Genomic DNA, 56,070 nt, shown 5'->3' on the forward strand with positions numbered 1-56,070 from the left:
CGAACACGGAAGTTAAGCTCTTTAGCGCCAATGGTAGTTGGGACTTTGTCCCTGTGAGAGTAGGACGTTGCCAGGCACCTGAAAAAGGACTAGCTATTTTAGCTAGTCCTTTTTTGTTTACAATTTATTTGTTTTATGAAAAAGTATAGTAAGAACAATAAAATTCGCGATTTGCAGGTTTTGAAATAAATTTTAGTGGCAACGATAAAAGTAAAGAATAAACTTTAATAGTACATAGTTGAAAATTTTTTCGTTTCCTTTTATATTTAAATTAAGGTCAAATATAGTCAAAGTCAGAAGGAGGGGGCAGCGTGCCAAATATCTCTGACATTATCGAACAGTATTTAAAACAAGTACTTGAATTAAGTGAAAGAGAAATTGTTGAAATAAGGCGCAGTGAGATTGCTGATAAATTTCAATGCGTTCCGTCGCAAATTAATTACGTTATCAATACCCGCTTTACGGTTGAGAGAGGTTATCTTGTAGAAAGTAAGCGAGGCGGCGGCGGATTTATTCGTATTGCAAAAGTAAAAATGCATGATGCAGCGGATTTGTTTCAGCAAGTGATTGAGATGATTCAAAATGAAATTTCACAAGTAAGTGCTGAAAATGTCATTATTAGGTTAGTTGAAGAAAAAGTCATCACAGAACGAGAAGCAAAAATCATGTTGAGCGTTATCAATCGTTCAGTTATTAATATTGAACTTCCTTATCGTGATGAGCTAAGAGCCAATCTTTTAAAAGCAATGCTTAATTCATTACGCTACCGATAAGCTCATGATCTATTTTATTTAGAACAGGGAGTGATGACAGGATGATTTGTCAGCAATGTGAAACGAGACCTGCAACTCTTCACTTCACAAAAATTATTAATGGTGAAAAGACGGAGATGCACGTATGTGAACAATGCGCTTCAGAAAATGGAGATGCATTTTCTTTTTCAAATCAGCAAGGTTTTTCAATCAATAACTTACTAGCTGGCCTACTTAACCTAGACCCAGCAGTAACTGAAAATTATAAGAAACAAAGTCAGGACGTTCTTTCTTGTCCTACTTGTGGCATGACATATCAAAAATTTGCTAAAATCGGCAGGTTTGGATGTGCAGATTGCTACAAAACATTTGAGCGACCTCTTATTCCTTTCTTGAAGAGGCTGCATGGAGGTAATTATCTACATCATGGAAAAATACCAGCAAGAATTGCAAGTAATCTTCATTTAAAAAAGGAATTACAGGCATTAAGATTGAACTTAAAAGAGTATATCGAAAAAGAGGAGTTTGAGAAAGCAGCCGAACTCCGAGATCACATTCGATTACTAGAAAAGAAGATGAACGAATCGAGAGAGGAGGAAGCGTAATTCATGTCCCAGGATTTGTTCTTTTCCCAGCCTGTTAGCTCTTGGATGCGTCAAGAAGCTTCGAATTCAGATATTGTGCTAAGCAGTCGAATCAGGCTGGCTCGAAATTTAACTCATTATCTTTTTCCAACTCTCTTTTCTAAAGAACAAGCAGTTGAAGTGGTTCGAGTATTTGAGCAAGTTTTTCAAAAAAGCGAGAACACCAATCAGTGGAATTTGCATTTACTAAAGATGAACGAATTACAGCCTCTTCAAAAGCAAGTGTTGGTTGAAAAACATCTTATCAGTCCTAACTTGGCTGAAGGAGACAACAACGGAGCTTGTTTTTTATCAGAAAAAGAAGATTTGAGTATTATGGTTAATGAAGAAGATCATTTACGCATACAATGTTTATTTCCAGGCCTTCAATTATCTGAAGCTTTAAGCACAGCGAATAAAGTAGATAATTGGATTGAGAAATACGTAGATTATGCGTTTGATGAAAATAGAGGGTATTTAACCAGCTGTCCCACAAATGTGGGTACTGGGCTACGTGCATCTGTGATGATGCATCTGCCGGCTTTAGTGATGACCCGTCAAATTCATCGTATTATTCCCGCTATTAACCAGCTTGGCTTAGTGGTGAGAGGAATTTATGGAGAAGGTAGCGAAGCTTTAGGGAATATCTTTCAAATTTCTAATCAGATAACCTTAGGGAAATCTGAAGAAGATATTGTGGCAGATTTAAATAGTGTCGTACAGCAGTTAATTACACAAGAGCACTCTGCAAGAGACGCACTGTTTAAAACATCTCATGTAGAGTTAGAAGATCGAGTGTATCGTTCATATGGAGTATTGGCCAATAGCCGTATTATTGAGTCCAAAGAAGCTTCACAATGTTTATCAGATGTTCGATTAGGAATCGATTTAGGGTATATAAAAGGACTGAGTCAAAATATATTGAATGAACTTATCATTATGACGCAGCCAGGCTTTTTACAAAAGTATTCGGGAGGGCCCCTAAAGCCTCAGGAACGTGACATTAAAAGAGCCACCTTAATTCGAGAACGTCTCACTATAAATAAAAACACAAATTAAACGTGGAGGGTGACGATTATATGATGTTTGGTAGATTTACAGAGCGCGCACAAAAAGTATTAGCTTTAGCACAGGAAGAAGCACTACGCCTAGGTCACAACAACATTGGAACGGAGCACATTTTATTAGGTATCGTTCGTGAAGGTGAAGGAATTGCAGCAAAAGCTCTTTCTGCTCTAGGCCTAAGCACTGAAAAAATTCAAAAAGAAGTGGAAGCATTAATTGGCAGAGGCCAAGAATTAACGCAGACCATTCATTATACACCTCGAGCGAAAAAAGTCATTGAACTTTCAATGGATGAAGCCCGAAAGCTTGGTCATTCTTACGTAGGAACAGAACATATCTTACTAGGCTTAATTCGTGAAGGTGAAGGCGTTGCAGCACGCGTTTTAAATAATCTAGGTGTCAGCCTAAATAAAGCTCGTCAGCAAGTACTTCATTTATTAGGTAGCAATGAAGCTGCTTCAAGCCATCAAGGCGGAGGTTCTTCAAATGCCAATACACCTACGCTAGACAGCTTAGCACGCGATTTAACAGTTGTAGCGCGCGAAGGAAGCTTAGACCCTGTTATCGGACGTGGGAAAGAAATTCAGCGTGTTATTGAAGTGTTAAGCCGACGTACAAAAAACAATCCTGTATTAATTGGGGAGCCAGGTGTCGGTAAAACGGCAATCGCTGAAGGTTTGGCTCAGCAAATCGTCAACAATGAAGTTCCAGAAATTTTACGTGACAAACGCGTTATGACTTTGGATATGGGAACGGTCGTGGCTGGTACAAAATATCGCGGAGAATTTGAAGATCGCCTGAAGAAAGTAATGGATGAAATTCGTCAAGCAGGTAATATCATTCTCTTTATCGATGAGTTACACACATTAATTGGCGCTGGTGGTGCAGAAGGTGCTATCGATGCTTCTAATATTTTAAAACCGTCTCTTGCTCGTGGAGAACTTCAGTGTATCGGTGCTACGACTTTAGATGAATACAGAAAATATATTGAAAAAGATGCAGCGTTAGAGCGTCGCTTCCAGCCAATTCAAGTGGATGAACCAACGTTGGAAGAGTCTATTCAAATCTTAAAAGGGCTTCGTGACCGTTATGAAGCGCATCACCGAGTATCTATTTCTGATGAGGCAATCGAGCAAGCGGTGAAACTATCAGATCGCTATATTTCAGATCGTTTCTTACCGGATAAAGCAATCGATTTAATTGATGAAGCTGGTTCAAAAGTGCGTCTACGTTCATTTACAACGCCACCAAATTTAAAGGAATTAGAGCAAAAATTAGAATCAGTACGCAATGAAAAAGATGCGTCTGTTCAAAGTCAAGAATTTGAAAAAGCAGCATCTTTACGCGATACAGAACAACGCCTACGCGAAGAATTAGAAGACACAAAGAAAATTTGGAAAGAGCAGCAAGGTAAAGAAAACTCAGCTGTAACCGTAGAAGATATTGCGATGGTGGTATCTAGCTGGACGGGTGTACCGGTCTCTAAACTGGCACAGGAAGAGACAGAAAGACTGCTAAACATGGAAGAGATTCTTCACTCTCGTGTAATTGGGCAAGAAGAAGCGGTAAAAGCAGTTGCAAAAGCTGTGCGCCGTGCTAGAGCAGGCTTGAAAGATCCAAAACGCCCAATTGGTTCATTCATTTTCTTAGGACCAACAGGGGTTGGTAAAACAGAGCTTGCACGCGCATTAGCGGAGTCAATCTTTGGCGACGAAGACGCAATGATTCGTATCGATATGTCTGAGTACATGGAGAAACATTCTACTTCACGCTTAGTAGGTTCACCTCCAGGATATGTTGGATACGAAGAAGGCGGCCAGTTAACGGAAAAAGTAAGAAGAAAACCTTACTCAGTTGTTCTTTTAGACGAAATTGAAAAAGCACATCCGGATGTATTTAACATTTTATTACAAGTGTTAGAAGATGGACGCTTAACAGATTCAAAAGGCCGTACAGTCGATTTCCGTAATACGATTTTAATTATGACATCAAACGTAGGTGCGGACACATTAAAACGAAGCAAGCACTTAGGGTTCACAGTAGAAGCAGAAGGCCAAGACTACAAAGATATGAAAGGAAAAGTAATGGCGGAAATGAAGCGCGCATTCCGTCCGGAGTTCCTAAACCGTATCGATGAAATTATCGTCTTCCATTCATTGGAGAAACCTCACTTAGCTGAAATCGTTAAATTAATGGCGGACCAGTTAACAAAACGCTTAAAAGAGCAAGAAATTGATCTTGAATTAACAAAAGAAGCAATTGATAAGATTGCAGAGGAAGGTTTTGACCCAGAATACGGCGCTCGTCCACTTCGTAGAGCAATTCAAAAACATATTGAAGACCGTTTATCTGAAGAGCTGCTAAAAGGGGTTGTTCAAAAAGGTCAGAAAGTGACGCTAGATGTAGACAAAGGAGAATTTGTTGTTAAATCCTCCGCTCCAAGCAGCATCAGCTAAATTTACTCAAACCAAGACGAGGCATACGAAAAAACACGTATGCCTCCCTTTTTATTTTAGCTTAGGAAATAGTGTACAATAGAGATAGAAATCGATTGAATGAACGGAGAGATTGATAACATAATGGCGAAACGAAAAACAAAATTTGCATGTCAGCATTGCGGATATGAATCCGCAAAATGGATGGGGAAATGTCCTGGATGCGGAAGCTGGAATTCGATGGTGGAAGAAATGGAAGAAACGAAATCATCACGCCGAGGAGCTTTTTCCGGAGCTACTGCTTCTAAAGTTCAAAAACCTCAGTCAATTACAGCGATTGAATCTACAACAGAACCACGGATTTTTACACCTTCTGCAGAGTTAAACCGTGTATTAGGAGGCGGTATTGTCAGAGGGTCACTCGTTTTAATAGGGGGAGATCCGGGTATCGGAAAGTCTACTTTACTTTTGCAAACCTCCGCGCAGTTAGCAATGAAACAAAATAAAGTACTATATATTTCGGGAGAGGAATCAACCAAACAAACGAAGTTAAGAGCGGACAGGCTAGGTGTAAAAGCTGAAGAGCTTTATGTTCACGCAGAAACAAACTTAGAATTAATACTAGAGGCCATCTCAAGCATGCAGCCTGATTTTGTGGTGATTGATTCAATTCAAACCATTTACCATGCTGATGTGACATCAGCGCCAGGAAGCGTCTCACAGGTGCGAGAGTGTACGGCTGAACTAATGCGTGTTGCTAAAACGAATGGCATTGCCATCTTTATTGTGGGTCATGTAACGAAAGAAGGGGCCATTGCGGGTCCAAGACTTCTTGAACATATGGTAGATACGGTTCTTTATTTTGAAGGAGAGCGCCATCATACGTATCGTATATTAAGAGCGGTTAAGAACCGATTTGGATCTACAAATGAAATGGGCATTTTTGAAATGAAAGAAAGTGGGCTAGAAGAAGTATTGAATCCATCTGAAATCTTTCTAGAAGAACGGTCTCAGGGAGCAGCAGGTTCGGTTGTTGTCGCTTCAATGGAAGGGACAAGACCCGTATTAGTAGAGCTGCAGGCGCTAATCAGTCCAACGAGCTTTGGAAACCCTAGAAGAATGGCGACAGGAGTAGATCATAATCGCGTTTCGCTTATCATGGCTGTCTTAGAAAAGCGTGTAGGAATGCTGCTGCAGAATCAAGATGCTTATTTAAAAGTAGCAGGTGGAGTGAAATTAGATGAACCAGCAATCGATTTAGCTGTAGCCGTTAGCATTGCTTCAAGCTTCAGAGATGCTGCTTCTAGCGCTACAGATGTTATTGTAGGAGAGGTAGGATTAACAGGCGAAGTACGCCGAGTGTCTAGAATTGAACAGCGCGTTCAAGAAGCGGTAAAATTAGGGTTCCAACGAATTATTATTCCGGAGAAAAATTTAGGAGGATGGAAAGTCCCAGATGGTATTGATGTGATTGGGGTATCAACAGTAGCGGAGGCTCTGCAATATACATTAGGAGGATAAGCAGTGGAAGGAGAAAAAACAACAGTTAGTCAAAAACAAATATCAGAAATTCTGCAGTTTGTAGCACCAGGAACCCCTATTCGTGACGGTATCGATAACGTCTTGCGGGCAAAGACGGGCGGCTTAATTGTTATGGGCTACAATGAACAAGTCAAAAAGATGGTAGATGGAGGATTTTCGATTAATTGTGCATTTACACCTGCGCATTTATACGAGTTAGCCAAAATGGATGGAGCGCTTATTTTAAACGACAGCGGAAGCAAGATATTGTTTGCTAATGCTCAGCTCATGCCAGATCCCTCTACTCCTTCTTCACAGACAGGAATGCGTCACCGTACAGCGGAGCGCGTAGCTAAGCAGTCAGGTGTATTGGTGATAGCCATTTCACAAAGACGGAATGTGATTACGCTTTACAAAGGGTCTCTTCAGTATGTATTGAAAGACATTAGCGTTATTCTAGCAAAAGCGAATCAAGCGCTTGGAACCCTTGAAAAGTACAAGGCGGTATTAGATGAATCGATTACAAGTCTCAGTGCATTAGAGTTTGAAGAGCAAGTAACTCACACAGATGTGCTGCAGTCGCTTCATCGTACAGAAATGGTTTTGCGTATTAAAAATGAAATTTTGAGCTATATTAGCGAGTTAGGAACAGAAGGAAGGCTAATTCGTCTCCAAATGAATGAACTGCTTTCTCACTTAGAGGAAGAAGCAACTTTATTAATCAAAGATTATATGTATGACCTCAGCTTTGACCCTTACCGAGTAATTGAACGCATGCAGCAGCCGTCAAATAATGTTCTTCTCGATGACCAAACGCTCCTTCGCTTAATGGGATATCCTATGTATACAAGCTTTGAAGACAGCGTTATTCCTAGAGGGTATCGAATGCTTCATAAAATTCCAAGACTTCCATCGATTATTATTGAAAATCTCATTGATGAATTAGGGGATTTAAAAACGATAGCAGATGCGTCGGTAGAAGAATTGGATGAGGTAGAAGGCATCGGTGAAATTCGAGCAAGGAAAATCAGAGAAGGCCTAAAAAGACTAAAAGAGCAGCATCTTACAAACCGTCAGCTATAGGATATTAATTGACATTAAATGTTTGATTCATTAAGATATTGTGAAAATACAAAAAAAGTGACAGTTTGTTTACAAATTCTGTTTTTTGGTTAAATAACAGGTTTCAATCATTGTAAACTGTTTATAATGATAAAGGGAGGTGAAGGCGTGTTAAAACGTTTTGTACAGTTATTTTTTATTATTACAGGTGGTACATTGGGCGTCTTTTTTATACCTGAACTTATTCAATTATTAAATCTGCAAGATGTAGCATTTCTAGAAAAACCTTACGTCGATGCAATACTGGGAGCTATATTGTTTTTCCTTGTCACGTTTTGGATTGTTGATTATATAGTTGAATTAATTCGCCGAGTGGAAGAGGCGTTGCTGAAGGCGCCTGTAACGGATGTACTTTTTGGTAGCTTAGGATTGATTTTAGGGCTTATTGTGGCCTACTTGGTCGGAGCTTTTTTAGGCAGAATTCAACTTCAAGTAGTAAGTACCATTTTACCAATCTTTCTAAGTATTCTTTTAGGTTACTTAGGGTTTCAAGTCGGGTTTAAAAAACGTGATGAGCTTGTGAACGTGTTTTCCATGCCATCTCGAATTGGGAAGAAAAAAGGGCAAGAAGAAGAAGCAGATAATGAAGAATCACTAAAGTCTCTTAAAATTTTAGATACAAGCGTTATTATTGACGGTCGTATCGCAGATATTTGTCAAACAGGATTTTTAGACGGAACGATTGTTATTCCGCGCTTTGTGCTTGAGGAACTTCAGCATATTGCTGATTCGTCGGATGTTCTAAAACGAAACAGAGGTAGACGAGGTCTAGATATTCTAAACCGTATTCAAAAGGAACTGGCAATGAAGGTAGAAATTTATGAAGGCGATTTCGAAGACATTCAAGAAGTGGACAGTAAGCTGGTCAAATTGGCAAAGCTGACTTCTGGGTTGGTCGTTACAAACGACTTTAATTTAAATAAAGTATGTGAACTTCAAAATGTCGGCGTCTTAAATATTAATGACTTAGCAAATGCCGTTAAGCCAATTGTGCTTCCGGGAGAAGAAATGAATGTGTTGGTTATAAAAGACGGTAAAGAGCATAATCAAGGTATTGCCTATCTTGATGACGGTACAATGATCGTGGTAGAAGAAGGAAGAAATTACATTGGAAAGCAAATTGATGTACTGGTGACGAGCGTACTCCAAACCTCAGCAGGCCGTATGATTTTTGCGAAACCCAAGTTATTAGAAAAAGCACTGTGACGTAACAGGTAAAGGGAGTATACCTATGAAGTATGAAATTATCGTTTTAGCTGCAGGGCAGGGGAAGCGAATGAAAGCGGGGCGGAACAAACAATTTTTAACTATTCAAAACGTTCCGCTTATCATTCATACGCTGCAAAAATTCGAACAAGATCCTTGGTGCAGTGGAATTGTACTAGTTGTAAACGAAAAAGAAGTGGCGATTTTTGAAGAGTTATTAGCTGAATATCCAATTCAAAAGGTTCAATCATTGACAGTTGGAGGCGATGAACGTCAACATAGCGTTTATAACGGCCTTAAAAGTCTAAAGCAGGCTCAGATGGTATTAATTCATGATGGCGCTCGACCATTTGTTCAACAAAACACAATCCATGAGTTAGTAGAAAAAGCTGCTAGTGATAAGGCTGCTGTACTGGCTGTTCCAGTAAAAGACACAATTAAGCGTGTGGAACAGGGGACTGTCATTGAAACAGTTGAGCGCTCTAGCTTGTGGGCTATTCAAACGCCGCAGGCTTTTCTTTTTGATGTAGTAATGGATGCACACGAAAAAGCAAAAACAAATGAATACTTAGGCACCGATGATGCAAGCTTAGTAGAAAAAGCAGGACAAAAAGTATCGATTGTAGAGGGAAATTACGATAATATAAAACTAACAACACCAGAAGATTTGTTATATGCAGAAGCTATATTAACAAAGCTAAACAGGACTGAAGGAGTGGAAAAATGAACATTCGAGTAGGACAAGGTTTCGACGTACATGAATTTGCAGAAGGAAGACCTTTAATCATCGGCGGTTTAGAAATTCCGTATGAAAAAGGATTATTAGGCCACTCAGATGCAGATGTGCTATTACATACAATCGCAGATGCCTTATTAGGAGCGGCGGCTAAAGGAGATATCGGAAAGCATTTTCCGGATACAGACCCTGAATTTAAAGATGCTGATTCAGCAAAGCTTCTTCAACACGTATGGAAACTACTAAAAGATGAAGGTTATGAATTAAGCAATGTAGATTGCACGATTATCGCGCAAAAACCTAAAATGGCTCCTTACATTGAACCAATGAGAGAGCGTATTGCGCAGCTGTTAGAAGCAAGCATTTCTCAAATTAACGTCAAGGCAACAACAACAGAAAAGTTAGGTTTTACGGGACGTGAAGAAGGAATCGCTGCCCAAGCAGCCGTTTTAGTTTATCAAAAATAAAAACAGTTGACTTTGACAGATACCTATTTGGTGATAAAATTAGAACATGTCTAAAACATATAAATACATACTATAAGTAATATTAAATTGGAGGTCATCTTAGTTATGTCAAGCGAAGTAAGAGTTCGTTATGCCCCGAGTCCAACTGGACATCTTCATATAGGGAATGCAAGAACAGCACTATTTAATTATTTATTTGCACGAAATCAAAACGGTAAATTTATTATCCGTATTGAAGATACAGATCAAAAGCGTAATATCGAAGGCGGCGAAGAAAGTCAGCTGCGCTATTTAAAATGGTTAGGTATTGAATGGGATGAAAGTATCGACGTAGGCGGGGAGTACGGTCCTTACCGCCAGTCTGAACGTACGGAAATCTATCAAAAATATACGGAAGAACTTCTTGAAAAAGGATTAGCTTATCACTGTTACTGTACGTCAGAAGAGCTTGAAAAAGAGCGTGAAGAACAGCAGGCGAACAGTCAAATGCCGCGCTATTCAGGTAAGTGCCGTAACTTAACAGCTGAACAGCGTGCTGAACTAGAAGCAGAAGGCCGTGAGCCGAGCATTCGCTTCCGTGTTCCTAGTAACACAGAAATTAAGTGGAATGATATTGTCAAAGATGAAGTATCGTTTGAGTCTGAAGGCATTGGTGATTTCGTTATTGTGAAAAAAGACGGTACACCAACATATAACTACGCTGTAGCCATTGATGATTATCTAATGAAGATGACACATGTTCTACGCGGAGATGACCATATTTCCAATACACCGAAGCAAATTCTTGTGTATGAAGCTTTAGGTTGGACGCCTCCTGTATTTGGTCATATGACGTTAATCGTAAATGAAAATCGTCGCAAGCTAAGTAAACGTGATGAGTCAATCATTCAGTTTATCGAGCAATATAAAGAATTAGGCTACTTGCCAGAAGCACTATTTAATTTTATTACAATGCTTGGCTGGTCACCTGTGGGAGAAGAAGAAATTTTCTCTAAAGAACAGTTTATTGAAATTTTTGACCCAGCTCGTTTATCAAAATCTCCAGCACTATTTGATACAAGCAAATTACGTTGGATGAACAACCAATACATGAAACAATTGGATTTAGACGAGGTAGTAGCTTTATCAGTTCCTCACTTAGTGAAAGCTGGAAAAGTTGAAGAAACGCGCGATGCAGAAACAGAACAATGGGTACGTGACTTAGTCGCTCTATACCAAGAACAAATGAGCTTTGGCGCTGAGATTGTTGAACTTACTGAAATGTTCTTTAAGAAAGAAATTGATTACAGTGAAGAAGCAAAAGCAGTACTTGCTGAAGAACAAGTACCGGAAGTGTTAAAAGCATTTGCTGAAGAGATTTCTTCCTTAGAAGAATTCAGCGCTGATGAAATTAAGGCAGCAACAAAGGCTGTACAAAAAGCAACAGGTCAAAAAGGTAAAAAACTATTTATGCCAATTCGTGTAGCAACAACAGGCGAAACACACGGTCCCGAGCTTCCAAAAGCTATTTCTCTTTTAGGGAAAGAAACAGTTTTAGCTCGTCTAGAAAGCATTTATAGTTAACAAATTTCTATTTTGCCCATATGATAAAATAATCAAATATGGATATCGTTGAGAAGGAAGAGTAGGCAAGTTCATTGCATATCAGAGAGGGTTATCACCGGCTGAAAGTAACCTATGACAAAACTTGTTGAAGTGCGCCTTTGAGTCTTTTGTTGAATGCTACTAAGTAAGTAGGCAAAAGCGGTTACTTTCACGTTATGAGAGAAGAGTTGGGATTGTTTGTTGATCCAAACAGAGTGGAACCGCGTATATACGTCTCTGTGTCATTTGACATAGGGGCGTTTTTTTATACAATCAATGAGTAGATAGAGGAATAGCGGAATTGGGGTGAGATGATGCTAAAGTTGTTAAAGGAAGACATTGAGGCCATATTTGAACAAGATCCTGCAGCAAGAAGTTATATTGAAGTGATATTAACCTATTCAGGGTTGCATGCTATTTGGGCACATAGATTCGCTCACGGGCTTTTTAAAAGAAAGTGGTTTTTTCTGGCACGTGTAATCTCACAAATTAGCCGATTCTTCACAGGGATTGAAATTCATCCGGGTGCGAAAATTGGCCGCCGCTTTTTTATTGACCACGGAATGGGAATTGTTATTGGGGAAACGTGCGAAATTGGAGATAATGTAACAGTATATCAAGGAGTAACACTCGGAGGAACAGGGAAAGAAAAAGGAAAGCGTCACCCGACGATTGAAGACAATGTCTTAATTGCAACAGGTGCTAAAGTGCTAGGATCGATTACGATTCATGCGCACTCCAAAATTGGAGCAGGCTCAGTTGTGTTAAATGACGTCCCAGAAAACTCAACGGTTGTTGGTATCCCTGGCCGAGTCGTCATTCAAAATGGCGTCCGGATTCCAAAAGATTTGAATCATCAAGATTTGCCAGATCCAGATGCAGAGCGTTTCAAACAGCTAGAGAAAGAAATTTTACACCTGCAAAATCAATTAAAGGAATTAAAAGAAGGGAAGATTCACCATGGCAATTAAGCTATATAACACGTTAACACGTCAAAAAGAGACGTTTGTACCGCTAGAAGAAAACAAAGTCAAAATGTACGTGTGCGGACCGACCGTGTATAACTATATTCATATTGGAAATGCACGTCCTGCGATCGTATTTGATACGGTGCGCCGCTATTTAGAATTTAGAGGCTACGACGTGGAGTATGTCTCAAACTTCACAGATGTGGATGATAAATTAATTAAGGCAGCAAAAGAGTTAGGAGAAGATGTTCCAACGATCGCAAACCGCTTTATCGATGCCTACTTTGAAGATACGTCAGCTCTTGGATGCAAGCATGCCGATGTGCATCCACGCGTAACTGAAAATATGGATATCATTATTGAATTCATTGATGAACTGGTGAAAAAAGGCTATGCGTATGAGTCAGAGGGCGACGTATACTATCGTACGCGTAAATTTGAAGGATACGGAAAATTATCACATCAGTCCATTGATGAATTGCAATCCGGTGCTCGTATCGAAGTTGGAGAAAAGAAAGAAGATCCATTAGACTTTACTCTTTGGAAAGCAACCAAAGATGGAGAGATTGCATGGGATAGCCCTTGGGGTCAAGGAAGACCAGGCTGGCATATTGAATGCTCGGCGATGGCACGCAAGTATTTAGGTGATACAATTGATATCCACGCAGGCGGCCAGGATTTAGCTTTCCCTCATCACGAAAATGAAATTGCTCAATCAGAAGCGCTCACTGGGAAATCGTTTGCGAAATACTGGCTTCATAACGGATATATCAATATTGATAATGAAAAGATGTCTAAATCACTAGGGAATTTCGTGTTAGTTCATGACATTATTAAAAAGCATGATCCTTCTCTACTTCGATTCTTTATTTTATCTGTTCACTATCGTCACCCAATTAACTATAACGAAGAAATTTTAGAGAATACGCGCAAAGGGTTTGAGCGTCTGCAAACAGCTTATGGCAACTTAACTCACCGTCTAGAGGCAGCAACAAATCTTCAAGAAGATGCTTCAGAATGGTTCGAAAAGCTAAAAGAGCTCCGCGAAACCTTTGTTGAAGAGATGGATGATGATTTTAATACGGCAAATGCCATTTCTGTTCTGTTCGAGCTAGCAAAGCAAGCTAACTTGTATTTATTAGAACAAACAACGTCTACAGATGTAATTGAAGCCTTTATTAAAGAGTTTAAAGAACTAGGTGCTGCAATAGGCATTGCATTTGGAGAAGCTGAACTTTTAGACGAAGAAATTGATCAATTGATCCAAGATCGTATTCAAGCTCGTAAAGATCGTAATTTCCAATTAGCAGATCAAATTCGAGATGAATTGAAGGCTAAAAATATTATTTTAGAAGATACGGCGCAAGGAACAAGATGGAAAAGAGGATAATAGTGTTATGAGCAGCAGTAAATTAGATGTAAAACAGCTAAATAGCTTAGCTCTTGCTTATATGGGTGATGCGGTGTTTGATTTACATGTTCGCCGCCACCTGCTGGTGTTAGGGACAGTGCGCCCTAACCAGCTTCATAATAAAGCTAAAAAATACGTATCAGCAAAAGCACAAGCACAAATTGTATATTATTTTAAAAATGAAAACTTTTTTACTGAAGAAGAAGAAGGTGTACTGCGCCGAGGACGCAATGCAAAGTCTGGTACAGTCCCTAAAAACACAGATGTGCAAACGTATCGCTACAGTACAGCATTTGAAGCGGTCGTAGGCTATTTGTATCTTTTAGGTGAAGAAGAAAGAATGATGGAACTTATTACTAAAGCTATCTCTTTCGTCGATGAAGGAGAGGGAGGAATGAATCATGGAACATGAATTTATCATTGGACGTAATCCGGTCCTAGAAGCCCTAAAGTCTGGGCGTGACATTAACAAACTATGGATTGCCGAAGGATCGCAAGGCGGTTCTATGGGGCAAATCACGCAGTTAGCAAAACGTAATGGTGTATTGGTGCAGTTTGTACCGAAAAAGAAAATTGAGCAAATGGTAGACGGTATTCATCAAGGAGTAGCTGCACAAGTTGCTGCTTATCAGTATGCAGAGTTAGATGATTTATTTAACTTAGCGGAAAAACGTAATGAAAGTCCGTTTTTCCTTCTATTAGATGAGCTCGAAGATCCCCATAATTTAGGTTCTATTATGCGAACAGCCGATGCCGTTGGCGCACACGGTATCATTATTCCAAAGCGCCGTTCAGTTGGATTAACGGCCACTGTAGCAAAGGCGTCTACAGGAGCGATTGAACATATTCCTGTAGCAAGGGTAACAAACCTATCAAGGACGATTGATGAATTAAAAGATCGAGGCGTATGGATTGTTGGAACGGATGCGAAAGAAAGTGACGATTACCGCAACTTAGATGGAGGTATGCCGCTTACGTTAGTGATTGGAAGTGAAGGAAAAGGCATGAGTCGTTTGATTCGTGAAAAATGCGACTTTCTTGTACAGCTTCCAATGGTTGGGCATGTTACATCGTTAAATGCATCTGTAGCAGCTAGTCTTCTCATGTATGAGGTTTACCGAAAACGCCATCCTCTAGGTGAATAAAAATGGATATTCTACTGGTGGATGGTTATAACATGATAGGTGCGTGGCCCGACCTAAGAAAGCTTAGAGATAATGATTTAGCGGGTGCTCGAGACCTGTTAATTGAAAAGATGGCAGAGTATCAAGCATATATGGGGTATCGTGTCATTATTGTCTTCGATGCTCATATGGTCGAAGGAATTGAAAAGAAGGCAAAAAATCATAAGGTTGACGTTGTATTTACACGAGAAAATGAAACAGCGGATGAGTACATTGAAAAGCTGGCTCAAGAGCTAAACAATGTAAAGACACAGATTCATGTTGCTACATCTGATTTTACGGAGCAGTGGGCAATCTTTGGACAAGGTGCGCTTAGAATTTCTGCTCGAGAATTGTACAACGAAATTGAGCAAATTGAGAAACATATTAATCTTGATGTGAAGTCTATTCAAAATCAAAAGCCAGCGGCACGCATTCAACTTTCCAATCAAGTAGCCGAAATTTTCGAAAAATGGCGCCGGGGACAGCGGTGAGGTTATTGACGGTACGGAATTAGCTACTGTATAATATTTCTATCTACTGTGCGGTCGGGGGGATCGATATGGGCGATACTTATGGGAGAAAACTGCATGCTCATTTCGAACAACAAGAGGATGAAACAGTTGTCGATCTTGTGCATAAAGGCGATATTGACGCATTAGAGTATTTGATTCATAAATACAAAAACTTTGTGCGAGCAAAGGCGCGGTCGTATTTTTTAATTGGGGCAGACCGTGAAGATATTGTACAAGAAGGTATGATAGGGTTATACAAGGCAATTAGAGATTTTAGAGAAGATAAGCTAACTTCGTTTAAAGCTTTTGCTGAACTTTGCATTACCAGGCAAATTATTACCGCTATTAAAACCGCAACAAGGCAAAAACATATTCCATTAAACTCTTATGTATCATTGGACAAGCCAATATATGATGAAGAGTCCGACCGAACCTTAATGGATGTTATTTCGGGGACAAAAGTAGCAAATCCAGAAGAGTTGCTCATTAATCGAGAGAAGTTTGATGATATTGAATTAAAGATGGCTGAACTGTTAAGTGATCTTGAGCGAAAAGTTCTCGTTCTTTATTTAGATGGTCAATCTTATCAAGAAATTTCAGAAGAGTTAAACCGCCACGTCAAATCCATCGATAATGCACTTCAGCGTGTGAAGAGGAAATTAGAGCGCTACCTCGAGATTCGTGAAATCACAATGTAGCCTTCTATCCTCATATTGACATGCTAAGAAAGTCTGTGATACTTTTTTATAGACATTATCACTCTATAGGTGGTTGACATTATGCGTAAAAAAGTTGTACTTGCGTGTGTGCAATGCGCTAGTCGTAACTATACGACTATGAAAAACACACAGCAAAACGAAGAGCGTTTAGAAATGAAGAAGTTTTGCAAAACGTGTAACGCACATACGATTCATCGTGAAACAAAGTAGATCAATAATCTGCACAGACTAATACCCCTTTTAATTTATTGGAGGTTACAAACATGAACCGTGTAGGAAATTTCTTGCGTGATGTTGGGCGTGAGATGAAGAAGGTAAGTTGGCCTAAAAAAAATGAGCTAACTCGTTATACAATTACTGTTATTTCTACAGTTGTATTTATGACACTCTTTTTTGTAGTAGTTGATTACGGAATTTCGTCACTTATTCGTTTAATCCCTTGAATAAATTGACTTAAATCATGGTATAATAAAGCTAAATTATGTTTTTTTCAGAAAAGCCCGGAGACGGGTTTTTTAATTTGCTTTAAGAATGATTGTGCTAGGAGTCAACTATTTTCCTAGTGCGTTGTCTGTGCAATAGATTAGGACATCTTATTTTATAGTGAGCTGGGAGGGAAGGACGTATAGTCCTCAGAAATGGAGAAAAATTGGTATGTAGTCCATACTTATTCTGGATATGAAAATAAAGTAAAAACAAATTTAGAAAAGCGCGTAGAAACAATGGGTATGCAAGATAAAATTTTCCGCGTTGTTGTTCCTGAAGAAGAAGAAAGAGAAATTAAGAACAACAAAGAAAAGATTACAAAGAAAAAAGTATTCCCAGGGTACGTGTTAGTTGAAATCATCATGACAGATGATTCATGGTATGTAGTTCGTAATACACCTGGCGTTACGGGCTTTGTAGGTTCAGCAGGTTCTGGATCAAAGCCAACTGCTCTTCTACCAGAAGAAGTAGAAATGATCTTAAAACAAATGGGCATGGACGAGCAGCATGCTGACTTTGACTTTGAACTAAAAGAAACAGTATTGGTTCAAGAAGGTCCGTTTGCAAACTTCGAAGGTACCATTGAAGAAATCGATACAGATAAACGTAAAGTTAAGGTTCATGTCGATATGTTCGGAAGACAAACGCCAGTAGAGCTAGACTTTACACAAATTGAAAAAATATAATCTGTAAGACCTTGCAATTCATGAAGTTTAATGTTAATATTTCATAAGTCAGTATGTCTCAAAACTAGAGACTAAAACAACTATTTCTTTATTTTATATATAAAGAACATTGAGTGGGAGGGCATCGCCCTATTACCACATCACGGACTTAAGGAGGTGTGTCTCGTGGCTAAAAAAGTAATTAAACTTGTTAAGTTACAAATTCCTGCAGGTAAAGCAAATCCAGCGCCACCAGTTGGTCCTGCATTAGGTCAAGCCGGTGTTAACATCATGGGTTTCTGTAAGGAGTTTAACGCTCGCACAGCTGATCAAGCTGGTCTTATCATTCCTGTTGAAATCACGGTATTTGAAGACCGTTCATTTACATTTATTACGAAAACTCCACCTGCTGCTGTACTACTTAAGAAAGCGGCTGGTATTGAGTCTGGTTCTGGTGAACCAAACCGTAATAAAGTTGCAACAGTCAAGCGTGACAAAGTGCGTGAGATTGCTGAAACTAAAATGCCTGACTTAAACGCTGCTAGCGTTGAATCTGCAATGCGCATGGTAGAAGGTACAGCGCGCAGTATGGGAATCGTAGTTGAAGACTAATTCCATTTGATTGGGTGTTAGAAGGTTGCGAGAAATGGAAGTTTTCCTATGCTCGCAACCTTTATTAGTGGGAGGTTATTCCGTTAAAACCACATAAGGAGGAAACAAAAATGGCTAAAAAAGGTAAAAAGTACGTTGAAGCTGCTAAGCTTGTAGATCGTACACAAACTTATTCAGTACAAGAAGCGATTGAATTAGTAAAGAAAACAAACACAACTAAATTTGATGCAACTGTAGAAGTAGCATTCCGTTTAGGAGTTGACCCTAAGAAAGCTGACCAACAAATTCGTGGTGCAGTAGTACTACCAAACGGTACAGGTAAAACTCAACGTGTATTAGTATTCGCTAAAGGCGAAAAAGCTAAAGAAGCTGAAGCTGCAGGCGCTGACTACGTTGGCGATGCTGACTACATCAACAAAATCCAACAAGGTTGGTTCGAGTTCGATGTAATCGTAGCTACTCCAGACATGATGGGTGAAGTTGGTAAACTTGGTCGTGTATTAGGACCTAAAGGTTTAATGCCAAACCCTAAAACTGGTACAGTAACATTTGATGTTCAAAAAGCAGTTAACGAAATCAAAGCTGGTAAAGTAGAATACCGTGTTGATAAAGCTGGTAACATCCACGTACCAATCGGTAAAGTATCTTTCGAAGAGAGCAAGTTAGTTGAAAACTTCACTACAATCTTCGAAACTATGGTAAAAGCTAAGCCGGCAGCAGCAAAAGGCACATACATGAAGAACGTAGCTGTTACTTCAACAATGGGCCCTGGTATCAAAGTTGATACTGCTTCATTCTCTGCTTAATAAATTTGGAAATAAATCGGTGTTGACTTTTTGAAAGTCCCTGATTATAATAGATAATGTTGTTAAAAAGAATAACATTTGTACCGTAGACAGTAGGTGCTGCAAAGCTTAATTTCCTACCGAGGTGTGTGAGATAAATTAGTGAAACGTTATGGTTCGCTTACTACACCTCCATGTCTTTATTGTCATGGAGGTTTTTTATTGCACCTTGTCTGAGTGTACGGAAGGAAATCTACAGGAGGTGTAAAGATGAGCAACGTAATTGAACAAAAGAAACAAGTCGTAGACGAAATTGCTGAAAAACTTCAAGCGAGTAACTCAATAGTTGTCGTTGACTACCGTGGTTTGAATGTTGCTGAAGTTACTGAACTTCGTAAGCAATTACGTGAAGCAGGCATTGAGTTCAAAGTTTACAAAAACACTTTAACTCGCCGTGCTGTAGAAAAACTTGAACTAACAGATCTTAATGATGCGTTAGTAGGTCCAAATGCAATCGCATTTGGTGGAGAAGATGTTGTTGCTCCAGCTAAAATTTTAAACAACTTCGCTAAAGAACACGAAGCGTTAGAAATCAAAGCTGGTGTAATTGAAGGTAATGTTGCATCTGTTGAAGAAATTAAAGCACTTGCAGAACTACCATCTCGCGAAGGCTTACTTTCTATGTTGCTTAGCGTGCTTCAAGCTCCAATTCGCAACCTTGCTCTTGCTACAAAAGCTGTGGCAGATCAAAAAGAAGAACAAGGTGCATAATCTAGTCTGTTATATATAACACAATCACAAGGAGGAAATTAACAATGACTCAAGAACAAATCATTGAAGCAGTTAAAAATATGACTGTTTTAGAACTTAACGATTTAGTAAAAGCAATCGAAGAAGAATTTGGCGTAACTGCTGCTGCTCCTGTAGCTGTAGCTGGCGGTGCTGCTGGTGAAGCTGCTGCTGAGAAAACTGAATTTGACCTAGTACTTGAAAGTGCTGGCGGACAAAAAATCAAAGTTATCAAAGTAGTACGTGAAATCACTGGTCTTGGCTTAAAAGAAGCTAAAGAAATCGTTGATAACGCTCCAAAAGCTCTTAAAGAAGGTATTTCTAAAGAAGAAGCTGAAGAAGCAAAAGCTAAACTTGAAGAAGTTGGCGCTTCTGTAGAAGTTAAGTAATTATTGCTTAACAACTGATATAAAAAAGCTCGCTTGTACAAGCGAGCTTTTTTGCTTCTGTCATCCTTTTCATTTATAGTAAAGAAGAACATATTGATTAGGAGGTTCTATTTTGACAGAACATTATTTTTCTAATACACCATCGTCTGCAAGTAATGAAGAGCGCTTTTCATTTGAATTGAGAGGAACCTCTTTTTCATTTACGAGTGACAGCGGTGTTTTTTCAAAAAAAGAGATCGATTTTGGATCGCGCCTGTTAATTGAAACGTTTCAAATGCCTGAGAGTCCCGGCCCGCTTCTGGATGTTGGGTGCGGATATGGCCCGATTGGGTTGGCTCTTGCAAAAGAGGATAGCCAAAGAAACGTTCATATGGTCGATGTTAATGAACGTGCATTAGCACTAGCTCAAAAAAATGCTGAAGTTAATTCAGTATCAAATGTTTCAATCTATCAAAGCTCTTGCTATGAAAATGTGAAGGAAACGAATTTTGCAGCTATTCTTAGTAATCCGCCGATCCGTGCGGGTAAAAAAGTTGTTCATGAAATTCTAGAAAAGTCATTAGATCACCTTGCTGACCAAGGAGAACTTTGGATTGTGATTCAGAAAAAGCAAGGAGCGCCATCTGCTCTTGCGAAATTAGAATCTCTATTTAATGAAGTAGAAGTAGTAGAAAAGAAAAAAGGGTATTATATCATATGTGCTAAAAAATGTTGACTAATATTTTTTAGTATGTTAGCATTATAAAATGCCAATATATAAATATTCCATATAAGCTCGGGTTATACATAAAATAAAAGGTATAATTTTGAATTATATGGGAAAAACTAATAAAATCAATAGTACGTTTTTATGAAATTGTGGTTTTCTATTTAAAGAGACCATTTTTCTTTTGTTCAATAATAAACATATGGTTTATTATATATTTTGAATAATAACGCTTGATTTGAGGGGTGAATCAGTTGACAGGTCAACTAGTTCAGTATGGACGCCACCGCCAACGCAGAAGTTATGCTCGTATTAGTGAAGTTTTAGAGTTACCGAACTTAATCGAGATTCAAACGGCTTCATACCAATGGTTTTTAGATGAAGGTTTACGAGAAATGTTCCAAGATATTTCTCCAATTGATGATTTTACAGGTAACTTATCACTAGAATTTATTGATTACAGCTTAGGTGAGCCAAAGTATTCAGTAGGAGAGTCTAAAGAACGTGATGTAACTTATGCAGCACCTCTTCGTGTTAAGGTGCGGTTAATTAATAAAGAAACAGGTGAAGTAAAAGACCAAGATGTGTTCATGGGAGATTTCCCATTGATGACCGAAACAGGTACCTTTGTAATTAATGGTGCTGAGCGTGTTATCGTATCACAGTTGGTTCGTTCACCAAGTGTTTACTATAGTGGAAAGCTTGATAAAAACGGTAAAAAAGGATATACAGCAACTGTTATCCCTAACCGTGGTGCATGGCTAGAATATGAAACTGATGCAAAAGATGTAGTATACGTGCGTATTGATCGTACTCGTAAACTGCCAGTAACAGTGCTGTTACGCGCGCTAGGTTTCGGTTCTGACCAAGAGATTATCGATTTAATCGGTGATAATGAATACATCCGTAATACGCTTGAAAAAGATAATACGGAAACAACGGAAAAAGCGCTATTAGAAATCTATGAGCGTTTACGTCCGGGTGAACCACCGACAGTTGAGAATGCGAAGTCTCTATTAGTATCTCGCTTCTTTGATCCAAAACGATATGACTTAGCGAACGTAGGTCGCTATAAAATTAATAAAAAGCTTCATATCAAACATCGCTTATTTAATCAAAAGCTAGCTGAAACATTAGTTGATCCTGAAACAGGTGAAATTATTGCAGAAAAAGGCGCAATGATTGATCGCCGTCTGCTAGATCGCTTGATTCCGATGCTTGAAGGTGGAGTAAACTTCAAAACTTATAGTCCGGTTGGTGGAGTAGTAGAAGACGATGTTACATTACAATCTATTAAGATTTATGCGCCAAATGATCCAGAAGGTGAAAAAGTCATCACTGTATCAGGCAACGCTTATGTAACAGAAGAAGTTAAAAATATCACACCTGCTGATATTTTAGCATCAATCAGTTACTTCTTTAACTTGCTTCATCAAGTAGGAGACACAGATGATATCGACCACTTAGGTAACCGTCGTCTGCGTTCTGTAGGTGAATTGTTACAAAACCAATTCCGTATCGGTTTATCTCGTATGGAACGTGTTGTTCGTGAAAGAATGTCAATTCAAGACACGAATACAATCACACCTCAACAATTAATTAATATTCGTCCAGTTATTGCGGCGATTAAAGAGTTCTTTGGAAGTTCTCAATTATCACAGTTCATGGATCAAACGAATCCATTAGGCGAATTGACGCACAAACGTCGTCTTTCAGCTCTAGGACCTGGTGGTTTAACGCGTGAACGCGCTGGTTTCGAAGTGCGTGACGTTCACTACTCCCACTATGGCCGTATGTGTCCGATTGAAACGCCAGAGGGTCCGAATATCGGGTTAATCAACTCACTTTCTTCTTATGCAAAAGTAAACAAATTCGGTTTCATCGAAACACCTTACCGTCGTATCGATCCTGAAACAGGTAAAGTGACAGAGCGAATTGACTACTTAACAGCTGATGAAGAAGATAACTATGTTGTAGCCCAAGCGAACGCTCGTCTAGGTGATGATGGTTCATTCTTAGATGAAAATGTCGTTGCACGTTTCCGTGGAGAAAACACGGTTATCCGTCGCGATCGTTTAGACTATATGGATGTATCACCAAAACAAGTTGTATCTGCCGCTACAGCATGTATCCCATTCTTAGAGAACGATGACTCTAACCGTGCATTAATGGGTGCGAACATGCAACGTCAAGCAGTACCTTTATTAAATCCTGAAGCACCAATCGTAGGTACAGGTATGGAATATGTATCTGGTAAAGACTCTGGTGCAGCCGTGATTTGTAAATACCCTGGCGTTGTAGAGCGCGTAGAAGCAAAACAAATTTTTGTTCGCCGCTATGAAGAAGTAGACGGACAAAAAGTTAAAGGTAACTTAGATCAATACAAATTATTAAAATTCGTTCGTTCTAACCAGGGTACTTGTTACAACCAGCGTCCAATTGTTTCAGTTGGCGACGAAGTAGTAAAAGGTGAGATCTTAGCCGACGGTCCTTCAATGGAAAAAGGTGAGCTTGCTTTAGGACGAAACGTAATGGTTGGTTTCATGACATGGGATGGTTACAACTATGAGGATGCCATCATCATGAGTGAACGCCTTGTGAAAGACGATGTATATACGTCTGTTCATATTGAAGAATATGAATCTGAGTCTCGTGATACGAAACTTGGACCTGAAGAAATTACGCGTGACATTCCAAACGTAGGTGAAGATGCGCTTCGCAACTTAGATGAGCGTGGAATCATCCGCATTGGTGCAGAAGTAAAAGATGGAGATCTTTTAGTTGGTAAAGTAACGCCAAAAGGTGTAACAGAACTAACAGCTGAAGAACGTCTTCTACACGCTATTTTCGGTGAAAAAGCGCGTGAAGTTCGTGATACTTCTCTTCGTGTACCGCACGGCGGCGGTGGAATTATCCTTGATGTTAAAGTCTTCAACCGTGAAGATGGCGACGAATTACCACCAGGTGTAAACCAATTAGTCCGTGTATACATTGTTCAGAAGCGTAAAATCTCTGAAGGTGACAAAATGGCCGGTCGTCACGGTAACAAAGGTGTAATTTCACGTATTTTACCGGAAGAAGATATGCCTTACCTACCAGACGGTACGCCAATTGACATCATGTTAAACCCATTAGGGGTACCATCTCGTATGAACATCGGTCAGGTGCTAGAGCTTCATTTAGGTATGGCTGCTCGTAAGCTTGGCATTCACGTTGCGTCTCCAGTATTTGATGGTGCGCGTGAGGAAGATGTTTGGGCAACAATCGAAGAAGCTGGCATGTCTCGTGATGCTAAAACAGTTCTATATGATGGTCGAACAGGTGAACCATTCGATAACCGTGTATCAGTAGGAATCATGTACATGATCAAACTTGCTCACATGGTAGACGATAAACTTCACGCTCGTTCTACTGGACCATACTCACTTGTTACACAACAACCACTTGGTGGTAAAGCGCAGTTCGGTGGACAGCGTTTTGGTGAGATGGAAGTATGGGCACTTGAAGCATACGGTGCTGCTTATACATTACAAGAGATCTTAACAGTGAAATCAGACGACGTAGTAGGTCGTGTGAAAACATACGAAGCAATTGTTAAAGGTGAAAACATTCCAGAACCTGGCATACCTGAATCGTTCAAAGTATTAATCAAAGAACTACAAAGTTTAGGTATGGATGTGAAGATGCTTTCTGCTGACGAGCAAGAAATTGATATCATGGACTCAGAAGAGGACCATGAGCAACCAACAGAATCAATTATTGCAGATAACGAAGAAAGCCTTTCTGAAGGACAAAAAGATCCTGTCACAAAAGAGTAAGGAATTACTTTCATATAAACGTTAAGGGAAAAAACCTGTAGATTAAAAGGGAGGTAGGCTCCTTGCTAGATGTAAATAACTTTGAGTATATGAAAATCGGTCTAGCTTCGCCAGATAAAATTCGTTCTTGGTCGTACGGTGAGGTAAAAAAACCTGAAACGATCAACTATCGTACGTTAAAACCTGAAAAAGACGGCTTATTCTGTGAGCGTATTTTTGGTCCACAAAAGGACTGGGAATGTCACTGCGGAAAATATAAGCGCGTTCGTTATAAAGGTGTTGTATGTGATCGTTGTGGCGTAGAAGTTACGCGCGCAAAAGTTCGTCGTGAACGCATGGGTCACATCGAACTAGCTGCACCTGTTTCACATATTTGGTACTTCAAAGGTATTCCTAGCCGCATGGGACTTGTCTTAGACATGTCCCCTCGTGCGCTAGAGGAAATCATTTATTTTGCTTCTTATGTAGTAACAGATGCTGGTGATACACCACTTGAAAAGAAACAGCTTTTATCAGAGAAAGAATACCGTGCGTATCGTGAGAAGTACGGACAAACTTTCCATGCAGCAATGGGTGCTGAAGCTGTTAAAAAATTATTGCATGACATCGATCTTGATAAAGAAGTAGATGCTTTGAAAGAAGAATTGAAAACTGCTCAAGGTCAACGTCGTACACGTGCTATTAAACGTTTAGAGGTACTAGAGGCTTTCCGTCATTCTGGTAACGAACCTTCTTGGATGATTTTAGACGTTCTACCGGTTATTCCGCCAGAACTTCGTCCAATGGTTCAATTAGATGGTGGACGCTTTGCTACGTCTGATCTAAATGATTTATATCGCCGTGTAATTAACCGTAACAACCGCTTAAAGCGTTTATTAGACCTTGGAGCTCCTAGCATTATCGTTCAAAACGAAAAGCGTATGCTTCAAGAAGCTGTAGATGCATTAATCGATAATGGTCGTCGTGGCCGTCCGGTAACAGGACCAGGTAACCGTCCATTAAAATCTCTTTCTCACATGTTAAAAGGTAAGCAAGGTCGCTTCCGTCAAAACTTATTAGGTAAACGTGTTGACTACTCTGGCCGTTCGGTAATCGTTGTAGGTCCGAACTTAAAGATGTATCAATGTGGTCTTCCAAAAGAAATGGCGTTAGAGCTTTTCAAACCTTTCGTAATGAAAGAGCTTGTTGAACGCGGTTTAGCTCATAACATCAAGAGTGCAAAACGTAAAATTGAACGTGTGCAACCTGAAGTATGGGACGTATTAGAATCGGTTATTAAAGAGCATCCAGTTCTTTTAAACCGTGCACCAACGCTACACAGACTAGGTATTCAAGCATTTGAACCTACGCTTGTAGAAGGTCGCGCTATTCGTCTTCATCCGCTTGTATGTACAGCATATAACGCTGACTTTGACGGTGACCAAATGGCGGTTCACGTTCCATTATCTGCGGAAGCACAAGCAGAAGCACGTATCTTAATGCTTGCTGCTCAAAATATCTTGAACCCTAAAGATGGTAAACCAGTTGTTACACCTTCACAGGATATGGTATTAGGTAACTACTACTTAACGCTTGAGCGTGAAGAGGCAGTTGGAGAAGGCATGGTGTTCAAGGATACAAATGAAGCACTATTAGCGTACCAAAACGGTTATGTGCATCTTCATACACGTGTAGGTGTGTATGCAGGTTCTTTAAACAACGAAACGTTTACAGAAGCACAAAATCAACAGTTGCTTGTTACAACGGTTGGTAAATTAGTTTTCAACGAAATTTTACCAAAATCGTTCCCATACATTAACGAACCAACAAGAGAAAACTTAGAAGTGAAAACTCCTGAGAAGTACTTTGTTGAAAAAGGTGCAGATGTGAAGGAATTCATCAAGAATCAACCGGCTATCGCACCGTTTAAGAAAAAAATCTTAGGTAATATTATCGCTGAAGTATTTAAACGTTTCAAAATTACTGAGACTTCTAAAATGCTTGACCGTATGAAAGACCTAGGTTTCAAATATTCTACTAAAGCTGGTATTACAGTTGGTGTAGCTGATATCGTGGTTTTAGGAGAAAAAGAAGTTATCTTAACAGAAGCGCAAGCTAAAGTAGATAACGTACTAAAACAATTCCGTCGCGGTTTAATTACTGAAGATGAGCGTTATGAGCGTGTTATCTCTGTATGGAGTAGCGCGAAAGACGTTATCCAAGGTAAATTAATGGCGTCATTAGACAAACGCAACCCAATCTTCATGATGAGTGACTCTGGTGCCCGTGGTAACGCATCTAACTTCACTCAGCTTGCAGGTATGCGTGGACTAATGGCCAACCCGTCTGGTCGTATCATTGAGTTACCAATCAAATCTAGTTTCCGTGAAGGTTTAACAGTATTAGAGTACTTTATCTCTACCCATGGTGCACGTAAAGGTCTTGCCGATACGGCTCTTAAAACAGCTGACTCAGGTTACCTTACTCGTCGTCTGGTTGACGTGGCACAAGACGTTATCGTACGTGATGACGACTGTGGTACAGACCGCGGTATTCTGGCTGTTGCAATCAAAGAAGGAACAGAAGAAATTGAGAAACTTGATGAGCGTCTAATTGGACGTTATGCAAGAAAAACACTACTTCACCCAGGAACAAACGAAGTGTTAGTGAAAGAAAACGAACTAATTACAGAAGACCTAGCTGAAACAATTGTGGATGCTGGTGTTGAAGAAGTATGGATTCGTTCTGCATTCACATGTAACACTCGCCACGGTGTATGTAAAAAATGTTACGGTCGTAACCTTGCAACTGGTTCAGAAGTTGAAGTGGGTGAGGCAGTTGGTATCATCGCTGCTCAATCTATCGGTGAGCCAGGTACACAGTTAACGATGCGTACATTCCATACAGGTGGGGTTGCTGGAGACGATATCACTCAAGGTTTACCGCGTATCCAAGAGATCTTCGAAGCGCGTAACCCTAAAGGTCAAGCCGTTATTTCTGAAATTGAAGGTACAATTGCCGGCATTTCTGAAGGACGCGATCGTCAGCACGAAATTACTGTTCAAGGAGAGATTGAAACTCGTTCTTACACAGCTCCGTACAGTGCACGCCTGAAAGTTATTGAAGGACAGCGCATTGCACGTGGTCAAGAATTAACGGAAGGTTCAATTGATCCTAAAGAATTACTAAAAGTAAAAGACATCACGGCTGTACAAGAGTACTTGCTTCGTGAGGTGCAAAAAGTATACCGTATGCAAGGGGTAGAAATTGGAGATAAACACGTAGAGGTAATGGTTCGCCAAATGCTTCGTAAAGTGCGCGTAATGGATTCAGGAGATACAGATGTATTACCAGGTTCATTACTTGATATTCACCAATTCACTGATGCTAATGAAAAAGTATTACTTGAAGGCAATCGTCCAGCGACAGGCCGTCCTGTATTACTTGGTATTACAAAAGCATCTCTTGAAACTGATTCCTTCTTATCTGCTGCGTCATTCCAAGAAACAACTCGTGTTCTTACAGATGCTGCAATCAAAGGAAAACGTGATGAGTTGCTTGGACTTAAAGAGAATGTTATCATTGGTAAGCTAGTTCCGGCTGGTACAGGTATGACGAGATATCGTAATGCTGAACCAATCAAAAACCAAGCTGAAGAAACGGTAACAATCGACTAATTATAAAATCATTACTCTAGAATGGATGTTTTTTAAAAAAACTACGAAACGTTAGTTGACATCCATTCTAGGGAATGATACTATATCAAAGGTGCTCCTATAAACTACCTGTTACTTTGGAGGATATGATAATGTCTTATGAAAAAGTATTACAGGCTGATCATATTATTGTAGGAACAAAGCAGACGGTGAAAGCATTAAAAAAAGGTACAGTAAAGGAAGTCATCATTGCTGAAGACGCTGATTTTTATGTCACATCCATTGTGGCAAAAACGGCACAGCAAGAAAACGTTCCGTATACGTATGTCCCTTCTATGCGAAAGCTTGGTCAAGCTTGTAGGATAGAAGTTAACGCTGCAACTGTTGCAATTATTAGTTAACACGTTTTTGAACTTTTAGTTTCAAAGACTTTGTTTTTTGCTAAAAAATGAACCACCTGGATGTGTGGTCTTACAAAAGGCGAAAGGAGGAAAAATTAAATGCCTACTATTAACCAATTAATCCGTAATGGTCGTGTGAGTAAAGGTAAAAAATCTGACTCACCTGCTTTAAACAGAGGTTACAACAGCTTCAAGAAAGCTCAAACTAACCAATCTTCTCCACAAAAACGTGGTGTATGTACACGTGTGGGTACTATGACACCGAAGAAACCGAACTCGGCTCTTCGTAAATATGCTCGTGTACGTTTAACAAACGGTATCGAGGTAACAGCTTATATCCCAGGTATTGGTCACAACTTACAAGAACACAGCGTGGTACTTATCCGCGGTGGACGTGTAAAAGATTTACCAGGGGTACGTTACCATATCGTACGTGGTGCACTTGATACTGCTGGTGTGGATGGCCGTATGCAAGGTCGTTCTAAATATGGTACTAAGCGACCAAAAGCAGCTAAAAAATAATAGCTTAACAATTAATAGATAAACTTTTAAAAGTGAAAGGAGGAAGTAGAATGCCACGTAAGGGACCTGTTGCAAAAAGAGACGTATTACCAGATCCGATTTACAATTCTAAGCTTGTATCTCGCTTAATCAACAAAATGATGCTTGATGGAAAGCGCGGTAAGTCACAAGCTATTCTTTATAGAGCATTCGATTTAGTACAAGAGCGCAGTGGTAAAGAAGCTATGGAAGTATTCGACCAAGCTCTTAAAAACATCATGCCTGTACTAGAAGTTAGAGCACGCCGTGTAGGGGGTTCTAACTACCAAGTTCCTGTAGAAGTACGCCCAGAGCGTCGTACTACTTTAGGTCTTCGTTGGTTAGTAAACTATGCTCGTCTTCGTGGAGAAAAAACGATGGAAGAGCGTTTAGCTAACGAAATCCTTGACGCAGCTAACAACACTGGTGCTGCAGTTAAGAAACGTGAAGATACTCACAAAATGGCAGAAGCTAATAAAGCATTTGCTCATTACCGTTGGTAATCTTTTAACGAAACTTTTAAAAAAACAAATTATAATATGGAAGGAGAAATACCTAAGATGGCAAGAGAGTTCTCCTTAGAAAACACTCGTAATATTGGGATCATGGCTCACATTGATGCTGGTAAAACAACAACAACTGAGCGTGTTCTTTATTATACTGGCCGTATCCATAAAATTGGTGAAACTCATGAAGGAGCTTCACAAATGGACTGGATGGAGCAAGAGCAAGAACGTGGTATCACTATCACGTCTGCTGCGACAACTGCTTCTTGGAAAGGTCACCGCGTTAACATCATCGATACTCCTGGACACGTAGACTTCACTGTTGAAGTTGAGCGTTCATTACGTGTACTTGATGGCGCTGTGGCAGTTCTTGATGCTCAATCTGGTGTTGAGCCTCAAACAGAAACAGTATGGCGTCAAGCGACTACGTACGGTGTTCCCCGTGTCGTATTCGTTAACAAAATGGACAAAATTGGTGCTGACTTCTTGTACTCTGTAAAAACGATCCACGATCGTTTAGGTGCAAATGCTCACCCAATTCAGTTGCCAATCGGTGCTGAAGATGACTTCGAAGCAATCATTGACCTTGTGGAAATGAAAGCATACTTCTACGAAGATGACTTAGGTACTCGTTCAGAATCTCGTGAAATTCCTGAGGAATACAAAGAGCAAGCTGAAGAATACCGTGCAAGCCTAGTAGAAGCTGTTGCAGAACTTGACGAAGAATTAATGATGAAGTACTTAGACGAAGGCGAGCTTACAGTTGAAGAACTAAAAGCTGGTATCCGTAAAGGTACTTGTGACGTTGAATTCTACCCAGTTATCTGTGGTTCAGCATTCAAAAACAAAGGTGTACAATTAATGCTAGATGCGGTAATTGATTACCTACCATCTCCAGTTGATGTACCAGCAATCCAAGGTATCGTACCTGACACAGAAGAAGAAGTTACGCGTGAGTCTAGCGACAACGCTCCTTTCTCAGCATTAGCGTTCAAAGTTATGACGGACCCTTATGTTGGTAAATTAACGTTCTTCCGTGTGTACTCTGGTGTACTAAGCTCTGGTTCATACATCAAAAACTCTACAAAAGGTAAGCGTGAGCGTGTAGGTCGTATCCTACAAATGCATGCTAACTCTCGTGAAGAGATTTCTGAAGTATACGCTGGAGATATCGCGGCAGCTGTAGGATTAAAAGATACTTCTACTGGTGATACTCTATGTGACGAAAAGAGTCTTGTAATTCTTGAGTCTATGGAATTCCCAGAGCCAGTTATCTCTTTATCTGTTGAGCCAAAATCAAAAGCTGACCAAGATAAAATGACGACAGCTCTTCAAAAGTTACAAGAAGAAGATCCAACTTTCCGTGCGGAAACTAATACAGAGACTGGTCAAATCATCATCTCTGGTATGGGTGAGCTTCACCTTGATATCATCGTTGACCGTATGCGTCGCGAATTCAAAGTAGAAGCAAACGTTGGTGCTCCTCAAGTAGCTTACCGTGAAACTTTCCGCGCTGGTGCGAAAGTTGAAGGTAAATTCGCTCGTCAATCTGGTGGTCGTGGACAATTCGGTCACGTTTGGATTGAGTTCGAACCTAACGAAGAAGGAAAAGGCTTTGAATTTGAGAACAAAATCGTTGGTGGTGTAGTTCCACGTGAATACATCCCTGCAGTTCAAGCTGGTCTTGAAGATGCATTACAAAACGGTGTTCTTGCTGGTTATCCATTAATCGATATCAAAGCTGCTTTAGTTGATGGATCTTACCATGACGTTGACTCAAGTGAGATGGCGTTTAAAATTGCCGCTTCTATGGCTCTTAAAAACGCAGTATCAAAATGTAACCCAGCTATCCTTGAACCAATGATGAAGGTTGAAGTTGTTATCCCTGACGAATACTTAGGAGATATCATGGGTGACGTTACGTCTCGTCGTGGACGTGTAGAAGGTATGGAAGCACGCGGTAACGCTCAAGTTGTACGTGCATTCGTTCCACTTTCTGAAATGTTTGGTTATGCAACTGCATTACGTTCAAACACTCAAGGTCGCGGAACATATTCTATGCACTTCGATCACTACGAAGAAGTTCCTAAATCAATTTCAGAAGAAATTATTAAAAAAAATAAAGGTGAATAATTGATTTTCACTCTTTATTGAAGTATAACTACTTATGTACGCTGTGAAAGTGGAGCTCATTCCCTTTCACGGCCTCATAAACCATAAACTACATGAATTTTAAGGAGGATTTTCGAATGGCTAAGGAAAAATTCGACCGTTCAAAAACACATGCCAATATCGGTACAATTGGTCACGTTGACCATGGTAAAACAACTTTAACAGCTGCTATCACTACTGTTCTTGCTAAGAAAAGTGGTAAAGGTGCAGCAATGGCTTACGACATGATCGACGCTGCTCCAGAAGAGCGCGAGCGTGGAATCACAATCTCAACTGCACACGTTGAGTATGAAACTGACACTCGTCACTATGCACACGTTGACTGCCCAGGACATGCTGACTATGTTAAAAACATGATCACTGGTGCTGCTCAAATGGATGGTGGTATCTTAGTAGTATCTGCTGCTGATGGTCCAATGCCACAAACTCGTGAGCACATCCTTCTTTCTCGTCAAGTAGGTGTACCTTACCTAGTTGTATTCTTAAACAAATGTGACATGGTAGACGACGAAGAGCTACTTGAATTAGTAGAAATGGAAGTACGTGACCTTCTTTCTGAATACGACTTCCCTGGTGACGATGTACCAGTAATCAAAGGTTCTGCTCTTAAAGCTCTTGAAGGCGAAGCTGATTGGGAAGCTAAAATCATCGAGCTTATGGACGCTGTTGATGAGTACATCCCAACTCCAGAACGTGACACTGAAAAACCATTCATGATGCCAGTTGAGGACGTATTCTCAATCACTGGTCGTGGTACAGTTGCTACAGGTCGTGTAGAGCGTGGACAAGTTAAAGTTGGTGACGTTATCGACATCATCGGTTTAACTGAAGAGCCAAAATCTACTACTGTAACAGGTGTAGAAATGTTCCGTAAGCTTCTTGACTATGCTGAAGCTGGCGACAACATCGGTGCTTTACTTCGTGGTGTAGCACGTGAAGAAATCCAACGTGGACAAGTATTAGCTAAACCAGGCTCAATCACTCCACACACTAAATTTACTGCTGAAGTATACGTTCTTTCTAAAGACGAAGGTGGACGTCACACTCCATTCTTCACAAACTACCGTCCACAGTTCTACTTCCGTACAACTGATGTAACTGGTATTTGTAACTTACCTGAAGGCGTAGAAATGGTAATGCCTGGCGACAACATCGAAATGACTGTTGAACTTATCGCTCCAATCGCGATTGAAGAAGGTACTAAATTCTCAATCCGTGAAGGTGGACGTACAGTAGGCGCTGGCGTTGTAGCTAAAATCAGCGAGTAATTTCTCGTTTCAGTAAAGGGAGTAGGGTAACCTACTCCTTTTTTATTTGGTGATAAAAGGTAAAGATAGTTTTTACTATTACACTTGCAAAATGATCTCCTTTTATATATAATGAAAAAAGTGTGCGACACATAAAAAAGTTTTTTAACTTTATTGTTGCAATATGAACCCATTTTTAGTATAATAAAAATGTTGGTCTTTGACTGCGATGATGCGGAAGGTTGCCGACACACCCGGCCGCTTTGCCATGGCGAGTGTGGGGAAATTTCCGCGGAGAATGTCTATTGTAAAATAGGCGAAAAAGGAGGGAAAATAATGGCAAAAGAAAAAATTCGCATTCGTTTAAAAGCATATGATCACAGAATTCTTGATCAATCTGCTGAGAAAATCGTAGAAACTGCAAAACGTTCTGGTGCGGCTGTATCTGGTCCGATTCCATTACCGACTGAAAAATCAATTTATACAATTCTACGTGCAGTACACAAATATAAAGATTCTCGTGAGCAGTTCGAAATGCGCACGCATAAACGCTTAATTGATATCGTGAATCCAACACCACAAACTGTTGATTCATTAATGCGTTTAGACTTACCATCTGGTGTAGATATCGAAATTAAACTTTAATTTAAAATAAAGAATGAAAAGATACTTAGGAGGTGTGACTAATGGCCAAAGGAATCTTAGGAAGAAAGATCGGTATGACTCAAGTATTTGCTGAAAATGGTGACTTGATCCCAGTAACAGTAATTGAAGCTTCTGCTAACGTAGTTCTTCAAGTTAAAAACGCTGAGACAGACGGTTACGAAGCAATCCAATTAGGTTTCGAAGATATCCGTGAAAAACTATCTAACAAACCTGCAAAAGGACATGCTACTAAAGCTAATACTGCTCCTAAGCGCTTCATCCGTGAGTTACGCGGTGTGGACGCTTCAGCATATGAAGTTGGTCAAGAAGTCAAGGTTGATATTTTCGCAGAAGGCGATGTAATTGATGTAACAGGAATCTCAAAAGGTAAAGGTTTCCAAGGTGCTATTAAACGCCACGGACAATCTCGCGGACCTATGTCTCATGGTTCTCGCTACCACCGTCGCCCAGGTTCAATGGGTCCTGTAGCTCCAAACCGCGTATTTAAAGGTAAATTATTACCAGGACGCATGGGTGGAGAGCGCATCACTGTGCAAAACTTATCAATCGTTAAAGTTGACGCAGAACGCAATCTTTTATTAGTAAAAGGTAACGTGCCAGGAGCTAGAAAATCTCTAGTTACTGTTAAATCTGCAGTTAAATCTAAATAATAATTCTTCGAGAAAGGAGGAATAACCAATGCCAAAAGTAGCATTGTTTAACCAAAACGGTGAAAACGTTGGAGAGATCGAACTTCAAGATGCCGTTTTCGGTATCGAACCAAACAACAAAGTACTTTTCGACGCGATCGTAATGCAACGCGCATCTCAACGTCAAGGTACTTCTAAAGTTAAAAATCGTTCTGAAGTAAGAGGCGGTGGCCGTAAGCCATGGCGTCAAAAAGGTACTGGTCGTGCTCGTCAAGGATCTATCCGTTCTCCACAATGGCGTGGTGGTGGCGTAGTATTTGGTCCAGTTCCAAGAAGCTATAGCTACAAATTACCTAAAAAAGTTCGTCGTTTAGCAATTAAGTCTGCATTATCAACTAAAGCTCAAGATAACAGCATCGTTGTTCTTGAAGCTCTTTCTTTTGACGCTCCAAAAACAAAAGAAATGGTAGCAGTTCTTAAAAACCTAACAGTAGAACGCAAAGCATTAGTAGTAACTGCTGATCTTAACGAAAATGTTGCACTTTCAGCACGTAATATTCCTGGTGTAACAGTTGTTGCAGCTAATGGTTTAAGCGTATTAGACGTTATGAACCATGATAAGCTTGTAATCACTAAAGACGCAGTTGAAAAAGTAGAGGAGGTGCTTGCATAATGAAAGATCCTCGTGATATTATTAAGCGCCCCGTAATTACAGAACGTTCAACAGACTTAATGGCTGAGAAAAAATATACGTTTGATGTTGATGTAAAAGCTAATAAAACTGAGGTTAAAGATGCTATCGAAAAAATCTTTGACGTAAAAGTTGAAAAAGTAAACATCATGAACTACAAAGGTAAATTCAAGCGTGTAGGTCGCTACAGTGGTCTTACTAACCGTCGTCGTAAAGCGGTAGTAACACTAACTCAAGAGAGCAACGAAATCGAATTCTTCGAAGCTTAAGATTACTAGAGAAGGAGGGAAATTGAGATGGCGATTAAAAAGTATAAACCAACCTCAAATGGTCGTCGTGGTATGTCAGTTTCTGATTTCGCTGAAATTACTACTGACAAACCAGAAAAATCGTTACTTGCACCTGTCAAGAGAAAAGGTGGTCGTAACAACCAAGGTAAATTGACTGTTCGTCACCAAGGTGGTGGGCACAAGCGTCAATACCGTATCATCGATTTTAAACGCGATAAAGATGGAATACCTGGACGCGTTGCTACAATCGAATATGATCCAAACCGTTCAGCTAACATCGCATTAATTCATTATGCTGATGGTGAAAAACGTTACATCCTTGCTCCTAAAAACCTAAAAGTAGGTTTAGAAGTTATGTCAGGTCCTGAAGCTGACATTAAAGTAGGTAACGCGCTTCCTTTAGCTAACATCCCTGTTGGTACAGTAGTACACAACATCGAATTGAAACCTGGTAAAGGTGGACAATTAGTTCGTTCTGCAGGTACATCTGCTCAAGTACTTGGTAAAGAAGGTAAATACGTATTAGTACGTTTAACTTCTGGTGAAGTACGCATGATCCTTGCAACTTGTCGTGCAACTGTAGGTCAAGTTGGTAACGAACAACACGAGTTAATCAACATCGGTAAAGCCGGTCGTTCTCGTTGGTTAGGTATTCGTCCAACTGTACGTGGTTCTGTAATGAACCCTAACGATCACCCACACGGTGGTGGTGAAGGACGTTCTCCAATCGGACGTAAGTCTCCAATGAGTCCATGGGGTAAACCAACACTTGGTTACAAAACTCGTAAGAAGAAAAACAAATCCGATAAATTTATCGTTCGTCGTCGTAAAAAATAACGGGATTGAGCTACGGTTCAAACGAACCGTAGGACAATCACGAAGGGAGGTTCATTTATGGGTCGCAGCTTAAAGAAAGGACCTTTTGTAGATGACCATTTAATCAACAAAATTGAGAAGTTAAACGAAACTGACAGCAAGCAAGTAGTAAAAACTTGGTCTCGTCGTTCAACTATCTTCCCTCAGTTCATTGGTCATACAATTGCTGTATATGACGGTCGTAAACATGTACCAGTTTATGTTACTGAAGACATGGTAGGTCACAAACTTGGTGAATTCGCACCATCTCGTACTTACAAAGGTCACGCAAGTGATGATAAGAAAACAAGACGCTAATATGAGAGGAGGCTTTTAAATGCAAGCTAAAGCTGTCGCGAGAACAGTACGTATTGCTCCTCGTAAAGTTCGTTTAGTTGTAGATTTAATTCGAGGTAAGCAAGTGGGTGAAGCGCTAGCAGTGCTACTTCACACGCCAAAGGCTGCTTCTCCAGTCGTTGAGAAAGTATTAAAATCTGCTATTGCCAATGCAGAACACAATTATGAAATGGACGCTAACAATTTAGTTATTACTGACGCTTTTGTTAACGAAGGTCCAACTTTAAAACGTTTCCGTCCACGCGCTATGGGACGTGCAAGCCAAATTAACAAGCGCACAAGCCACATCACAATCGTGGTATCAGAAAAGAAGGAGGGATAATTCATGGGTCAAAAGGTAAATCCGGTCGGTCTTCGCGTCGGTGTCATCCGTGATTGGGAATCAAGATGGTTCGCTGGCAAAGACTACGCTGACTTATTACATGAAGACTTAAAAGTACGTGAATATATCGCTAAACGTTTAAACGATGCAGCTGTTTCTAAAGTTGAAATCGAACGCGCTGCTAACCGCTTAAACGTAACGATCCACACTGCAAAACCTGGTATGGTAATTGGTAAAGGTGGTACTGAAGTAGAATCACTTCGTAAAGCTCTTAACCAATTAACAGGCAAGCGTGTACACATTAACATCCTTGAAATTAAACGAGCAGATTTAGATGCTAAACTAGTAGCTGAAAACATCGCTCGCCAACTTGAGAACCGTGTATCATTCCGTCGTGCTCAAAAGCAAGCTATCCAACGTAGTATGCGTGCTGGCGCACAAGGTATCAAAACAATGGTATCTGGTCGTTTAGGCGGAGCTGATATTGCTCGTTCTGAATATTACAGTGAAGGTACAGTTCCACTTCATACACTTCGCGCTGATATTGACTATGCTCACGCTGAAGCAGATACTACTTATGGTAAACTTGGTGTGAAAGTATGGATCTATCGTGGAGAGGTTCTTCCTACTAAAAAGAAAACTGAGGAAGGAGGAAAATAATTATGTTATTACCAAAACGCGTTAAATATCGTCGCGAACATCGCGGAAAAATGCGTGGACGCGCTAAAGGTGGTACGGAAGTACATTTCGGTGAATTCGGTTTACAAGCTACTGAAGCTTCTTGGATTACAAACCGTCAAATCGAAGCTGCTCGTATCGCAATGACTCGTTACATGAAACGTGGCGGTAAAGTATGGATTAAAATTTTCCCTTCTAAACCTTATACTGCTAAGCCTCTAGAAGTCCGAATGGGTTCTGGTAAAGGTGCTCCTGAAGGTTGGGTAGCAGTTGTTAAACCTGGAAAAGTAATGTTTGAAATTTCAGGTGTATCTGAAGAGGTTGCACGTGAAGCTTTACGTTTAGCTGCACACAAGCTACCTGTAAAATGTAAGTTTGTAAAACGTGAAGAAATTGGTGGTGATTCTAATGAAAGCTAATGAAATTCGTGACCTTACCACTGCTGAAATTGAACAAAAAGTTAAGGCTTTAAAAGAAGAGTTGTTTAACCTTCGTTTCCAATTAGCGACTGGACAATTAGAGAATACTACTCGTATTCGCGAAGTGCGCAAATCGATCGCTCGTATGAAAACTGTAGTTCGTGAAAGAGAGATTGCTGCTAATAAATAATTAAGTCTGAGAGGAGGCTTTCAGAATGAGTGAACGCAACCAACGTAAAGTTTACACTGGCCGCGTAGTTTCTGACAAAATGGATAAGACTGTTACTGTTCTTGTTGAAACTTACAAAAAGCATTCGCTTTATGGCAAGCGTGTAAAATACTCAAAGAAATTCAAAGCTCACGATGAAAACAATACAGCTCAACTAGGCGATATCGTGAAGATCATGGAAACTCGTCCGTTATCAGCTACTAAACGTTTCCGTCTAGTAGAAGTTGTAGAAAAAGCTGTTATCATCTAATAGTTAAGATAGATCGGATAAGAATGATTCATCCGAAGGGAGGTTTCGTACATGATTCAACAAGAATCTCGTTTAAAAGTTGCAGACAACTCTGGTGCACGTGAGGTACTTACTATTAAAGTACTTGGTGGTTCAGGTCGTAAGACAGCAAACATTGGTGATGTTATCGTTTGTACGGTGAAACAAGCAACACCAGGAGGCGTTGTTAAAAAAGGTGACGTTGTTAAAGCTGTTGTTGTACGTACAAAAAGTGGTGTTCGCCGTACTGACGGTTCTTACATCCGTTTCGACGAAAATGCTTGCGTAATCATCCGTGACGACAAAGGACCACGTGGTACTCGTATCTTCGGACCAGTTGCTCGTGAATTACGTGATAACAACTTCATGAAGATCGTATCATTGGCTCCAGAAGTTATCTAATTGATATATAGAACAAATACAAAATGCCTTTTAAGGAGGTGCGAATAGGATGCATGTTAAAAAGGGCGACAAAGTAGTGGTTATCTCTGGTAAAGACAAAGGTAAGCAAGGTGAAGTACTTGCAGCTTTCCCAAAGAAAGACCGTGTACTTGTTGAAGGCGTGAACGTTGTGAAAAAACACTCTAAACCTTCTCAAGTAAATCCACAAGGTGGAATCGTTAGCCAAGAGGCACCTATCCACGTATCAAACGTAATGCCGTTGGATCCTAAATCTGGTGAGCCAACTCGTGTTGGGTACCAAGTTATCGATGGCAAAAAGGTACGTGTAGCAAAAAAATCTGGTGAAACTTTAGATAAATAATTAATGAAATGTGAAGGGAGGTTTAGTTCACATGAACCGTCTTAAAGAGAAATTTACAAAAGAGATTACTCCTGCTCTAGTTAGCAAGTTTAATTATGAATCTGTAATGCAAGTGCCAAAAATCGACAAGATCGTAATCAACATGGGTATCGGTGATGCTGTTTCTAACTCAAAAGCTTTAGATAACGCTGTTGAAGAACTAGCTGAAATCACTGGTCAAAAACCTGTTGTAACTCGTGCGAAAAAATCTATCGCTGGTTTCCGTCTTCGTGAAGGTATGCCAATCGGTGCGAAAGTTACTTTACGCGGCGAGCGTATGTACGAATTCTTCGATAAATTAGTATCAGTATCACTTCCACGTGTGCGCGATTTCCGTGGTGTATCTAAAAAAGCATTTGATGGTCGTGGAAACTACACGTTAGGTGTTAAAGAACAATTGATCTTCCCAGAGATCGATTATGATAAAGTAACTAAAGTTCGTGGTATGGATATCGTTATTGTTACAACAGCAAACACTGATGAAGAAGCTCGTGAGCTTTTAACTCAGTTCGGTATGCCATTCCAGAAGTAATAACTGCCAACGTTAAGCAGAGGAGGCGAAAATGTGGCTAAAAAATCAATGATTGCGAAGCAAAAACGCCAGCAAAAATTCCAAGTACAAGAGTATACACGTTGCGAACGTTGTGGACGTCCACACTCAGTACTACGTAAATTCAAGCTTTGCCGTATTTGTTTCCGTGAGCTTGCTTATAAAGGTCAAATTCCTGGTGTTAAAAAAGCTAGTTGGTAAAACCCAAGTTTGGGAAGGAGGTAAATTAATATGGTAATGACTGATCCTATTGCAGATTTACTAACTCGTATCCGCAATGCGAACATGGTTCGTCATGAGAAAATTGAAGTTCCTGCTTCTAACATTAAGAAGCAAATTGCAGAAATCCTTAAGCGTGAGGGTTTCGTACGTGATGTAGAATACATCGAAGACAACAAACAAGGTATTATCCGTATCTTCTTAAAATACGGTTCAAATAACGAACGTGTAATTACAGGCTTAAAACGTATCAGTAAACCTGGTCTACGTGTTTATGCAAAAACTAACGAAGTACCACGTGTACTTAACGGTTTAGGTATCGCAATCGTTTCTACTTCTCAAGGTGTTTTAACTGACAAAGAAGCTCGTCAAAAGCAAACTGGTGGAGAAGTATTAGCGTACGTTTGGTAATAAGTTTTAAATGTGAATGGAGGTGTAACTATGTCACGTGTTGGTAAAAAGCCTTTAGAACTTCCAGCAGGTGTTACAGTTACGAACGAGAGCAACACTGTAACTGTAAAAGGACCAAAGGGTGAATTAACTCGTACATTCCACCCTGAAATCGAAATTAAAGTTGAAGACAACGTATTAGTTGTTAATCGTCCTAGTGACAATAAAGAGCACCGCGCTCTTCATGGAACTACTCGTAGCCTTTTAGGTAACATGGTTGAAGGTGTTACTAAAGGATTCGAACGTGGTTTAGAATTAGTCGGTGTAGGTTACCGTGCACAAAAATCTGGTAGCAAATTAGTATTGAGCGTTGGATACTCTCACCCAGTTGAGATTACTCCTGAAACAGGAATCGAAATCGAAGTTCCTTCTCAAACTAAGATCGTTATTAAAGGTATTGATAAAGAACGCGTAGGTGCATTAGCTGCAAATATTCGTGACGTTCGTCCACCAGAGCCTTACAAAGGTAAAGGTATTCGTTACGAAGGCGAATATGTACGTCGTAAAGAAGGTAAAACTGCTAAGAAGTAATGCCGGTTAGGTAAAAGAAAGGAGTGCCCGAAATGATCACGAAGCTTGATAAAAACAAAGTTCGTAAAAAAAGACATGCTCGTGTTCGTGCGAAGTTATCTGGAACTGCAACTCGTCCGCGTTTAAACGTGTTCCGTTCTAATCAACATATTTACGCACAAGTTATCGACGATTTAAATTCAGTAACAATCGCAAGTGCTTCAACGTTAGATAAAGACCTGACTTTAGAAAGCACTGGTAACACTGAAGCTGCTATCAAAGTTGGCGAATTAGTCGCTAAACGCGCAGTAGAAAAAGGTGTAAACGAAGTAGTATTCGACCGTGGCGGTTATTTATATCATGGCCGTGTTAAAGCATTAGCTGACGCTGCTCGTGAAGCTGGATTACAATTCTAATTGTAAAAGGAGGGAAAATCATGCGTCGTATTGATCCAAATAAATTAGAGCTTGAAGAACGTGTTGTTACCGTTAACCGCGTAGCTAAAGTTGTGAAAGGTGGACGTCGTTTCCGCTTCGCTGCATTAGTTGTAGTTGGTGACAAAAACGGTCACGTTGGATTCGGTACTGGTAAAGCACAAGAGGTACCAGATGCAATCCGTAAAGCAATTGAAGATGCGAAGAAAAACTTAATTACTGTACCTATGGTTGGTACAACTATTCCACACGAAATCCTTGGACAATTTGGTGCAGGTCAAATTTTCTTAAAACCTGCTTCTGAAGGTACAGGAGTTATCGCTGGTGGCCCAGTTCGTGCGGTACTAGAATTGGGTGGAGTAAGTGATATTCTATCTAAATCTTTAGGTTCAAACACTCCAATCAACATGGTACGTGCAACTCTTAACGGTTTAGCTAACCTAAAACGTGCTGAAGATGTTGCAAAACTACGTGGCAAGACTGTAGAAGAACTGTTAGGATAAGGGAGGGATATGGAATGGCAAACAAACTAGCAATTACCCTTACTCGTAGCGTAATTGGTCGTCCAGAAGATCAACGTGTAACTGTTCGTACACTTGGCCTACGTAAGTTAAATCAAACTGTCGTTCAAGACGATAATCCTGCAATTCGCGGAATGATTAACAAAGTAGCTCACCTTGTTACAGTAAAAGAGCAATAAGTATAAATTGTCACTCTAAGGAGGTGCTCCGGAATGAAACTTCATGAATTGAAACCAGCTGAAGGTTCACGTAAAGTACGTAACCGTGTAGGTCGTGGTACTGGTTCAGGTAACGGAAAGACTTCAGGTAAAGGTCACAAAGGGCAAAACGCTCGCTCTGGCGGTGGCGTAAGACCTGGCTTCGAAGGTGGTCAAACTCCTTTATTCCGTCGTCTTCCAAAACGTGGGTTCACTAATATCAATCGCAAAGAATACGCGATTGTTAATTTAGAAGCTCTTAACCGTTTTGAAGATGGAACTGAAGTAACACCAGAATTATTAATCGAAACTGGTTTAGTAAGCAAAGCAAAAGCTGGCGTTAAAGTACTAGGAAACGGTACATTAAACTCTAAGCTAACTGTTAAAGCTGCTAAATTCTCTTCAACTGCTAAAGAAGCTATCGAAGCTGCTGGCGGTACAGTTGAGGTGATCTAATGTTTCAAACAATCTCCAATTTAATGCGCGTGCGTGAAATAAGACAAAAAATCTTTTTCACTTTGTTAATGTTAATTGTCTTCCGAATTGGTACATTTATTCCTGTACCAAGTGTTAATACGGATGTACTAAAATTGCAAGATGGGTTAAATGTATTCGGAGTTCTGAATACATTTGGCGGCGGCGCGTTAAAAAACTTTTCCATTCTTGCTATGGGCATTATGCCTTATATTACAGCATCCATCATCGTCCAATTATTGCAGATGGATGTTGTACCTAAGTTTACAGAATGGTCAAAGCAGGGAGATGTTGGGCGCCGTAAATTAGCTCAAGTAACTCGTTATGGAACAATTGTGCTTGGATTTATCCAGGCTTTAGGTATGTCTATAGGATTCAACAATATTTCGGGCGGACAATTGATCGCTAATCCAGGAATTTCTACGTATCTTCTAATTGCTACAGTGTTAACGGCAGGTACTGCCTTCTTAATGTGGTTAGGAGAACAGATTACTGCAAAAGGCGTAGGTAATGGTATTTCTATCATTATCTTTGCTGGGATTGCAGCTGGTATTCCGACAACATTAAATCAAATTTATGCACAGCAATTTGAAGACGTTGGGGATCAATTATTCATTCGTATCGTAACGGTAGTTTTAATTGCGATTGCAGTTTTAGCTATTATTGTTGGGGTTATTTACTTCCAACAAGCGCTACGAAAAATTCCTATTCAATATGCAAAGGGTTCAGCTGGTCGTAATCCTGTTGGAGGTCAATCCACTCATTTACCGTTAAAAGTAAATGCTGCTGGGGTTATTCCTGTTATCTTTGCAGTTTCATTTATTATCACACCACCAACAATTGCATCATTTTTCGGTCCAAATGATGTAACGACGTGGATTCAGAATACATTTGACTATACTAAGCCAATTGGTATGATAGTGTATGTAGCGTTAATCATTGCTTTTTGTTACTTCTATACATTTGTTCAAGTTAACCCTGAACAAGTAGCAGAGAACTTGAAAAAGCAAGGTGGCTACATCCCAGGCATTCGTCCTGGTAAAAGCACACAAGCTTATTTAACGAAAGTGTTATATCGTCTGACATTAATCGGTTCGATATTCCTTGCGTTAATTGCTGTGTTGCCGGTTCTGTTCATCAAAATTGCAAACCTACCCTCATCTGCTCAGATCGGCGGTACTAGTTTGTTAATTGTTGTCGGTGTAGCTCTTGAGACAATGAAACAGCTTGAGAGTCAATTAGTGAAACGCCATTATAAGGGATTTATTAAGTAAAGCTGTTTAGTGGGAGGCAGGCTGCTTTCCCATTAAACGGATAAGATACTGAGGGGGAAGCAAGAAATGAATTTAGTGTTAATGGGCCTTCCTGGTGCTGGGAAAGGTACTCAAGCAGAAAAAATCGTTGAGCATTACGATATCCCTCATATCTCAACAGGAGATATGTTCCGAGCTGCAATTAAAGAAGGAACGCAACTAGGTTTAAAAGCTAAATCATTTATGGACCAAGGTAACCTTGTTCCTGATGAAGTAACAATTGGAATTGTGCGCGAGCGTTTAAACAAACAAGATTGTGAAAACGGCTTTTTACTTGATGGCTTCCCGAGAACAGTAGCCCAAGCAGAAGCTCTTGAAACAATTACAAAAGAACTAAACAAGCAAATTGATTATGTGATTAATATTGATGTAGATCAAAGCATTTTAATGGAGCGTCTTACTGGACGCCGCATTTGTAAAGATTGCGGAGCTACTTACCACTTAGTATTCAATCCTCCTGCGAAAGAAGGAGTTTGTGACAAATGTGGCGGAGAGCTTTATCAACGTGCAGATGACAATGCTGAGACGGTTTCAACTAGACTTTCAGTTAATGTTAAACAATCTCAACCTCTACTTGATTTCTATCAAGAAAAAGGTTATCTACGCAATATTAATGGTAATCAAGATATTAACATTGTGTTTGAGGATGTTCGTCAATTACTTGCTGGGGTTAAGCAATGATCATTTGCAAGACACCAGAGGAAATTGAGGTCATGCGTGAAGCTGGACGAATCGTGGCTTTAACTCATCAAGAGTTGAAAAAACATATCGTTCCAGGTATTACGACTATAGAATTGGATGCAATTGCTGAAAATTTTATTCGTCAACATGATGCAATTCCGTCTTTTAAAGGGTATAATGGTTTTCGCGGCAGTGTATGTGCTTCTGTGAATGAAGAATTAGTTCATGGTATTCCGGGAGAACGCAAGCTTAATGAAGGGGATATCATCAGTTTAGACATCGGAGCTAAATTCGGTGGCTATCACGGTGACTCAGCTTGGACATACGGAGTAGGAAAGATTTCATTAGAAAATCAAGAGCTGCTTGATGTGACTGAGCAATCTCTCTACAAAGGATTAGCAGAAGCGAAGCCGGGTGAGCGTTTGTCGAATATTTCACATGCTATTCAACAGTACGCAGAATCACGTAACTTTTCGATTGTAAGAGAATATGTTGGCCATGGTGTCGGCAAAGACTTACATGAAGATCCGCAAGTACCTCATTATGGTCCACCGAATAAAGGACCGCGTCTACGTCCAGGCATGGTATTGGCAGTTGAGCCAATGGTGAATGCTGGTATGCGATATGTAAAAACATTACCTGATAACTGGACAGTTGTGACAGTGGATGGTAAAATGTGTGCGCACTTCGAACATACTATTGCAATTACTGAGACGGGATATGAAATTCTGACAGCATTGTAATGTTAAAGGATGTTATCTCTATCCATTCCTCGCTAGATGCACTGGACAGTAAACAGTAATTATCTAAATTCACGATGATCGTTTTTCGTCTGAATTGCTGTTAAAATGGTAAAGATGTATATTAGCGTCAATCATCTTGAATTTAATGATTACGATCTCCGGATGTTCAGAACAGGTTCTTTTTAAGTCGTTTAATGATAGCTTGTTACTGTTTCAAAGAAAGGAGAGCACTTTAATGGCAAAAGACGATGTAATTGAAGTTGAAGGTACAGTTGCTGAGACTTTACCTAACGCTATGTTCAAGGTAGAATTAGAAAATGGTCATACAGTACTTGCTCACGTATCAGGAAAAATTCGCATGCATTTCATTCGAATCTTACCTGGTGATAAAGTAACTGTAGAATTGTCACCATACGATTTAACTCGCGGTAGAATTACGTACCGTTTCAAATAAAACCTATGCACTCCGTACTATCAAGGAGGTATGAAACATGAAAGTCAGACCATCAGTTAAACCAATCTGCGAAAAATGTAAAGTTATCCGTAGAAAAGGTAAAGTAATGGTAATTTGTGAAAACCCTAAGCATAAACAAAAACAAGGTTAATCAATAAGGAGGTGCACTATTCATATGGCACGTATTGCTGGTGTTGATATTCCTCGTGACAAGCGTGTAGTAATTTCATTAACATACATTTTCGGTATTGGTCGTCCAACTGCTGAAAAAGTTCTAGCTGAAGCTGGAGTTTCTGAAGATACTCGCGTTCGTGACTTAACAGAAGAAGAATTAGGTAAAATTCGTGATATTTTAGATAGCTATAAAGTAGAAGGCGATCTTCGTCGTGAAGTTTCTTTAAACATCAAACGTTTAATTGAGATTGGTTCATACCGTGGTATCCGCCACCGTCGTAGTTTACCAGTTCGTGGTCAAAACAGTAAAAACAATGCTCGTACACGTAAAGGCCCACGCCGTACTGTAGCGAACAAGAAGAAATAATTAGTAAGGGAGGTCATTAACAGATGGCACGTAAAACTAATACACGTAAACGTCGCGTGAAAAAGAATATTGAAGCTGGTGTAGCTCATATTCGCTCAACGTTTAACAACACTATTGTAACAATTACAGATGTTCACGGTAATGCGATTGCTTGGTCTAGTGCAGGCGCACTTGGCTTCAGAGGTTCTCGTAAATCCACTCCATTTGCTGCGCAAATGGCTGCTGAAGCTGCTGCAAAAGTTTCTATGGATAACGGAATGAAAACTCTTGAAGTTACAGTTAAAGGCCCTGGTGCTGGTCGTGAAGCAGCTATCCGTGCTCTTCAAGCTGCAGGTTTAGAAGTAACAGCTATTAGAGATGTTACTCCTGTACCTCACAACGGATGCCGCCCACCAAAACGTCGTCGTGTATAATTAATATGTATAGATTCTATTTCGTTGTCTATAATGATGATGGTGTAGAATTTATTCATGCAACGAAATGTTTTCCATTTGTTGTGCACATTCGGGAACTGTCTAATAGGGAATTTCGGTTAGGCATTTGAGAAATCAGCCGTCTAGCCGAGGTTTCGACGTTTTGAAGGAGGGTTTATATTGATAGAGATTGAAAAGCCAAAAATCGAAACGGTAGAAATCAGCGATGATAGAAAGTACGGTAAATTCGTCGTCGAACCACTTGAGCGTGGATATGGTACTACTTTGGGTAACTCCTTACGTCGTATCCTATTATCCTCACTCCCTGGTGCAGCTGTAACATCTATTCAAATTGAAGGTGTATTACATGAATTTTCAACAGTTCCTGGAGTTGTTGAAGATGTAACAAACATCATTTTAAACGTTAAAAAGTTAGCGTTAAAGATTTACTCTGATGAAGAGAAAACACTTGAGATCGATGTTAAAGGTCCTGGTACAGTAACGGCTGCTGACATTCAAGCAGACAGTGATATCGAAGTTCTAAATCCGGATCTTCATATTGCAACACTTGAGTCAGATGCTCATTTCCGTATGAGACTTACTGCTCGCACAGGTCGAGGTTATAATCCTGCCGATGCTAACAAGCGTGAAGACCAACCAATTGGTGTACTTCCAATTGACTCAATCTATACGCCTGTTACTCGCGTATCGTATTATGTAGAAAATACTCGTGTTGGTCAAATGACAAATTACGATAAGTTAACGTTGGATGTTTGGACTGACGGTAGCATCGAGCCAGAAAAAGCTGTTGCTTTAGGTGCAAAGATTCTAACGGAACACTTAAATATCTTCGTTAACTTAACAGATGAAGCTCAAAAAGCAGAGATCATGGTAGAAAAAGAAGAAGACCAGAAAGAAAAAGTTCTAGAGATGACGATCGAGGAACTGGATTTATCTGTTCGTTCTTACAACTGCTTAAAACGAGCAGGCATCAATACTGTACAAGAGCTTGCTAATAAAACAGAAGAAGATATGATGAAAGTTCGTAACTTAGGCCGTAAATCTTTAGAAGAAGTTAAAGCTAAACTTGAAGAATTAGGTTTGGGTCTACGTAAGGACGACTGATTATATCTACCTGTTTAACTACTTAACAAAGGAGGGGACCTCACATGTCTTACCGTAAATTAGGTCGTACAAGCGCACAACGCAAGGCGCTTCTTCGTGATTTAACAACTGATTTAATCATCAGTGAACGCATTGAGACAACTGAAGCTCGTGCAAAAGAATTACGTTCAACTGTTGAAAAAATGATTACTTTAGGTAAACGTGGAGATCTACACGCTCGTCGTCAAGCTGCATCTTACATCCGTAATGAAGTAGCTAACGAGGAAGCTGGTCAAAGCGCTTTACAAAAACTATTCAGCGATATCGCTACTCGCTACGAAGATCGCCAAGGCGGTTACACTCGTATCTTAAAAGTTGGACCTCGCCGTGGTGACGGTGCTCCAATGGTTATCATTGAATTAGTTTAATATTTTTAATACAGATAGAAAAGGGCGAGACAGTGTGTAACTAGTCGTTGCCCTTTTTTTATACCTTAAACCGGGTAAATAGCGTAAAAAACCAATGTAGGCAATGCTGCAATAGAAAAAGCTGAGAGGAAGATAGCGTTGAAAGAAATGTCTTTAGAGGTAAAAGATTTATGCTTTCGATACGATCCTGAAGCAGACCTAACATTAGATCACCTTTCTCTCTCTGCTTATAAAGGTGAATGGTTAGCGATAGCTGGACATAATGGATCTGGTAAATCGACGCTGGCACGAATTCTAAACGGCCTTTTGCTACCTGAAAAAGGAACGGTTCGAGTGGGCGATACTCTTTTATCTGAAGAAACAATATGGGATGTGCGCAAGCAGATTGGAATGGTGTTTCAAAACCCAGATAATCAATTTGTTGGCTCAACCGTTCAAGATGATATTGCGTTTGGGCTTGAAAACAACGGGATTCCATTTGAGATTATGGAAAAACGTATACCTGAAGCAATCGAAATGGTCAATATGAGTGCTTTTCTGGATCAAGAGCCTCATCAGCTATCAGGTGGACAAAAACAGCGTGTGGCCATTGCGGGTATAATTGCCGTACAGCCATCTGTTATCATTCTAGATGAAGCAACATCTATGTTAGATCCTATTGGACGAACTGAAGTACTTGAAACTGTTAGAAAATTAAAAGAAGAAAAACAACTGACGGTTATTTCAATTACCCACGATTTAGATGAAGTAGCAATGGCTGACAGAGTCGTTGTGATGAACAAAGGGAAGATCTATGCAACAGGTACTCCACGCGAAGTATTTGCATTAGGTTCCAAGTTAACGGATATTGGACTAGACTTGCCGTTTTCCGTTAAACTAAGCCATCGTTTTGCTTCCGTAGGAATTCCTTTATCAAAAATTCATTTAACAGATGAGGACTTGGTGGACGAACTATGGACATTATATTCAAAGAAGTAGAGCATCGTTATCAAGTTAATACACCATTTGAACGAATTGCTCTACATGACTTAAATTTAAGCATTCAATCAGGTACATTTTTGGCTGTTATTGGCCATACTGGTTCTGGGAAATCAACAATCATACAGCATCTGAATGCTTTATTGAAGCCAACTGCTGGTGAAATTCAAATCGGTGAGCGCACCATTAAAGCCAATCGAAAAGAAAAGAATTTAAAAGCTATTCGTCAGCAAGTAGGCGTGGTGTTTCAATTTCCAGAACATCAGCTTTTTGAAGAAACGGTGGAAAAAGATATAGCTTTTGGACCAATGAATTATGGCGTTTTGGAAGAAGAAGCAAAGCAAAAAGCACGAGAGCTTATCAAGTTAGTGGGGTTGCCAGAAGACATTCTCACCAGATCTCCTTTTGATTTGAGTGGTGGACAAATGCGTCGTGTAGCGATAGCAGGTATTCTAGCGATGAATCCTAATGTGCTAATTTTAGATGAGCCAACTGCTGGATTGGACCCTAGAGGCCGTCAAGAAATTATGAATATGATTTATCGTCTTCATAAAGAAAAAGGCTTGACGACGATTCTCGTGACTCACAGCATGGAAGATGCAGCTATGTACGCTGATGAGCTAATTGTAATGAATAAAGGAACGATTGCGATGAAAGGGTCACCTAGAGAAGTTTTCGGTCAGCATACGCAGCTAAAAGAATATGGATTGGATGTTCCAGAATCGCTTCGCTTTATGCTGAAGCTGCAAGAGAAATTTCAGCTTGAAGCATCGGATACGGTTATTACCTTTTCTGAAGTGGTAGAGAAAGTGCAGCACCTTATGCAGCAAGGTGAACGAATATGATGAACTCAATCATTATTGGTAAGTATGTCCCGGGTCATTCTGTTGTCCATCGAATGGATCCTCGGGCCAAGCTGCTTCTCGTATTTGCGTATGTATTAATTGTGTTTTTAGCAAATAACCCTATCGGCTATGCTTTTTTAGGTGTGTATACCCTTGTGATAGTGGCCATGAGTAAAGTGCCCGTTTCCTTTATTTTAAGAGGGTTAAAGCCCGTTCTATTTATTATTATCATCACGTTTCTTTTGCACATTTTTATGACGAAGGAAGGTCCTCTTTTGTTTGAATGGGGATGGTTTTCTGTCTATAAAGGCGGCCTTATTCAAGGTGTTTTAATTTCCTTGCGCTTCTTGTTCTTAATTTTAATTACGACGATGCTAACGTTAACGACTACGCCCATTGAAGTAACAGATGGAATGGAAAGCTTGTTGAATCCATTTAAAAAGCTCAAGCTTCCTGTTCATGAATTAGCTTTAATGATGTCCATTTCTCTTCGCTTTATTCCTACATTGATGGAAGAGACAGATAAAATTATTAAAGCGCAGACAGCACGAGGAGTGGACTTTAGCAGCGGTCCCGTTACGGATCGGTTGAAAGCTGTCGTTCCTTTGCTTGTTCCTTTATTTATAGGTTCATTTAAGCGTGCTGAAGAGCTAGCTATTGCCATGGAGGCAAGAGGATATAAAGGCGGAGAAGGGCGTACAAAGTATCGTCAATTAAAATGGGGAAGCATAGATACAATTATGCTTTTACTTCTGCTGGCAGTAGCAGTTGTTTTAGTGCTGATTAGAACGTAAAGATTGTTTGGTGAAAAGATGAAACGTTTAAAATGTATAGTTGCATACGACGGCACACACTTTTCAGGTTATCAAGTTCAGCCCAATAAGCGAACAGTTCAACTGGAGATTGAAGCCGTTTTAGAGAAAATGCATAACAAAAAAGTTCCGATTTACGCCTCTGGACGAACGGACACAAATGTTCATGCACAGGGGCAAGTCATTCATTTTGACACAAACCTAAATATTCCATGTGATAAGTGGAAAAAAGCATTGAATTCAATGCTACCAGATGATATTGTAATGAAGAATGTATGTGAAGTTGATGCACATTTTCACGCCCGGTATGACGTTACTTCAAAAGAGTATCGCTATCATATTTTGCGCGGCGAAGATCGAAATCCTTTCACTCGTTCTTATGCATACCATTACCCTTATCCATTAGACTACTCAAAAATGAAAAAAGCCATCACATATTTACTCGGTACACACGACTTTACAAGCTTTTGTTCAGCGAGGACAGAAGTGGAAGATAAGATTCGTACGATTTACAAGATTGATATGTATGAAGAGAATAGTCAGCTTGTGTTTAGATTCGTTGGAAGTGGCTTTCTGTATAATATGGTTCGTATTCTTGTTGGAACGCTTTTAGAAGTAGGACAAGGCCGTATTGAACCAGATGCTATAAAAGATATTCTAGAAAGCAAATCACGTCCTCGTGCAGGGAAAACTGCGCCTTCGCAAGGACTATATTTATGGCGCGTTTTCTATGACAACTAAACCTGGTGTAACATTTTCTTGACATTAGTAGCTTAAAGATATAATATATCATATGGTATGTATTTTAACCCCACGGTTAGCCCCGGAAATTAATCGTGTTGAAATAGAAGGTTGAAATAATTTTATAATTGATGATGAAAATTAGGAGGGAAACTCATGCGTACAACTTTCATGGCGAAAGCAAACGAAGTAGAGCGTAAATGGTATGTTGTCGATGCTGAAGGTAAAACTTTAGGTCGTTTAGCAAGTGAAGTAGCATCAATCTTACGCGGTAAACATAAACCAACTTTTACACCACATGTTGATACTGGTGATCACGTGATCCTTATCAATGCGTCAAAAATCGAATTAACAGGTAAAAAATTAACTGATAAAATTTATTACCGTCACAGCATGCACCCAGGTGGTTTGAAACAACGTACAGCATTAGAAATGCGTACTAACTACTCTGAGAAAATGCTTGAATTAGGAATCAAAGGCATGCTTCCAAAAGGTAGCCTAGGCCGTCAAATGTTCAAAAAATTACATGTGTATGCTGGTGAAACACATCCACATGAAGCACAAAAACCAGAAGTTTACGAACTTCGCGGATAATTAATAAGAGGAGGTTATTATCTTGGCACAGGTACAATATTACGGAACTGGTCGTCGTAAAAGCTCTGTTGCTCGTGTACGTTTAGTACCAGGTAACGGTCGCGTAACAATCAACGGTCGTGAAATCGAAGAATACATTCCATTTGCTGCACTACGTGAAGTAGTAAAACAACCACTTGCTTTAACTGAAACTGTAGGTAACTATGACGTATTTGTAAACGTTAATGGTGGAGGTTATGCAGGTCAAGCTGGCGCTATTCGTCACGGAATCTCTCGTGCTTTATTAGAAGCAGACCCTGAATACCGTGGAACATTAAAACGTGCTGGTCTATTAACTCGTGACGCTCGTGCGAAAGAACGTAAAAAATACGGTCTTAAAGGCGCTCGTCGTGCACCACAATTCTCAAAACGTTAATTTTATATTACGTTTCAAGCCTTGGTCTTTGGACCAAGGCTTTTTTTATTTGTTGTTTGCGTATGAGACGAAGGCTTGTGCAGACAATATGTAAAAAAGGGAGGCGTTATCGTGAACGAGGTTACATATTTAAAAGAAAAACGTTATGAAAAAGAAATGAAATATGAACGCAAAGTCCTAAGGGAACTATCGTTTGATTTGCTTCAAGAGAGGCTGCGCCGTTATTTTCATCCAATGTTTCAGTGGAATATGCTAGGAGACGAACATGTGGAGGAGTACTGTCTTGACATTGCTATCGAATCATTTTTATTAGGTGCCCGGGTGAGTAAACGTGGTAAAGGCTACGAAGATGTTCAGAAGCACAGTAAGCAAGAAGAGTCTCTTTTAATTGATACATTGTACGGAGCCGTCAGCATGTCTGTAACAGATCTTTATCAAGATGGCCTGTATTATTTGTGTCAAGGATATGTGCAAGACTGGTGGAAAGAAGGTTATCGAACCGCAGAAAAAAGACGCCGTTTACGTTTGCATTAAAAAGTACTCATAATTCCCGTTCTTGTCCCATATAGAAATAAATAGGTGAGGCAAGAAGGGAAGGGATAAAATGTCTAAAGTAAAAATAATGAGCACAATTATAGCGCTTCTTGTTCTTTTTGTCATTGTACAATATCAAATAGATCATAGAACATCATCCGGTTCGCTTTCACTTCCTCTTAGCGGGAAAGTTATTGTACTAGATCCTGGACATGGCGGTGTTGATGGAGGAGCGGTAGGAGAGGATGAGGTGCTTGAAAAAGAAATAACTCTTAAAATTTCGTTAATGCTTCGAGACTATCTGCAAGAGCAAGGGGCACTTGTTATTATGACGAGAGAAAAAGACGAAGACCTAGCGGCCAAAGATACAAGAGGATACAGTCGCAGAAAAGTAGAAGACTTAAAAAATCGCTTAACGATGATTAATAAATCCAACGCTGATTTGTACTTAAGTATTCACTTGAATGCTATTCCATCCTCTGCGTGGAGAGGGGCTCAAACTTTCTATTACGGATCCCTAAAAGAAAACGAGCAAGTGGCCAAACTCATTCAACAAGAGCTAAGAAATAATCTGGACAATACGACCCGTGAAGCAAAAGCTATTCAAACTCTTTACCTTCTTAAGCATTCTAAGCCACCCGGTGCTTTGGTTGAAGTAGGATTCTTGTCAAATCCTACAGAACGTAAAATGCTTCAATCGAAACGCTATCAAAAAAAGTTAGCTGAATCCATTTATGAAGGAGTCAGCCGGTATTTTACTGGAGAAAAGCCTAAATAAAAAGCATAGCACCCTTCTATTCAGAAAAATCTAATATGTATGATATACTTGATAGTATAAATAAATAGATTTTAACATGGTGGTGGGAGTATGCTAACGGAAAAGCAAGTAAAAGAAGTAGTAGGGGAAATTACAGATCCATTTTTAAATAAAAAACTATCAGAAACAGATGCGATTAAAGAAATAACAATTAAAGCTGAAAAACAGCATATAAGCCTGAAGATTGCTGTTGCAAAAACAGGTACGAGTGAACAGTTGAGCCTGCAAGGCACAATTGTAGAAGAATTAAAAAAAGCAGGTGTACAGTCGGTTGGACTGCGATTTGTTGAGTTTACGCCTGAGGAACTTCAGCAGTACCGCGCTGAGCAGCCGAATACTGGCAACTTACTAACTAGTCCGAATGCACCAGAATTTATTGCTATTGCCAGCGGTAAAGGAGGCGTTGGTAAATCAACAGTCTCTGTTAACTTAGCCGTTTCTCTAGCTCGTTTAGGAAAAAAAGTTGGTTTAATTGATGCTGACATTTATGGATTCAGCGTCCCAGACATGATGGGAATCACACAACGTCCTGTAGTAGAAGGTGAAAAGATTATTCCAGTTGATCGTTTCGGAGTAAAAGTTATTTCCATGGGCTTCTTTGTAGAAGATAATTCACCTGTTATCTGGCGAGGACCTATGCTCGGAAAAATGTTGACGAGCTTCTTTACAGAAGTTGAATGGGGAGAATTAGATTATCTTTTACTAGACTTACCTCCAGGAACAGGTGATGTCGCATTAGACGTTCACTCCATGCTTCCTGCTTGTAAAGAAGTGATTATTACAACACCACATCCTACAGCGGCATTTGTTGCAGCTAGAGCGGGTGCTATGGCTTTGAAAACCGATCATGAGGTCATTGGAGTTGTAGAAAATATGGCTTACTTTGAAAGCCAGCTAACAGGGGAAAAAGAGTATGTATTTGGTAAAGGCGGGGGTCCAAAACTGGCTGAGGAACTTCAGACAGAGCTGTTAGGACAGCTTCCGTTAAGTCAGCCTGATTGGAATGAAGAAGATTTTGCACCTTCCATTTACGACGAATCACATCGTTTAGGTCAAATATACGGAGAGATTGCAAGCAAGATTGCATTTATTTGCGAAAATGAAAAAGCAGCAACAGGAAAATAATAAAAAGCACGCGCTGTTCGAGCGCGTGCTTTTTATTATTATACAGAGAGTTCAATCTGCGTCTTTTTTAAATCAAATGCGAGGTTTTGTTTTAAGAGAGCTAAAAATGTTTTTCCAGCTGTACTTACGGTGTGAGACTGGTGCTTTAAAATGCCGATTGCAGGCCCCTCATGTAAGTCATGAATCGTTTTAACCACCACTTGATCCGGCGGAAGAGTTGCGCTTATTTGTGGAACAACGGCTATTCCTAAGTTTTCTTTTACAAAATGCTGAAGTGTGCTAATAGTGCCTAACTGGACTTTAGCAGGCAGCTGTCCTGTTCGTTCAAAGATTAGCTGCTCAATTTTCTTTTGAACGGAAGATTGCCCAGCTGTAATCAGCGTTTCGTGTATTAAATCTTTTGCAAAGATTGTTTTTCTTTTTGTTAGCGCATGATTGAATGGTAGTAGCAGCACAAGTTTTTCTGTTAGCAATGCCTCAAACTCTATATCTCTGAACGATTCTGATACAGTGCCAATCGCGAAATCAATTTCTTGATTGCGTATATGTTGATGAAGGTGCTTTTCGTCTGCAACGAGTAAGCTAATTTCTGTGTTGGGATATCTTTTTTTAAATAATGAGAGAATGGAAGGCAGTCGACTGCTTGCTGTAGGCTCTGCAGCACCTATACGGATCGTGCCAGCTTCGCCTGTTGAATAATCCTTTAAGGTATTATTTAGATATTCATATTCCTTTAGTAAAATATTTGCCCGTTCGTAAAAGATTTTACCTGCTTCAGTAAGTTTAATGCTTTTTCCTCGTTCTAAAAGCTTAAATCCTAGTTCGGATTCTAACTTTTGAATGTGCAGTGTAATGGTAGGCTGAGAGTACTTTAAATATTCAGCGGCTAATTGAAAGCTTCCTAAACGAACAATGGTTTGAAACGTTTTAATA

71 protein-coding genes, 1 rRNA gene and 2 other annotated features (1 of these 74 only partly in view) are annotated in these 56,070 nt (G+C 39.8%); of the genes, 71 read left to right on the forward strand and 1 reads right to left on the reverse strand.

Annotated elements, in window-relative coordinates; translation table 11 throughout:
• The 71 genes from rrf to ACRPLQ_RS25190 all read left to right on the forward strand — a co-directional run.
• Window positions 1-76 (forward strand): 5S ribosomal RNA (rrf, locus tag ACRPLQ_RS24840); the annotation flags it as partial.
• Window positions 77-311: 235 nt separating this feature from the next.
• A complete protein-coding gene (locus ACRPLQ_RS24845) occupies window positions 312-773 on the forward strand; it encodes a CtsR family transcriptional regulator (protein ID WP_013054895.1) in 462 nt (153 codons plus the stop codon).
• A 41-nt stretch (window positions 774-814) separates the two neighbouring features.
• The gene (locus ACRPLQ_RS24850; RefSeq protein ID WP_028412656.1) at window positions 815-1,357 is read left to right on the forward strand and encodes a UvrB/UvrC motif-containing protein; all 543 of its coding nucleotides are present in this window, start codon (window positions 815-817) and stop codon (window positions 1,355-1,357) included.
• A gap of 3 nt (window positions 1,358-1,360) precedes the next feature.
• Window positions 1,361-2,434 carry a protein arginine kinase gene (locus ACRPLQ_RS24855; protein WP_013054897.1) on the forward strand — a complete coding sequence of 358 codons (1,074 nt, stop codon included), beginning with the start codon at window positions 1,361-1,363 and terminating at the stop codon, window positions 2,432-2,434.
• Between the two features lie 20 nt (window positions 2,435-2,454).
• Entirely contained in the window at window positions 2,455-4,896 is a 2,442-nt protein-coding gene (gene clpC, locus ACRPLQ_RS24860) for an ATP-dependent protease ATP-binding subunit ClpC (RefSeq protein WP_014462041.1), read from the forward strand.
• Window positions 4,897-5,019: 123 nt separating this feature from the next.
• Window positions 5,020-6,396 (forward strand): DNA repair protein RadA, encoded by a 1,377-nt coding sequence (radA, locus tag ACRPLQ_RS24865; RefSeq protein ID WP_013054899.1) that lies wholly within the window; start codon window positions 5,020-5,022, stop codon window positions 6,394-6,396.
• A gap of 3 nt (window positions 6,397-6,399) precedes the next feature.
• Complete coding sequence (disA, locus tag ACRPLQ_RS24870) at window positions 6,400-7,479, forward strand: DNA integrity scanning diadenylate cyclase DisA (protein ID WP_013054900.1); 1,080 nt, start codon at window positions 6,400-6,402, stop codon at window positions 7,477-7,479.
• Between the two features lie 147 nt (window positions 7,480-7,626).
• On the forward strand, window positions 7,627-8,724 hold the full coding sequence (locus ACRPLQ_RS24875) for a PIN/TRAM domain-containing protein (RefSeq protein ID WP_014462040.1): 1,098 nt from the start codon (window positions 7,627-7,629) through the stop codon (window positions 8,722-8,724).
• A gap of 25 nt (window positions 8,725-8,749) precedes the next feature.
• On the forward strand, window positions 8,750-9,451 hold the full coding sequence (gene ispD / locus ACRPLQ_RS24880) for a 2-C-methyl-D-erythritol 4-phosphate cytidylyltransferase (RefSeq protein WP_098113321.1): 702 nt from the start codon (window positions 8,750-8,752) through the stop codon (window positions 9,449-9,451).
• Window positions 9,448-9,927 carry a 2-C-methyl-D-erythritol 2,4-cyclodiphosphate synthase gene (ispF, locus tag ACRPLQ_RS24885; RefSeq protein ID WP_013054903.1) on the forward strand — a complete coding sequence of 160 codons (480 nt, stop codon included), beginning with the start codon at window positions 9,448-9,450 and terminating at the stop codon, window positions 9,925-9,927. The genes ispD and ispF overlap by 4 nt, the downstream gene beginning before the upstream one ends.
• A 105-nt stretch (window positions 9,928-10,032) precedes the next feature.
• On the forward strand, window positions 10,033-11,490 hold the full coding sequence (gene gltX / locus ACRPLQ_RS24890; protein WP_028412658.1) for a glutamate--tRNA ligase: 1,458 nt from the start codon (window positions 10,033-10,035) through the stop codon (window positions 11,488-11,490).
• A gap of 39 nt (window positions 11,491-11,529) precedes the next feature.
• Window positions 11,530-11,753 (forward strand) — a binding site (T-box leader).
• A gap of 72 nt (window positions 11,754-11,825) precedes the next feature.
• Entirely contained in the window at window positions 11,826-12,482 is a 657-nt protein-coding gene (cysE, locus tag ACRPLQ_RS24895) for a serine O-acetyltransferase (protein ID WP_025753192.1), read from the forward strand.
• On the forward strand, window positions 12,472-13,869 hold the full coding sequence (cysS, locus tag ACRPLQ_RS24900; RefSeq protein ID WP_033580789.1) for a cysteine--tRNA ligase: 1,398 nt from the start codon (window positions 12,472-12,474) through the stop codon (window positions 13,867-13,869). Before cysE ends, cysS begins: the two co-directional genes overlap by 11 nt.
• A gap of 7 nt (window positions 13,870-13,876) precedes the next feature.
• Complete coding sequence (locus ACRPLQ_RS24905) at window positions 13,877-14,302, forward strand: Mini-ribonuclease 3 (protein WP_013054907.1); 426 nt, start codon at window positions 13,877-13,879, stop codon at window positions 14,300-14,302.
• A complete protein-coding gene (rlmB, locus tag ACRPLQ_RS24910; RefSeq protein ID WP_014462034.1) occupies window positions 14,292-15,035 on the forward strand; it encodes a 23S rRNA (guanosine(2251)-2'-O)-methyltransferase RlmB in 744 nt (247 codons plus the stop codon). The genes ACRPLQ_RS24905 and rlmB overlap by 11 nt, the downstream gene beginning before the upstream one ends.
• Before the next feature lie 2 nt (window positions 15,036-15,037).
• On the forward strand, window positions 15,038-15,547 hold the full coding sequence (locus ACRPLQ_RS24915) for an NYN domain-containing protein (protein WP_013081364.1): 510 nt from the start codon (window positions 15,038-15,040) through the stop codon (window positions 15,545-15,547).
• Between the two features lie 68 nt (window positions 15,548-15,615).
• The gene (gene sigH / locus ACRPLQ_RS24920) at window positions 15,616-16,266 is read left to right on the forward strand and encodes an RNA polymerase sporulation sigma factor SigH (RefSeq protein ID WP_028412660.1); all 651 of its coding nucleotides are present in this window, start codon (window positions 15,616-15,618) and stop codon (window positions 16,264-16,266) included.
• An 81-nt stretch (window positions 16,267-16,347) separates the two neighbouring features.
• Window positions 16,348-16,497, forward strand: a complete 150-nt coding sequence (gene rpmG, locus ACRPLQ_RS24925) for a 50S ribosomal protein L33 (protein ID WP_013081365.1) — start codon at window positions 16,348-16,350, stop codon at window positions 16,495-16,497.
• Between the two features lie 53 nt (window positions 16,498-16,550).
• Window positions 16,551-16,730 (forward strand): preprotein translocase subunit SecE, encoded by a 180-nt coding sequence (gene secE, locus ACRPLQ_RS24930; protein ID WP_013054912.1) that lies wholly within the window; start codon window positions 16,551-16,553, stop codon window positions 16,728-16,730.
• Window positions 16,731-16,925: 195 nt separating this feature from the next.
• Window positions 16,926-17,459, forward strand: a complete 534-nt coding sequence (nusG, locus tag ACRPLQ_RS24935; RefSeq protein WP_014462032.1) for a transcription termination/antitermination protein NusG — start codon at window positions 16,926-16,928, stop codon at window positions 17,457-17,459.
• A 165-nt stretch (window positions 17,460-17,624) separates the two neighbouring features.
• Window positions 17,625-18,050 carry a 50S ribosomal protein L11 gene (gene rplK / locus ACRPLQ_RS24940; protein ID WP_013054914.1) on the forward strand — a complete coding sequence of 142 codons (426 nt, stop codon included), beginning with the start codon at window positions 17,625-17,627 and terminating at the stop codon, window positions 18,048-18,050.
• Between the two features lie 110 nt (window positions 18,051-18,160).
• Complete coding sequence (gene rplA, locus ACRPLQ_RS24945; protein WP_013054915.1) at window positions 18,161-18,856, forward strand: 50S ribosomal protein L1; 696 nt, start codon at window positions 18,161-18,163, stop codon at window positions 18,854-18,856.
• A gap of 65 nt (window positions 18,857-18,921) precedes the next feature.
• Window positions 18,922-19,065: a sequence feature (ribosomal protein L10 leader region), on the forward strand.
• 40 nt (window positions 19,066-19,105) lie between these two features.
• A complete protein-coding gene (gene rplJ / locus ACRPLQ_RS24950; protein WP_013054916.1) occupies window positions 19,106-19,606 on the forward strand; it encodes a 50S ribosomal protein L10 in 501 nt (166 codons plus the stop codon).
• Window positions 19,607-19,650: 44 nt separating this feature from the next.
• Window positions 19,651-20,013 carry a 50S ribosomal protein L7/L12 gene (gene rplL / locus ACRPLQ_RS24955; RefSeq protein ID WP_013054917.1) on the forward strand — a complete coding sequence of 121 codons (363 nt, stop codon included), beginning with the start codon at window positions 19,651-19,653 and terminating at the stop codon, window positions 20,011-20,013.
• 112 nt (window positions 20,014-20,125) lie between these two features.
• Window positions 20,126-20,728: a class I SAM-dependent methyltransferase gene (locus ACRPLQ_RS24960; RefSeq protein WP_034263652.1), complete on the forward strand. Its 603-nt coding sequence runs from the start codon at window positions 20,126-20,128 to the stop codon at window positions 20,726-20,728.
• A 245-nt stretch (window positions 20,729-20,973) separates the two neighbouring features.
• Complete coding sequence (rpoB, locus tag ACRPLQ_RS24965; protein WP_028412662.1) at window positions 20,974-24,537, forward strand: DNA-directed RNA polymerase subunit beta; 3,564 nt, start codon at window positions 20,974-20,976, stop codon at window positions 24,535-24,537.
• 62 nt (window positions 24,538-24,599) lie between these two features.
• The gene (gene rpoC / locus ACRPLQ_RS24970; RefSeq protein WP_013081369.1) at window positions 24,600-28,193 is read left to right on the forward strand and encodes a DNA-directed RNA polymerase subunit beta'; all 3,594 of its coding nucleotides are present in this window, start codon (window positions 24,600-24,602) and stop codon (window positions 28,191-28,193) included.
• Between the two features lie 131 nt (window positions 28,194-28,324).
• Window positions 28,325-28,573: a 50S ribosomal protein L7ae-like protein gene (locus ACRPLQ_RS24975; protein WP_013054921.1), complete on the forward strand. Its 249-nt coding sequence runs from the start codon at window positions 28,325-28,327 to the stop codon at window positions 28,571-28,573.
• Window positions 28,574-28,672: 99 nt separating this feature from the next.
• Window positions 28,673-29,095, forward strand: coding sequence for a 30S ribosomal protein S12 (rpsL, locus tag ACRPLQ_RS24980; RefSeq protein WP_013054922.1), 423 nt, complete (start codon window positions 28,673-28,675; stop codon window positions 29,093-29,095).
• A gap of 50 nt (window positions 29,096-29,145) precedes the next feature.
• A complete protein-coding gene (gene rpsG, locus ACRPLQ_RS24985; protein WP_013054923.1) occupies window positions 29,146-29,616 on the forward strand; it encodes a 30S ribosomal protein S7 in 471 nt (156 codons plus the stop codon).
• Window positions 29,617-29,673: 57 nt separating this feature from the next.
• Window positions 29,674-31,752 (forward strand): elongation factor G, encoded by a 2,079-nt coding sequence (gene fusA / locus ACRPLQ_RS24990; protein ID WP_028412663.1) that lies wholly within the window; start codon window positions 29,674-29,676, stop codon window positions 31,750-31,752.
• 116 nt (window positions 31,753-31,868) lie between these two features.
• A complete protein-coding gene (gene tuf / locus ACRPLQ_RS24995; RefSeq protein WP_013081371.1) occupies window positions 31,869-33,059 on the forward strand; it encodes an elongation factor Tu in 1,191 nt (396 codons plus the stop codon).
• A 315-nt stretch (window positions 33,060-33,374) separates the two neighbouring features.
• Complete coding sequence (gene rpsJ, locus ACRPLQ_RS25000; RefSeq protein WP_013054926.1) at window positions 33,375-33,683, forward strand: 30S ribosomal protein S10; 309 nt, start codon at window positions 33,375-33,377, stop codon at window positions 33,681-33,683.
• A 41-nt stretch (window positions 33,684-33,724) separates the two neighbouring features.
• Window positions 33,725-34,354 (forward strand): 50S ribosomal protein L3, encoded by a 630-nt coding sequence (rplC, locus tag ACRPLQ_RS25005; RefSeq protein ID WP_013054927.1) that lies wholly within the window; start codon window positions 33,725-33,727, stop codon window positions 34,352-34,354.
• A gap of 28 nt (window positions 34,355-34,382) precedes the next feature.
• Entirely contained in the window at window positions 34,383-35,006 is a 624-nt protein-coding gene (rplD, locus tag ACRPLQ_RS25010) for a 50S ribosomal protein L4 (protein ID WP_013081372.1), read from the forward strand.
• Complete coding sequence (gene rplW, locus ACRPLQ_RS25015) at window positions 35,006-35,293, forward strand: 50S ribosomal protein L23 (protein ID WP_028412664.1); 288 nt, start codon at window positions 35,006-35,008, stop codon at window positions 35,291-35,293. The genes rplD and rplW overlap by 1 nt, the downstream gene beginning before the upstream one ends.
• Before the next feature lie 27 nt (window positions 35,294-35,320).
• The gene (rplB, locus tag ACRPLQ_RS25020) at window positions 35,321-36,151 is read left to right on the forward strand and encodes a 50S ribosomal protein L2 (protein ID WP_013081374.1); all 831 of its coding nucleotides are present in this window, start codon (window positions 35,321-35,323) and stop codon (window positions 36,149-36,151) included.
• Between the two features lie 57 nt (window positions 36,152-36,208).
• A complete protein-coding gene (gene rpsS, locus ACRPLQ_RS25025; RefSeq protein ID WP_013054931.1) occupies window positions 36,209-36,487 on the forward strand; it encodes a 30S ribosomal protein S19 in 279 nt (92 codons plus the stop codon).
• Window positions 36,488-36,506: 19 nt separating this feature from the next.
• Entirely contained in the window at window positions 36,507-36,848 is a 342-nt protein-coding gene (gene rplV / locus ACRPLQ_RS25030; RefSeq protein WP_013054932.1) for a 50S ribosomal protein L22, read from the forward strand.
• A 3-nt stretch (window positions 36,849-36,851) separates the two neighbouring features.
• On the forward strand, window positions 36,852-37,508 hold the full coding sequence (gene rpsC / locus ACRPLQ_RS25035) for a 30S ribosomal protein S3 (RefSeq protein WP_013054933.1): 657 nt from the start codon (window positions 36,852-36,854) through the stop codon (window positions 37,506-37,508).
• 2 nt (window positions 37,509-37,510) lie between these two features.
• A complete protein-coding gene (gene rplP, locus ACRPLQ_RS25040; RefSeq protein WP_013054934.1) occupies window positions 37,511-37,945 on the forward strand; it encodes a 50S ribosomal protein L16 in 435 nt (144 codons plus the stop codon).
• Window positions 37,935-38,135, forward strand: a complete 201-nt coding sequence (rpmC, locus tag ACRPLQ_RS25045; protein ID WP_013054935.1) for a 50S ribosomal protein L29 — start codon at window positions 37,935-37,937, stop codon at window positions 38,133-38,135. Before rplP ends, rpmC begins: the two co-directional genes overlap by 11 nt.
• Before the next feature lie 25 nt (window positions 38,136-38,160).
• On the forward strand, window positions 38,161-38,424 hold the full coding sequence (rpsQ, locus tag ACRPLQ_RS25050) for a 30S ribosomal protein S17 (RefSeq protein WP_013054936.1): 264 nt from the start codon (window positions 38,161-38,163) through the stop codon (window positions 38,422-38,424).
• A gap of 51 nt (window positions 38,425-38,475) precedes the next feature.
• Entirely contained in the window at window positions 38,476-38,844 is a 369-nt protein-coding gene (gene rplN / locus ACRPLQ_RS25055) for a 50S ribosomal protein L14 (protein ID WP_013054937.1), read from the forward strand.
• Window positions 38,845-38,893: 49 nt separating this feature from the next.
• The gene (gene rplX, locus ACRPLQ_RS25060; RefSeq protein ID WP_013054938.1) at window positions 38,894-39,205 is read left to right on the forward strand and encodes a 50S ribosomal protein L24; all 312 of its coding nucleotides are present in this window, start codon (window positions 38,894-38,896) and stop codon (window positions 39,203-39,205) included.
• A 31-nt stretch (window positions 39,206-39,236) separates the two neighbouring features.
• The gene (rplE, locus tag ACRPLQ_RS25065) at window positions 39,237-39,776 is read left to right on the forward strand and encodes a 50S ribosomal protein L5 (RefSeq protein ID WP_013054939.1); all 540 of its coding nucleotides are present in this window, start codon (window positions 39,237-39,239) and stop codon (window positions 39,774-39,776) included.
• Window positions 39,777-39,809: 33 nt separating this feature from the next.
• Window positions 39,810-39,995, forward strand: a complete 186-nt coding sequence (locus ACRPLQ_RS25070) for a type Z 30S ribosomal protein S14 (protein ID WP_013054940.1) — start codon at window positions 39,810-39,812, stop codon at window positions 39,993-39,995.
• 30 nt (window positions 39,996-40,025) lie between these two features.
• Window positions 40,026-40,424 carry a 30S ribosomal protein S8 gene (rpsH, locus tag ACRPLQ_RS25075; protein WP_013054941.1) on the forward strand — a complete coding sequence of 133 codons (399 nt, stop codon included), beginning with the start codon at window positions 40,026-40,028 and terminating at the stop codon, window positions 40,422-40,424.
• A gap of 30 nt (window positions 40,425-40,454) precedes the next feature.
• Window positions 40,455-40,994, forward strand: a complete 540-nt coding sequence (gene rplF, locus ACRPLQ_RS25080) for a 50S ribosomal protein L6 (RefSeq protein WP_013054942.1) — start codon at window positions 40,455-40,457, stop codon at window positions 40,992-40,994.
• Between the two features lie 32 nt (window positions 40,995-41,026).
• Window positions 41,027-41,389, forward strand: a complete 363-nt coding sequence (gene rplR / locus ACRPLQ_RS25085; protein ID WP_013054943.1) for a 50S ribosomal protein L18 — start codon at window positions 41,027-41,029, stop codon at window positions 41,387-41,389.
• 20 nt (window positions 41,390-41,409) lie between these two features.
• Window positions 41,410-41,910: a 30S ribosomal protein S5 gene (gene rpsE, locus ACRPLQ_RS25090; RefSeq protein WP_013054944.1), complete on the forward strand. Its 501-nt coding sequence runs from the start codon at window positions 41,410-41,412 to the stop codon at window positions 41,908-41,910.
• Between the two features lie 14 nt (window positions 41,911-41,924).
• Window positions 41,925-42,107, forward strand: a complete 183-nt coding sequence (gene rpmD, locus ACRPLQ_RS25095) for a 50S ribosomal protein L30 (RefSeq protein ID WP_013054945.1) — start codon at window positions 41,925-41,927, stop codon at window positions 42,105-42,107.
• Between the two features lie 33 nt (window positions 42,108-42,140).
• Entirely contained in the window at window positions 42,141-42,581 is a 441-nt protein-coding gene (rplO, locus tag ACRPLQ_RS25100; RefSeq protein ID WP_013054946.1) for a 50S ribosomal protein L15, read from the forward strand.
• Window positions 42,581-43,873 (forward strand): preprotein translocase subunit SecY, encoded by a 1,293-nt coding sequence (gene secY, locus ACRPLQ_RS25105; RefSeq protein ID WP_013054947.1) that lies wholly within the window; start codon window positions 42,581-42,583, stop codon window positions 43,871-43,873. The genes rplO and secY overlap by 1 nt, the downstream gene beginning before the upstream one ends.
• A gap of 66 nt (window positions 43,874-43,939) precedes the next feature.
• Window positions 43,940-44,593, forward strand: a complete 654-nt coding sequence (locus ACRPLQ_RS25110) for an adenylate kinase (protein ID WP_013054948.1) — start codon at window positions 43,940-43,942, stop codon at window positions 44,591-44,593.
• Entirely contained in the window at window positions 44,590-45,336 is a 747-nt protein-coding gene (gene map, locus ACRPLQ_RS25115) for a type I methionyl aminopeptidase (protein WP_028412665.1), read from the forward strand. The genes ACRPLQ_RS25110 and map overlap by 4 nt, the downstream gene beginning before the upstream one ends.
• Window positions 45,337-45,571: 235 nt before the next feature.
• Complete coding sequence (infA, locus tag ACRPLQ_RS25120; protein WP_010285101.1) at window positions 45,572-45,790, forward strand: translation initiation factor IF-1; 219 nt, start codon at window positions 45,572-45,574, stop codon at window positions 45,788-45,790.
• Window positions 45,791-45,827: 37 nt separating this feature from the next.
• A complete protein-coding gene (gene rpmJ, locus ACRPLQ_RS25125; protein ID WP_003156543.1) occupies window positions 45,828-45,941 on the forward strand; it encodes a 50S ribosomal protein L36 in 114 nt (37 codons plus the stop codon).
• A 24-nt stretch (window positions 45,942-45,965) separates the two neighbouring features.
• Complete coding sequence (rpsM, locus tag ACRPLQ_RS25130; protein WP_013054950.1) at window positions 45,966-46,331, forward strand: 30S ribosomal protein S13; 366 nt, start codon at window positions 45,966-45,968, stop codon at window positions 46,329-46,331.
• A gap of 23 nt (window positions 46,332-46,354) precedes the next feature.
• Window positions 46,355-46,744, forward strand: a complete 390-nt coding sequence (gene rpsK, locus ACRPLQ_RS25135; protein WP_028412666.1) for a 30S ribosomal protein S11 — start codon at window positions 46,355-46,357, stop codon at window positions 46,742-46,744.
• Window positions 46,745-46,924: 180 nt separating this feature from the next.
• Window positions 46,925-47,869 (forward strand): DNA-directed RNA polymerase subunit alpha, encoded by a 945-nt coding sequence (locus tag ACRPLQ_RS25140; RefSeq protein WP_013054952.1) that lies wholly within the window; start codon window positions 46,925-46,927, stop codon window positions 47,867-47,869.
• A 44-nt stretch (window positions 47,870-47,913) separates the two neighbouring features.
• On the forward strand, window positions 47,914-48,276 hold the full coding sequence (rplQ, locus tag ACRPLQ_RS25145) for a 50S ribosomal protein L17 (RefSeq protein WP_013054953.1): 363 nt from the start codon (window positions 47,914-47,916) through the stop codon (window positions 48,274-48,276).
• A 138-nt stretch (window positions 48,277-48,414) separates the two neighbouring features.
• Window positions 48,415-49,254, forward strand: a complete 840-nt coding sequence (locus tag ACRPLQ_RS25150; RefSeq protein ID WP_013054954.1) for an energy-coupling factor ABC transporter ATP-binding protein — start codon at window positions 48,415-48,417, stop codon at window positions 49,252-49,254.
• Window positions 49,230-50,099, forward strand: coding sequence for an energy-coupling factor ABC transporter ATP-binding protein (locus tag ACRPLQ_RS25155; protein WP_028412725.1), 870 nt, complete (start codon window positions 49,230-49,232; stop codon window positions 50,097-50,099). Before ACRPLQ_RS25150 ends, ACRPLQ_RS25155 begins: the two co-directional genes overlap by 25 nt.
• The gene (locus tag ACRPLQ_RS25160) at window positions 50,096-50,893 is read left to right on the forward strand and encodes an energy-coupling factor transporter transmembrane component T family protein (protein ID WP_028412724.1); all 798 of its coding nucleotides are present in this window, start codon (window positions 50,096-50,098) and stop codon (window positions 50,891-50,893) included. The genes ACRPLQ_RS25155 and ACRPLQ_RS25160 overlap by 4 nt, the downstream gene beginning before the upstream one ends.
• A gap of 18 nt (window positions 50,894-50,911) precedes the next feature.
• The gene (gene truA / locus ACRPLQ_RS25165; protein WP_013054957.1) at window positions 50,912-51,652 is read left to right on the forward strand and encodes a tRNA pseudouridine(38-40) synthase TruA; all 741 of its coding nucleotides are present in this window, start codon (window positions 50,912-50,914) and stop codon (window positions 51,650-51,652) included.
• A 156-nt stretch (window positions 51,653-51,808) separates the two neighbouring features.
• Window positions 51,809-52,246 (forward strand): 50S ribosomal protein L13, encoded by a 438-nt coding sequence (gene rplM / locus ACRPLQ_RS25170; protein ID WP_013054958.1) that lies wholly within the window; start codon window positions 51,809-51,811, stop codon window positions 52,244-52,246.
• Window positions 52,247-52,268: 22 nt separating this feature from the next.
• Window positions 52,269-52,661, forward strand: coding sequence for a 30S ribosomal protein S9 (gene rpsI, locus ACRPLQ_RS25175; RefSeq protein ID WP_013054959.1), 393 nt, complete (start codon window positions 52,269-52,271; stop codon window positions 52,659-52,661).
• A 111-nt stretch (window positions 52,662-52,772) separates the two neighbouring features.
• A complete protein-coding gene (locus tag ACRPLQ_RS25180) occupies window positions 52,773-53,195 on the forward strand; it encodes a DUF2521 family protein (protein ID WP_028412723.1) in 423 nt (140 codons plus the stop codon).
• Between the two features lie 70 nt (window positions 53,196-53,265).
• A complete protein-coding gene (cwlD, locus tag ACRPLQ_RS25185; protein WP_014462005.1) occupies window positions 53,266-53,973 on the forward strand; it encodes an N-acetylmuramoyl-L-alanine amidase CwlD in 708 nt (235 codons plus the stop codon).
• 90 nt (window positions 53,974-54,063) lie between these two features.
• Window positions 54,064-55,137 (forward strand): Mrp/NBP35 family ATP-binding protein, encoded by a 1,074-nt coding sequence (locus ACRPLQ_RS25190; protein ID WP_014462004.1) that lies wholly within the window; start codon window positions 54,064-54,066, stop codon window positions 55,135-55,137.
• A gap of 38 nt (window positions 55,138-55,175) precedes the next feature.
• Here ACRPLQ_RS25190 and ACRPLQ_RS25195 read toward each other — a convergent pair whose 3' ends face one another.
• On the reverse strand, window positions 55,176-56,070 hold the 3' portion of the coding sequence (locus ACRPLQ_RS25195) for a LysR family transcriptional regulator (protein WP_014462003.1). The gene runs 14 nt beyond the window's last position; only the last 895 of its 909 coding nucleotides appear in the window; the start codon falls outside the window, past its right edge; the stop codon is at window positions 55,176-55,178.

The sequence above is a fragment of the Priestia sp. TRN 1309 genome, from assembly GCF_050846875.1.
Taxonomy (GTDB): Bacteria; Bacillota; Bacilli; order Bacillales; family Bacillaceae_H; genus Priestia; species Priestia zanthoxyli.

Bases quoted from the DNA above. Each gene is read 5' to 3' on its own strand.
- ACRPLQ_RS25110 (WP_013054948.1), top strand. From the start codon at position 43,940: ATGAATTTAGTGTTAATGGGCCTTCCTGGTGCTGGGAAAGGTACTCAA.
- rpmG (WP_013081365.1), top strand. From the start codon at position 16,348: ATGCGTAAAAAAGTTGTACTTGCGTGTGTGCAATGCGCTAGTCGTAAC.
- ACRPLQ_RS24975 (WP_013054921.1), top strand. From the start codon at position 28,325: ATGTCTTATGAAAAAGTATTACAGGCTGATCATATTATTGTAGGAACA.
- nusG (WP_014462032.1), top strand. From the start codon at position 16,926: ATGGAGAAAAATTGGTATGTAGTCCATACTTATTCTGGATATGAAAAT.
- ACRPLQ_RS25155 (WP_028412725.1), top strand. From the start codon at position 49,230: ATGGACATTATATTCAAAGAAGTAGAGCATCGTTATCAAGTTAATACA.
- rpsC (WP_013054933.1), top strand. From the start codon at position 36,852: ATGGGTCAAAAGGTAAATCCGGTCGGTCTTCGCGTCGGTGTCATCCGT.
- ACRPLQ_RS25160 (WP_028412724.1), top strand. From the start codon at position 50,096: ATGATGAACTCAATCATTATTGGTAAGTATGTCCCGGGTCATTCTGTT.
- rpsG (WP_013054923.1), top strand. From the start codon at position 29,146: ATGCCACGTAAGGGACCTGTTGCAAAAAGAGACGTATTACCAGATCCG.
- secY (WP_013054947.1), top strand. From the start codon at position 42,581: ATGTTTCAAACAATCTCCAATTTAATGCGCGTGCGTGAAATAAGACAA.
- rplF (WP_013054942.1), top strand. From the start codon at position 40,455: ATGTCACGTGTTGGTAAAAAGCCTTTAGAACTTCCAGCAGGTGTTACA.
- rpmJ (WP_003156543.1), top strand. From the start codon at position 45,828: ATGAAAGTCAGACCATCAGTTAAACCAATCTGCGAAAAATGTAAAGTT.
- rplR (WP_013054943.1), top strand. From the start codon at position 41,027: ATGATCACGAAGCTTGATAAAAACAAAGTTCGTAAAAAAAGACATGCT.
- rplE (WP_013054939.1), top strand. From the start codon at position 39,237: ATGAACCGTCTTAAAGAGAAATTTACAAAAGAGATTACTCCTGCTCTA.
- ACRPLQ_RS24855 (WP_013054897.1), top strand. From the start codon at position 1,361: ATGTCCCAGGATTTGTTCTTTTCCCAGCCTGTTAGCTCTTGGATGCGT.
- rplC (WP_013054927.1), top strand. From the start codon at position 33,725: ATGGCCAAAGGAATCTTAGGAAGAAAGATCGGTATGACTCAAGTATTT.
- infA (WP_010285101.1), top strand. From the start codon at position 45,572: ATGGCAAAAGACGATGTAATTGAAGTTGAAGGTACAGTTGCTGAGACT.
- cwlD (WP_014462005.1), top strand. From the start codon at position 53,266: ATGTCTAAAGTAAAAATAATGAGCACAATTATAGCGCTTCTTGTTCTT.
- rplM (WP_013054958.1), top strand. From the start codon at position 51,809: ATGCGTACAACTTTCATGGCGAAAGCAAACGAAGTAGAGCGTAAATGG.
- ispD (WP_098113321.1), top strand. From the start codon at position 8,750: ATGAAGTATGAAATTATCGTTTTAGCTGCAGGGCAGGGGAAGCGAATG.
- fusA (WP_028412663.1), top strand. From the start codon at position 29,674: ATGGCAAGAGAGTTCTCCTTAGAAAACACTCGTAATATTGGGATCATG.
- rpsH (WP_013054941.1), top strand. From the start codon at position 40,026: ATGGTAATGACTGATCCTATTGCAGATTTACTAACTCGTATCCGCAAT.
- ACRPLQ_RS24915 (WP_013081364.1), top strand. From the start codon at position 15,038: ATGGATATTCTACTGGTGGATGGTTATAACATGATAGGTGCGTGGCCC.
- rplA (WP_013054915.1), top strand. From the start codon at position 18,161: ATGGCTAAAAAAGGTAAAAAGTACGTTGAAGCTGCTAAGCTTGTAGAT.
- ACRPLQ_RS24905 (WP_013054907.1), top strand. From the start codon at position 13,877: ATGAGCAGCAGTAAATTAGATGTAAAACAGCTAAATAGCTTAGCTCTT.
- rplL (WP_013054917.1), top strand. From the start codon at position 19,651: ATGACTCAAGAACAAATCATTGAAGCAGTTAAAAATATGACTGTTTTA.
- rplV (WP_013054932.1), top strand. From the start codon at position 36,507: ATGCAAGCTAAAGCTGTCGCGAGAACAGTACGTATTGCTCCTCGTAAA.
- clpC (WP_014462041.1), top strand. From the start codon at position 2,455: ATGATGTTTGGTAGATTTACAGAGCGCGCACAAAAAGTATTAGCTTTA.
- rpmC (WP_013054935.1), top strand. From the start codon at position 37,935: ATGAAAGCTAATGAAATTCGTGACCTTACCACTGCTGAAATTGAACAA.
- rpsM (WP_013054950.1), top strand. From the start codon at position 45,966: ATGGCACGTATTGCTGGTGTTGATATTCCTCGTGACAAGCGTGTAGTA.
- rpsS (WP_013054931.1), top strand. From the start codon at position 36,209: ATGGGTCGCAGCTTAAAGAAAGGACCTTTTGTAGATGACCATTTAATC.
- rpmD (WP_013054945.1), top strand. From the start codon at position 41,925: ATGGCAAACAAACTAGCAATTACCCTTACTCGTAGCGTAATTGGTCGT.
- tuf (WP_013081371.1), top strand. From the start codon at position 31,869: ATGGCTAAGGAAAAATTCGACCGTTCAAAAACACATGCCAATATCGGT.
- ACRPLQ_RS24850 (WP_028412656.1), top strand. From the start codon at position 815: ATGATTTGTCAGCAATGTGAAACGAGACCTGCAACTCTTCACTTCACA.
- rplN (WP_013054937.1), top strand. From the start codon at position 38,476: ATGATTCAACAAGAATCTCGTTTAAAAGTTGCAGACAACTCTGGTGCA.
- rplP (WP_013054934.1), top strand. From the start codon at position 37,511: ATGTTATTACCAAAACGCGTTAAATATCGTCGCGAACATCGCGGAAAA.
- rpsL (WP_013054922.1), top strand. From the start codon at position 28,673: ATGCCTACTATTAACCAATTAATCCGTAATGGTCGTGTGAGTAAAGGT.
- rplJ (WP_013054916.1), top strand. From the start codon at position 19,106: ATGAGCAACGTAATTGAACAAAAGAAACAAGTCGTAGACGAAATTGCT.
- gltX (WP_028412658.1), top strand. From the start codon at position 10,033: ATGTCAAGCGAAGTAAGAGTTCGTTATGCCCCGAGTCCAACTGGACAT.
- rplO (WP_013054946.1), top strand. From the start codon at position 42,141: ATGAAACTTCATGAATTGAAACCAGCTGAAGGTTCACGTAAAGTACGT.
- rplX (WP_013054938.1), top strand. From the start codon at position 38,894: ATGCATGTTAAAAAGGGCGACAAAGTAGTGGTTATCTCTGGTAAAGAC.
- cysE (WP_025753192.1), top strand. From the start codon at position 11,826: ATGCTAAAGTTGTTAAAGGAAGACATTGAGGCCATATTTGAACAAGAT.
- rpsJ (WP_013054926.1), top strand. From the start codon at position 33,375: ATGGCAAAAGAAAAAATTCGCATTCGTTTAAAAGCATATGATCACAGA.
- rpsK (WP_028412666.1), top strand. From the start codon at position 46,355: ATGGCACGTAAAACTAATACACGTAAACGTCGCGTGAAAAAGAATATT.
- sigH (WP_028412660.1), top strand. From the start codon at position 15,616: ATGGGCGATACTTATGGGAGAAAACTGCATGCTCATTTCGAACAACAA.
- rplW (WP_028412664.1), top strand. From the start codon at position 35,006: ATGAAAGATCCTCGTGATATTATTAAGCGCCCCGTAATTACAGAACGT.
- secE (WP_013054912.1), top strand. From the start codon at position 16,551: ATGAACCGTGTAGGAAATTTCTTGCGTGATGTTGGGCGTGAGATGAAG.
- rplB (WP_013081374.1), top strand. From the start codon at position 35,321: ATGGCGATTAAAAAGTATAAACCAACCTCAAATGGTCGTCGTGGTATG.
- ACRPLQ_RS25190 (WP_014462004.1), top strand. From the start codon at position 54,064: ATGCTAACGGAAAAGCAAGTAAAAGAAGTAGTAGGGGAAATTACAGAT.
- rlmB (WP_014462034.1), top strand. From the start codon at position 14,292: ATGGAACATGAATTTATCATTGGACGTAATCCGGTCCTAGAAGCCCTA.
- cysS (WP_033580789.1), top strand. From the start codon at position 12,472: ATGGCAATTAAGCTATATAACACGTTAACACGTCAAAAAGAGACGTTT.
- rplD (WP_013081372.1), top strand. From the start codon at position 34,383: ATGCCAAAAGTAGCATTGTTTAACCAAAACGGTGAAAACGTTGGAGAG.
- rplQ (WP_013054953.1), top strand. From the start codon at position 47,914: ATGTCTTACCGTAAATTAGGTCGTACAAGCGCACAACGCAAGGCGCTT.
- rpsQ (WP_013054936.1), top strand. From the start codon at position 38,161: ATGAGTGAACGCAACCAACGTAAAGTTTACACTGGCCGCGTAGTTTCT.
- map (WP_028412665.1), top strand. From the start codon at position 44,590: ATGATCATTTGCAAGACACCAGAGGAAATTGAGGTCATGCGTGAAGCT.
- ispF (WP_013054903.1), top strand. From the start codon at position 9,448: ATGAACATTCGAGTAGGACAAGGTTTCGACGTACATGAATTTGCAGAA.
- truA (WP_013054957.1), top strand. From the start codon at position 50,912: ATGAAACGTTTAAAATGTATAGTTGCATACGACGGCACACACTTTTCA.
- radA (WP_013054899.1), top strand. From the start codon at position 5,020: ATGGCGAAACGAAAAACAAAATTTGCATGTCAGCATTGCGGATATGAA.
- rpsE (WP_013054944.1), top strand. From the start codon at position 41,410: ATGCGTCGTATTGATCCAAATAAATTAGAGCTTGAAGAACGTGTTGTT.